Genomic DNA, 57671 nt, shown 5'->3' on the forward strand with positions numbered 1-57671 from the left:
GCGGTGATCCGCATCCTCAATCCCGCCGATTACGGGCTCTTCGCCATGACGCAGGTCATGCTGAACTTCATGATGTTCCTCAACGGATACGGGCTGATCAGCGCGCTCGTGCAGTCCGAATCGGTCGATACCCGCAAGCTGCGGCAGGCTTTCGGGCTGATGATTCTCATGAACGGCGGGCTCGCAGCTGCACAGCTGCTCCTCGCCCCCGTCGCCGCCAGCTATTATCGCCAGCCCATGGTCGCGGACCTGCTGCGCGCCCAGACCCTGATCTACCTCTCCACGCCGTTCATCTCCCTCCCCGAAGTGCTCATGGGCCGGAGCCTGGACTTCAAGCGCCCGGCTTTCGTCAACCTCATCGCCGGACTCATCGCGGCGGGCGTCGCCATTGGCGGCGCTCTGGCCGGATGGGGCGTGTGGACACTGGTCTGGGCGCCGATCGCGGGCTTCTGGTCCAAGGCGATCGGCTATCTCATCGCGACTCGCTTCTTCGTGCTGCCGAGCTTCGACTTCCGGGGCACCGGGCCGCTGATCCTCTACGCACTCTCCCTGCTGGGCTCGCAGCTCTTCTTCCTGATCCAGAGCCAGGCGGACGTGTTCATTGGCGGGCGCGTGCTCGATCCGCACGCCCTTGGCCTGTATGCCGAGGCGCTGTTCCTCACCCAGATCTTCGTCTCGAAGTTCATCCCGCCGCTCAACGACGTCGCCTTTCCGGCCTTCGCGCGGATGCAGGCCGACCGGCAGCGCGTGGCGCGCTCGTTCCGACAGGCGATCCGGCTGCTCATGCTGATTGCCTGTCCGCTCTATCTCGGCATGGCCGTGACGGCCGAACCGCTGGTCGCGACTCTGTTCGGGCATAAATGGCTGGGCATGGTGCCGTTCGTGCAGGTGCTGGCCCTCGCAATGCCCTTCTATGCGCTGCAGGTCATGTTCCCGCCGGTGTGCAATGCCATGGGCCGCCCGGGACTCTCCGCCCGAATCGCCATGATCGGGGCGGTCATCATGCCGGTCGCCTTCCTGATCGGCATCCGGTTCGGGGCACTGGGGCTCGCCATGGCCTGGCTCTGCGCCTTCCCGCTGTTCGCGCTCGTCACCGCGCGGGTAGCCGGGCGGCTGATCGGCCTGTCATTCGCCGAGGTGGGCCGGGCAGTGGCGCCCGGCTTCGTCTCGGCCGCCGCGATGGCCTTCATCGTCCTTGGCACCGACAGCCTGCTGCCCGGAATGGCGGCGCCGATCCGGCTGCTGGTGCTGGTCGCGATCGGCGCGGGCAGCTTCGTCGCGCTGCTGGCCCTGGTGTCACGCGAGACGATCGACGACCTCGCCGCGCTGCTCCTTCGGCGCAGGCCGCCCACAACCTGAAGCCATCAGGCGCGCCTCCGAACGCCGGAGGGTGCGACTGGCCGGCAGCTCAGGCGCTCTGGATATAGCTGCGCATGGCCTCGACTTCCGATTCGATCCGGTCGATGCGCGACTTCACCAGATCGCCAATGCTCACGAAGCCGATCATCCGCCCCTCCCTGACGATGGGCAGATGACGAATGCGGCGCCGGGTCATCAGGGACAGGGCAGACAAGATAGGGGTATCGGCGTCGATGGTGACCGGGGGCGTGGTCATGACCGCCTCCACCGGCTTGTCGAGCAGCGCCGCGCCTTCGCGCGCCAGGCCGTAAACGACATCCCGCTCCGAGAAGATGCCGAGCACGCGTCCGTCCTCGACAATGGGCACGCAGCCGATTCGCCGTTCCGCCAGAAGCGCGACGACGCGCGCCACGCTGTCAGTCCTGTTCACCTGGATGATCGTGTCCGGCGACTCGCCGACAAATGCGCTGACTGTCATCCTCACCTCTCCGGTTCGCCTGCGGACCGGCCCGGCCGACATCAACCATGGACCGGTCTGCGGTCGCTTCCATGGCCCGGACTATGCGCTTCCCGGCGCGAGGCGTCAAAGGCGCTGTTGATCGCGCCGCCGCCTGACCCTAAGGGATGCGCCCATGACAGACCGGCCCGGCCTTGACGACCATCGCCAGGCGCAATTCGCCTGGGCACGCTTTCGCAGGATCATGTGGTGGATGGCGGCCTTCGGCCTCGCCGTCGGGCTCGTGGTGGCCGGATTGCTCTGGGTCTTCCGCGGGCCGCTTCCGTTGCTCTTCCTGGGCATGACAATAGCCGGGGTGTGGTCCACCATCATGATGGCTGCCCTGCTCATGGGCCTCATGTTCCTTTCGAGCGGAACCGGCCATGACGATCAGGTGGACGACCGCATCAGCCCCGAGGTCCTCGACGACGACTGAGGCCGCCGGACACGAAGACGGGCGCCCCAGCGATGCTGGCGCGCCCGTAAAAAGCATGTCGCTCGACTGATATTACTCGGCGGCTTCCGGCTGACGCGGGCGGCGGCCACGGCGGGGCTTGCGCACTTCCTCCTGCGCCTCGGCAGGGGCCTCGGCCTCCGCGTCTTCGCTCACCTCGACCCGCGCGATCGACGGGGGCAGACCCGGCAAGCCGATCTCGGCCTCCGCTTCGCCATCGCTTGCATCGTCATTCGCGACGCGGCGCGGCTTGCGCTCCTGGCTGCGCTCGCGCGGACGCTCCGGAGCACGCTCGCGATCCGGAGCGCGCTCGCGGCGCGGACGCTGCTCCTGCTGCGGAGGCGCGAATTCATCGCTCTCATCGCCGCCGGCATCGATCAGCTCGTCGCTCTCGTCGCCATTGTCCTGATCGGACTCGTCATGACGGCGGAACCGCTGCTGCTGCTCTTCCTGTCGCGCGCGATTGTCGGCGAGAACTCGGAAATAATGGTCGGCGAACTGGAAATAATATTCCGCGTTGACCCGGTCCCCCGCCATCTGCGCATCCCGCGCGAGATTGCGGTACTTCTCGAGAAGCTGCGCCGCATTGCCGCGGGCGCGGCTGTCGATGCGGTTGCCGGAGTCACCATTGCCGCGATTGCCGCCGCCACTCTGGCGCGGATTGTTCCGGCCGCGACGACGACCGGCCTGACGATTGTTGATCAAAGGTTCGTCCCTATGTTCTCGACCAAAACTCCGGCGTTTCCGAACGCGTACCGAAGCGCTGTGCATCACATCGAAGGCGGAGCGGCATTTCAACCACTCGCGCCCCGCGCTTCGGCCAACGGCTCCACTCTAGAACGCCGCCAAAACTGTGGGAGCAGGCCGCTTGCCCAGACGCCGCGCGTGTGAGCGAGAGCAACCCTGTGACCGCCAGATAGACGGTCTGGCTCACCAAACCAAGAGAAATTCGCATGTAGTCGTTAAAAAGGAACTTTCAACGTTCGCCGGCTTGGTCAGCCGTCACGACGAGCGCGCGCGTGTGGCCCGAAAGGTCGCGCACCGGCGCAACGGCGAAGCCGGCGGCGAGGAACAGGGCGGCCGCACTCTCTGCCTGATCGAAGCCGATCTCGAAGATCGCAAAGCCACCGGGCGCGAGCAGCGAACCAAGCTGGCCGGCCAGCAGGCGATAGGCATCCAGCCCGTCGCCCCCTGCGAACAGTGCGCCGGCCGGCTCATGCGCGCGCACTTCCCGGGGCAGGAGGGCATCCTGCGCGATATAGGGCGGATTGCACAGGATGAGATCGAACCGGCGCGAGAGCCCTTCCCCCCAGTTGCCGAGCCGAAACTCCGCGCGGTCGGCCATGCCGCAGCACAGGGCATTCTCCCGCGCGACCTCAACGGCGGCAGGCGAGACATCGATGCCCAGCCCCCGCGCCTGCGGCCACACATCCAGCGCGGCAAGCAGCAGCGCGCCCGAACCGGTGCCGAGATCGAGGATCTGCTGCGGCGCCTCGCGCCCCTCGAACCGGGCGATCGCGGCCTCGATCAGCGTCTCGCTGTCCGGACGCGGCACCAGCACGTCGGGCGTCACGCGCAGGGACAGGGTCCAGAAGTCGCGCGCCCCGGTGATGTAGGCGATCGGCTCATGCGCGAGCCGCCGGACAAGCAGCGCCTCGCCCTCCGTCGGTGCAACAAGGCGCGGCAAGGCAAGAAGCATCGCTTCGCGGCTCATCGCCAACGCATGGGCGGCCAGCAGCTCGGCATCGAGGCGCGGCGTGTCGCTCACCGGTGCGAGCCGCGCTGTCGCCATGCGCAGCCAGTCGGCGAGCTTCACCGGCTCGTCCGGCTCGACGGGACCAGCCATGCCGCCCCCCCGCCGGTCAGGCTGCCGTGTCGAGCTGGGCGAGCCGCGCGGCTTCGTCCTGCGCGATCAGCGCGCTGATCATCTCGTCCAGTCCCGGCCCTTCGAGGATCTCGGGCAAGCGATGCAGCGTCAGGTTGATGCGGTGATCAGTGACGCGCCCTTGCGGGAAATTATAGGTGCGGATGCGCTCGGACCGGTCTCCCGATCCGACCATCGCCTTGCGCGCGCCGGCCTGCTCGCTCTGCGTGCGCTCCCGCTCGGCTTCATAGAGCCGCGCGCGCAGCACCTTCAGCGCCTTCGCCTTGTTCTTGTGCTGCGATTTCTCGTCCTGCTGCGTCACCACGATCCCGGTGGGCAGATGCGTGATGCGCACGGCCGAATCGGTGGTGTTCACATGCTGGCCGCCGGCGCCGGAAGACCGGTAGACATCGATGCGCAGGTCCGTCGCCTCGTTGATCTGCACGTCCACCTCCTCGGCCTCGGGAAGCACCGCCACCGTCGCCGCGCTGGTGTGGATGCGCCCGCCGCTCTCCGTCACCGGCACGCGCTGCACGCGATGCACGCCGCTCTCGAACTTGAGGCGCGCAAACACGCCCGCGCCGCTGACGCTGGCGATCACTTCCTTGAAGCCGCCCGCCTCGGAGGCGCTGGCCGAGATGATCTCCACCCGCCAGCCGCGGCTCTCCGCATAACGCTGGTACATGCGCAGCAGATCGCCCGCGAACAACGCAGCCTCATCCCCGCCGGTGCCGGCGCGGATCTCCAGCATGGCCGCGCGCTCGTCCGCCGCATCCCTGGGCAGCAGCGCGATGGCAAGGGCATGCTCGGCCTCGGGCAGGCGCTCACGGACCGCCTCGATCTCCTCCTGTGCCATCGCCTTCATTTCCGGATCGGCGAGCATCGCCTCCAGCTCGCTCTGCTCGGTGCGCAGTTGCGCCACTTCGCGCGCCGCCGTCACCACCGGCTCCAGCTCGGCATAATCCTTGGACAGGCGCACGAACTCCGCCGGATCAAGATCGGGCCGGGCCATCTGCGCCTGCACTTCCTCCTGCCGCCGGAGGATCGCGGCGATGCGATCGGGGGAGATGGTGGTCAAGCCTCGTCCTTCGGGAACCGCCGATCCAGCACATCAGACACTCGATCGATCAAGCCAGGTTCACCTCGATGACCGAACCGTAATTGGCCGTCAGTCTTCACGACTGAAAGGATAGTGCGTGCGTTCAATTTGGCTGCCTTGTCGAATCGCTTCTTGGGGGACCCTGACGCGATCAAATCTGCACTTAGGTTCTCGCGACGCAGATATGCGACTGCGCTAACTGCTTCAAACAACGCAGCGTCGTCCTCAACGGCGACGGCGACATCCAATCTCTCGCTCGGCATCACATCCAGCAGCATCCCCAGCCGCTCGATGCCGGCCGCCCAGCCGACGGCCGGTGTGCTTGGCCCGCCGAGCGTCTCGATGAGTCCGTCATAGCGCCCGCCGCCGAGCACGGTGCCCTGCGCGCCGAGCCGGTCGGTGACGAACTCGAAGGCGGTGTGGCGATAATAATCCAGCCCGCGCACCAGCCGGGCATTGCGCGTCCAGTCGACGCCGGCAGCCTTCAACCCGTCCGTCACTTTCCCGAAGAAGGCCTGCGCCTCATCGGTCAGATAGGCATCGATGTCCGGCGCGCCGGCCACGATCGCCTGATCGCCCGGATCCTTGCTGTCGAGAATGCGCAGCGGATTGCGATGCAGCCGGTCCTTGCTCTCCTCGCTGAGCTGATCGCGATGCCCCTCGAAATAGGCGACGAGCGCGCTGCGCCAGGCCTCGCGGCTCTGATAGTCGCCCAGCGTGTTGAGCGTGAGCGTCACGCCCTCGACGATGCCCAGCTCCTTGAGAAGCTGATCGGCAAAGACCAGCAGCTCCGCGTCCGCCAGCGGCTCGGACGCGCCGATGATCTCGGCGTCGAGCTGGTGGAATTGGCGATAGCGGCCCTTCTGGGGGCGCTCGTAGCGAAACAGGGGCCCGTGCGTCGCGACCTTGAGCGGCGCATATTGCTGCCAGCCCTCGGTGACATAGGCGCGCGCGATGCCCGCCGTGAATTCCGGCCGCAGCGTCACCGAATCCCCGCCGCGGTCCTCGAACGTATACATCTCCTTGGAGACCACGTCGGTCGTCTCGCCCAGCGAGCGGGAGAAGACCGCCGTCGCCTCGAACACCGGCACTTCGACGCGCCTGAAGCCGTAGAGCTTGCGGACGCGCTCGAACGTCTCGACGACATGCATGAAGCGGTCGGCGCTTTCGCCGAGCATGTCCTGGGTGCCGCGGATCGGCCGTGGTGTTGGGATCTTCGCCATGGGCAGCGCCTCTAGCCGGATTTGGCGAGCACTGGAATAGCGCGCTGGTTTGACCGGCATCAAACGCATCGGCGCCACATTCATGCAGACAGGCTGTTGTTGATATCTCAACATAGGAGAGCGATATGGCCCACTTCCCCGACACCCCCGGCATGACCGGCGTGCTGCGCCCCCTCCGGATCGAGGGCGACATTCTGGATCTGGAAGTCGAAGGGGAAATCCCTGCGCAGCTGAACGGGACCTTCCACCGGGTGCATCCCGATGCGCAATTCCCGCCCCGGTTCGAGGACGACCAGTTCTTCAACGGGGATGGCATGGTGAGCCTGTTCCGCTTTCACAACGGCAAGATCGATTTCCGCCAGCGTTATGCCCAGACGGACAAGTGGAAAGTGGAGCGCAAGGCCGGCAAGTCGCTGTTCGGCGCCTATCGCAATCCGCTGACGGATGATGCGAGCGTCCAGGGCATGATCCGCGGCACCGCCAACACCAATGTGATGGTCCATGCCGGCAAGCTCTACGCCATGAAGGAGGACAGCCCCTGCCTCATCATGGACCCGTTGACGCTGGAGACCGAGGGCTACACCAATTTCGACGGCAAGCTGAAGAACCAGACCTTCTCGGCCCATGCCAAGATCGATCCCGTCACCGGCAACTTCTGCAATTTCGGCTATGCGGCGACAGGCCTGCTCACCACCGATTGCAGCTATTTCGAGATCGATCCCGCCGGCAACCTGCTGTTCGAAACCGAATTCCAGGTGCCTTATTATTGCATGATGCATGATTATGGGCTCACCGAGCATTATGCCATCTTCCACATCGTGCCGTGCACGTCGAACTGGGATCGGCTGAAGGCGGGTCTGCCGCATTTCGGCTTCGACACGACGCTCCCCGTCTGGCTCGGCGTGGTGCCGCGCGGACCGGGCGTCACCAACAAGGACGTGCGCTGGTTCAAGGCACCGAAGACCATCTTCGCGAGCCATGTGATGAACGCCTTCGAGGAAGGGTCGAAGATTCATTTCGACACGCCGCAGGCAGAGAACAATGCCTTCCCCTTCTTCCCGGACATTCACGGGGCGCCCTTCGATCCGGTGGCGGCGCGGCCCTATCTGCATCGCTGGACGGTCGATCTCGGATCGAACAGCGAGGATTTCGCCGAGGTGCGCCAGCTCACCAACTTGATCGACGAATTCCCCCGGCTGGACGAGCGCTATGTCGGCCAGCCCTATCGCCACGGCTGGGGTCTGGTCATGGACCCGGAGATGGAGATGGAGTTCGCGCGCGGCCGGGCGTCCGGCTTCAAGATGAACCGCATCGGCCACTGGGATCACGCGACCGGCAAGGAGGACAGCTGGTGGTGCGGCCCGCAGTCTATCATCCAGGAGCCCTGCTTCGTGCCCCGCACGGCCGATTCGGCGGAAGGCGACGGCTACATCATCGCGCTCGTCGACAATCTCATCACCAACTACAGCGACCTGGTGGTGCTGGACGCCCTGAACCTCAAGGACGGCCCGATCGGCCGCGCGAAGCTGCCGATCCGCCTGCGCTCCGGCCTCCACGGCAACTGGGCGGATGCCAGCAAACTGCCCATCGCCGCCTGAGCCGGCCGTGATACCGCGTGATGCCCGCCTCACCGGGGCAGGCATCACGCCCCAGTGCTGCGTCTATTCGGCCGCTGCCATGAAGCGATCGTCGATCGACGCCTGCGCCGTCCAGCTCTTGACCTCGGGCAGCACCTTCTGCGCGAAGAGGAGGATGTTCTTGCGAGCCTCCTCCTGCGGCATGCCGCCGAAGTGAACATGCGGGAAGAAGCCCTGCGGCTCGTAGATCTCCTTCAGCTCCCACATGCGATCGAGGATCATCTGCGGCGTGCCGGTCACCACTGACCGGCTGAAATTCTCGACATAGGGCTCGATCTCGTCGGGCTGGAGCGTCATCTTCTCGTAGCTCTCATAGCCCTTCATGGCCGCGAAGGTGCCGGGCTTGTCGAGACTGTAATTGCGGATCGCGGCGCGCATCGTGTTGGCCAGATAATGGCGCCCCTGCATCTCCGCATAGTCGGCGCTTTCGTCGATATAATAATTGCCGCTCACCATCGGCGGGGGCGGCAGGGTGCCGGGACGCTCCTGCGCCCAGATTTCCGCATACATGTCCGGCGGCGCTTCCTTGCCGCGCTGGGGCAGCATCAGCACCATGTTGCCGAAACCGAGCCGGGCGGCAGTGTGCATGGAGGTTCCCGAAAGCGACCCGCAGAACTTGCGTCCCTCGAAGCTCCGGAGCGGCGCTGGCCGGAGCTCGCGACGGGGCTGGTCGATATGCTTGCCCTTGCCCTCGATGATGCCGGTCTCGATCGCCGGGATCACGAGATCGAGGATCTCCCCGTAGAGCTCGCGTGACCTGGTCTGGTCGACGCGCAGCCCTTCGAATTCGTGCGGCGCGAGGCCGTTGCCGAAGCCGAGCAGCGCCCGGCCGCGCGAGAGGATGTCGAGATTGATGATCTTCTCGGCGAGGCGAACCGGATCATGCCAGGGGACGATGATGACCTGCGTGCCCAGCTTCACCCGCTTCGTGCGCCCGGCAATATAAGTGAGGAGCTGAAGCGGATCGTTCGACATCGAATAATCCGAGAAATGATGCTCGGTGATCCATACCGAATCAAAACCCAGCTCTTCCGCGAGGACGAGATTCTCCACCTCCTCCTGAACGAACTGCTGGTCGGGATAATCCCTGCCGCGCTGATGCGCGAAGCCGCTGGCCAGACCGATATGCATGTCCCAAGCCTCTCCTTATTCTCCTTCGCGGCCGCCGGCAGCACTCTTGCGGGCTTTTCCGTGCGGACCGGCGAGGATGTATCGCGTCCGGCCACCCCTTGCGAGGCCTCCCGGGCATGCGTGGCGCTGAGCGAAATCGACGGGCCGCGCAGCGATTCGCCGGACGCCGCTCTCTCGCCCGCCACCGCCGGCACTGGACGAGCGCCGGTTGTGCCGCCATGCTTGAGGAAATGCCCTCTCCGGAGTGACTTGATGCGCCGCATTGCCCTTTGCCTGATCCTTCCCCTTGTCCTGCCCGCCCTGCCCGGCCGGGCGCAGACTGCGCCCGAGACCGCGCGCAGTGCCCCGATGGCCCTGCCGAGCCCACGCACTGTTCCGCAAGCGCGCGACATCGCGTGGACCGGCGGCACGATGCGGCTCGACGTGGACGCCAGCGACACGACGCAGCGAATCATCCGCGTGAAGCAGACGATCCCCATCGGCGCCGGCGGCCCGCTGACCTTGCTCTTCCCGCAATGGCTGCCGGGCAACCACGCACCGCGCGGGCAGATCGAGAAGCTCGCCGGCCTCACCTTCGAGGCGGACGGCACGGCGATCGACTGGGAGCGCGACCCGCTGGACGTCTACGCCTTCCATCTGTCGGTCCCCCCGCGGACCGGTGCGATCACCGCCACTTTCCAGTTCCTCGCGCCCACCGCAGGCAATCAGGGGCGGATCGTGCTGACCGACCGGCTGATGAATCTCCAGTGGCAAAGCGTTTCGCTCTACCCGGCGGGTTTCTATACGCGCCGCCTGCCCATCCAGGCGAATGTCACGCTGCCGGACGGCTGGACCGCCGCGGGCGCGCTGAAAGGCACGCAGCGCGGCAATGTCGTTTCCTATGAGGAGACCGACTACGACACGCTCATCGACTCGCCCCTCTTCGCGGGCCAGCATGCACGTCGTGTCGAGCTGGGGCAGGCCGTCGCCCTGAACATCTTCGCCGATAATCCGGATGAATTGCAGGCGAGCCCGGCGCAGCTCGACCTGCATCGCAAGCTGGTCGACGAAGCGGTGGCGCTGTTCGGCGCGCGCCACTTCGACCGTTACGAGTTCCTCTTCGCGATCTCCGATTCGCTCGGCGGCATTGGCCTCGAACATCACCGCTCCAGCGAGAACGGGGTGGGCCGCGGCTATTTCACCAAATGGACCGAGGCCCTGGGCAATCGCGACTTGCTGGCGCACGAGTTCGTTCATAGCTGGAACGGCAAGTTCCGCCGCCCCGAGCTGCTCTGGACGCCCGATTTCGCCACGCCGATGCAGGACAATCTGCTGTGGCTGTACGAAGGGCAGACGCAGTTCTGGGGCTATGTCCTCTCGGCACGCGCCGGCCTGCTCAGCAAGGCCGAGACGCTCGACGCGCTGGCTGCAATCGCCGCGCGGCTCGACAATGTGAAAGGCCGGCAATGGCGTCCGCTGGAAGACACCACCCATGATCCGATCATCTCCGCGCGCCGACCCAAGGCATGGCCGAGCTGGCAGCGATCGGAGGAATACTACAATGAAGGCCTGCTGATCTGGCTCGAAGCCGACGGCATCATCCGCAGCCAGACGAACGGCACCAGCGGCCTCGACGACTTCGCCAGCACTTTCTTCGGCATGAAGGACGGGGACTGGGGCGTGCTGACTTATGGGCGGCAGGATATCGTCACTGCCCTGGAGAGCATCGTCAGCCATGACTGGGACGGCTTCCTGCGCGAGCGGGTCGACCGCACCAGCAAGGAAGCGCCCAAGGGCGGCTTCGCCCTCGGCGGCTATCGCCTCGTTTATGGCCCCACGCCGAACAGCTCGATCCGTACTGCGGAAACCAAGTCCAAATATGTGGACCAGAGCTATGGCCCGGGGCTGATCGTCGGCGCGGACGGCAACGTCACGGCAGTGATCTGGGACAGCCCGGCATTCAAGGCCGGCATGGCCGTCGGCAACCGCATCATCGCGATCAATGGCGAGGAGTTTTCGACGGACCTGCTCCGCTCCGCGATCGGCGCCACGGCAGAAAAACGCACGCCCCTTTCATTCATTGTGAAGCAGGACCGACAATATCGCACGATCACGCTCGATTATTCGGGCGGTCTCCGCTATCCGCGCCTGGAAAAAACCGGAGAGGGTAAAACCAGTCTGGACCGGTTACTTGAATCAAGAACCGGCACGGCACCCGTCAGCTAACTCTTTTCAGCGAGTCCTGCATGAACATCGATCTCATTCCCGTCGGCGAAAATCCGCCCGAAAGCCTCAATGTCATCATCGAAGTGCCGACCGGCGGCGAACCGGTGAAATATGAGTTCGACAAGGCATCGGGCGCGCTGGTCGTCGACCGCATCCTCCACACGCCGATGCGCTATCCTGCCAATTACGGTTTCGTGCCGCACACGCTTTCGCCCGACGGCGATCCGCTGGACGCGCTCGTGGTCGCCCGGTCCCCCTTCATTCCCGGCTGCGTGGTGCGCGCGCGCGCAATCGCGGTGCTGAACCTCGAGGACGAGCATGGCGGCGACGAGAAGCTGCTCTGCGTCCCCGACGACAAGACCTTCCCTTATTATTCGAACGTGACCGAGAAAGAGCATCTGCCGGACATCGTGTTCAAGCAGATCGAGCACTTCTTCACGCACTACAAGGATCTCGAGGCGGAGAAATGGGTCCGCGTCGGCACCTGGGGCGACGCGGCCGACGCGCGCCGGATCGTGGTCGAGGCGATCGAACGCTACCAGGAAAGCAAGAAACCCCGCACCGCGGCCTGATCTGCCGGCCGGCGCGCCGCTCTTCCGGGCGCCGGCCCCGCAGCACGCCCGACCAGGCCGCTGAGCGGCCTGGCGTGGCCGCCGCTTCCGGGGGCGCATTTCGCTTCCGTTCCCCGTGCCCACTTCCTATATGCTCTTTATGACGGACCAGACGAGCAATCCCCCCAAGAGCAATGAATATGGCGCCGACAGCATCAAGGTGCTGAAGGGCCTGGATGCCGTGCGCAAGCGGCCGGGCATGTATATCGGCGACACCGATGACGGGTCGGGCCTGCACCACATGGTGTTCGAGGTCAGCGACAACGCCATCGACGAAGCGCTGGCGGGGCATTGCGACCTGGTGCTGATCGAGCTCAATGCGGACGGCAGCGTGTCCGTGGAGGACAATGGCCGCGGCATTCCCACCGACATCCATCGGGAAGAGGGAATTTCGGCCGCTGAAGTCATCATGACCCAGCTCCACGCCGGCGGCAAATTCGAGAACACATCCGACGACAATGCCTACAAGGTCTCGGGCGGTCTCCACGGCGTGGGCGTATCGGTCGTGAATGCCCTTTCGGAATGGCTGGAACTGACCATCTGGCGCGACGGCAAGGAACACTGGATGCGCTTTCGCCACGGCGATGCCGAGGCGCCATTGATCGTGCGCGGCGACGCTCCGGTGGTGGGCGGCAAGGCCAAGAAAGGCACGCGCGTCACATTCATGGCGTCCACGGAGACATTCAAGAATGTCACCGAATATGATTTCGACAAGCTGGAGCATCGCTATCGCGAGCTCGCTTTCCTGAATTCGGGCGTCCGCATCCTGCTGCGCGACAAGCGCCACGCCGAGTTCAAGGAGCATGATCTCTATTATGAAGGCGGCATCGCCGCTTTCGTGAAATGGCTGGACCGCAACAAGCAGTCGCTCATGCCTGAACCGATCGCCATTTCAGCCGATCGCGACGGGATCGGGATCGACGTGTCGCTGGAGTGGAACGACAGCTATTACGAGAACGTCCTGTGCTTCACGAACAACATCCCCCAGCGTGACGGCGGCACGCATCTCGCGGCCTTCCGCGCGGCCCTCACCCGCACACTCAACAGCTATGGCGACAAGTCCGGCCTGCTCAAGAAGGAGAAGGTCAGCCTGACAGGCGAGGACATGCGCGAGGGGCTGACGGCCATCGTCTCGGTCAAGCTGCCCGATCCCAAGTTCAGCAGCCAGACCAAGGACAAGCTGGTCTCGTCCGAAGTGCGCCAGCCGCTCGAAAGCCTGATGGCGGACAAGATGCAGGAATGGCTCGAGGAGAATCCGGGCCACGCCAAGTCGATCATCCAGAAGGTCGTCGATGCCGCAGCCGCGCGCGAAGCCGCCAAGCGCGCCCGCGAACTGACCCGCCGCAAGGGCGTAATGGACATCGCTTCCCTGCCCGGCAAGCTGGCCGACTGCCAGGAGCGCGATCCTTCCAAGTCCGAACTGTTCCTCGTCGAGGGTGACTCGGCCGGAGGCTCCGCCAAGCAGGGACGCGATCGTCATTTCCAGGCGATCCTGCCGTTGCGCGGCAAGATCCTGAACGTCGAGCGCGCCCGATTCGACCGCATGCTGGGATCGAAGGAAATCGGTACCCTCATCCAGGCGATGGGCACCGGCATCCGCGACGACTTCAATCTCGAAAAGCTGCGCTACCACAAGATCGTCATCATGACGGACGCCGACGTGGACGGCGCGCATATCCGTACGCTGCTGCTCACCTTTTTCTACCGGCAGATGCCGCAGATCATCGAGGCGGGTCACCTCTACATTGCTCAGCCGCCGCTCTACAAGGCGTCGCGCGGACGGTCCGAGGTCTACCTCAAGGACGAAGCTGCGCTGGACCAGTATCTCGTGGACAATGGCGTGGACACGATGGTGCTCGAAACCAGCTCGGGGCAGCGCTCCGGCAAGGACCTGCGCGATCTCATCGATCATGCCCGGCGCATGCGGTCGCTGATGCGCTATGTGCCGCGGCGGTACGACAGTGCGATCATCGAAGCGCTGGCGCTCGCCGGCGCCCTCGCGCCGTCCCTGGGCGCGGAGGACCGCACCGGTGCCATCACGCTCGCCGCTTCCTGGCTGGATGACGCGGATCCGGAAGGCAGCTGGATCGGCCGCTTGTCCGCGGAAGGTGGCTATCATCTCGAACGGCTGGTGCGGGGCGTCACCGATCATCACATCATCGAGGCCGCGTTCCTGACCTCGGCGGAAGCGCGCAAGCTCGATACGCTCGCGCGCGAGCAGGCCGCGCTCTACGCAACCGCCAGCCGACTGCTGACGGCCCGCTCGGCCGCGCAGCAGACCGACGCCGCAAGCGAGGACGAGGATGGCGAGGCGCAACCCGCCGTCGCGGCGGCCCTCACGTCCGGACGTGGCGTGCTGGTCACGCGTCCGTCCGAACTGCTCGATGCCGTGCTGGCCTCGGGCCGCAAGGGCCTCTCGATCCAGCGATACAAGGGTCTTGGTGAAATGAACGCCGATCAGTTGTGGGAAACCACGCTGGACCCCAACAATCGCTCCATGCTCCGCGTCGAGATCGAACAGGCGGACATCGCCGACGAGATCTTCACGCGCCTGATGGGCGATGTCGTGGAGCCGCGCCGCGAATTCATCCAGGACAATGCACTGAACGTCGCCAATCTCGACGTTTGATGCGAGATCGCTAGCCGCCGGCTCGTCGCGAACGCGGCGAGCCGGCGGGCCGGTCATGTTCAGTCGATCAGCACAGCGCCCGTGGACATCGGCTGCACGTCCCGCTGATAGATGCCGAGATAGCCTTCCGCTTTCTTCGGCCCCTTCGCTTCGGCGGCACGGGCAGCCAGTGTCGCGGCATCCACCAGCAGGTCGATGCTGCGGGTAGCGACGTCGATGCGGATGCGATCGCCATCATGGACAAGGCCGATCGGTCCGCCCACCGCGGCCTCGGGCGCGACTTCGGCCACCGTCAGCCCCTTGAGGCACAGGCCGGAGAGCTGGCCATCCGTGATGAACGCGGTGTCCCGGGCGACGCCTGCGGCATCGATGGCGAACAGCACGATCGATCCGCCGCCGCCCATGGCCGGGCCGCCCTTGAGACCCTGGCCGCGCAGGATGAGCACGTCACCGGCGTTGATCTCCTTCTTCTCGATGGCATCGAGCGCGAGCGCCGTGCTCTCGAACACCCGGGCGGGACCCTCGAAAAATTCGGGACGCGCGCCGTCGCGAATGCCCAGCTTCACCACCGCGCTCTCGGGCGCGAGCGAGCCCTTGAGGATAGCGATGGACGGACCTTCCGAAATCGGCCGGTCGAGCGGACGGATGATTTCCGGCCCGATCACCTCGAAGGCCTCCAGATTCTCCGCCAATGTGCGGCCGGTGCAGGTCAGCGCGCCGGTATCGATGAGCGGCGCAAGCTGCTTGAGGATCGCTGCCGCGCCGCCGGCATCCTCGAATTCCTCGATGCGCACTTCCCCGTTGGGCCGGACGGCGGAGAGGACGGGCACCTTGCGGCCGACCTCGTCCCACATCGCGAAAATGTCCACATCCACCTGCGCTTCTACCGCCACCGCCTGCAGATGCTTGATCGCATTGATCGAACCGGAGACGGCCAGAACCGTCGCGACGGCATTGCGAAAGGCGGCGGGCGTGAGGATCTGCCGGGGCGTGAGCCCTTCATTGACCATCTCGACGATGCGCGCGCCGGAACGGCGAGCGGCATCCTTCATCTTCTCGCTGTTGGCCCGGACGGGCGCAGAGCCGGGCAGGGAAAGGCCCAGCGCTTCCACCACGCAATGCATGGTGTTCGCCGTAGCCATGCCCGCGCACACGCCGGGACCGCGCACGGCCTGCCGGATCATTTCCTGCTCATCATGCGGGAAAGGCTTGCCGAAGCGCGTCGCGATGGAGCCTGACCAGAGATCCTCCAGATCGACATGCTCGTTCCCGATCATGCCGGAAGCCTGATAGCCGCCGATGACGAGGATGGTGGGAATGTTCAGCCGGCCCGCCGCCATCATGTGCCCCGGCGGCGTCTTGTCGCAGCTGGTCAGACAGACCATGCCATCGAGCATGGCCGCCTCGACCTGCGCCTCGATGTCGTTGGTGACGAGATCCCGCGCCGAGAGAATGTAGCTGCCCTGCTTGCCCGCGCCCGTGATGAAATCCGAGGGTGCCGTCGTGCGCACCTCGAACGGAACGCCGCCCGCAGCGCGTACGGCTTCCTTCACGATCTTCGCGATGCCATCCAGATGCGCGTAGCAGACCGCCAGCTCGGAGGAGCTGTTCACCACCGCGATCTTGGGCTTGAGCATGTCCTCCTCGGACAGGCCGAGCGCATACCAATGGGAACGGCGCGAAGGCGAATCGGCGGCAAGACTGCGCAACTGGACCATCAGACAACTCCTCTCCTTGAAGCTGGACGATCATTAGCATGGTAGCTATTACAATTGTAGCGAATAACGCGGGTCTTGTTCCCTGCTGATCGGCGGGGCAGACGGACGGAAGAGGAGAGCCTGACATGGACTATCGCTATCTCGGCCGAAGCGCCCTCAAGGTCTCGCCCTTGTGCCTGGGGACGATGATGTTCGGCGGCGCGACCGACGAACCGACATCGAGCAGGATCATCGACAAGGCCCGGGGACAGGGCGTCAACTTCATCGACACGGCCGACGGCTATAATGGCGGCGCATCGGAAGAAGTCGTGGGCCGCGCAATCCGCAGCCATCGGCATCACTGGGTCCTTGCGACCAAGTTCGGCCATGTCTTCGGCACGGGACCCAATGAGGGCGGGCAATCGCGCAAGTGGATCGTCCAGGATGTCGATGCAAGCCTGCGGCGCCTCGGCACGGACTATATCGACCTGCTCTACTTCCATAAGGCGGATGTGAACGCGCCGTTCGAGGAAGGGCTGCGCGCGATCGAGGATCTCATCGCGGCGGGCAAGCTACGTTACTACGGCATCTCCAATTTCAAGGGCTGGCGCATCGCCGAGATCTGCCGCGCGGCGGACGCGCTGAACATGGATCGGCCGATCGCCAGCCAGCCGCTCTACAACATGGTCGACCGGCTGAGCGAAGTGGAGCAACTCCCCGCCGCCGGCCATTACGGCATCGGTGTCGTCCCTTACAGTCCGCTCGCGCGCGGTGTGCTGAGCGGCAAATATGCCAAGGACGCGCCGCCGCCCGCCGACTCACGTGTCGGTCGTGGCGACCCGCGGATCAGGCAGACCGAATGGCGCCCCGAATCGCTCGACATCGCGCAGGCCGTGGCAGAGCGCGCGGCTGCGAAGGGAATCAGCACGATCAGCTTCGCGATCGCCTGGGTCCTGCGCAATCGCTTCGTCAGTTCCGCCATCGTCGGCCCCCGCACCGAAGCCCAGTGGGACAGCTATATCGACGCGCTCGCGGCGCGGATCGACACGGATGACGAAGCCTTCGTCGATGCGCTCGTGCCCCCGGGCCATGCCTCGACACCGGGCTATACGGACCCTGCCTATCCGATCGAGGGCCGGCAGCTGCGCTGAGGATACGAAGCGCGCGGCCAGCCCTCGCGCGGCAAGCATGTCCATTTTCATTTCCATCTGCGCAAATTAGCGTCTGCCTCCATCGCGACGCCATGAGGCGCGCGGAGGGAGAGGATGGACATGCTCAAGAGACTTGCGACCGCTGCCGCCCTGTGCGCGCTCTCCATGGCAAGTGCGGGCGCTGCCAACGCGCAGACGCTCGAACAGCGCGTGCAGCGCATGGAGGACGAGTCCGCCATCCGCCGCATTCTCGTGCAATATGGCACGTATCTCGATGCCCGGGATTTCGCCGGATATGCAGGGCTCTTCGCGCCGGAGGGCGAGTGGATCGGCGGGCTGGGGCGCGCAAGGGGTCCGAAAGCGATCCAGGCCATGCTGGAGGAAAGACTGGGCAAGGCCGAGCCGGGCTGGATCAACAAGACCAGCTATCATCTCCTGTCCAACGCACTGATCGAGATCGAAGGCGACAAGGCCCATGTCGTCTCCAAATATCTGTTCCTGACCAAGGCGCAGGATGCCGACCGGCCTGCCCCTCTGCTCGCCGGCCGCTATGAGGACGACCTCGTGCGCCTGAACGGGACGTGGAAGATCATGAAGCGCGTCACGAACGGCATCATTCCCTATCGCGACGGCAATGCACCGCCCCCGCCTCCGCCGGCCGGCCTTGAAGACAAGGCCAGAACACGATGATCGTCCGCGTCTCGGTACTGGCGATGCTGCTCGCCACGCTCGGCATGCCGGCCATCGCGCTGGCGGGCGATGCGTCCCGCACGATGGAGGCGCGGTTGCAGCGGGTGGAGGACGAACTCGCGATCCGGCGCGTGCTCGTCGACTATTCGGCAACGCAGGATGCGCGCGACTATGCCGGCTATGCCGCCCTGTTTGCACGGGAAGGCGAGTGGGTGAACGGCAAGACAGTCCACAAGGGCCGCGAAGCGATCCACAAGATGCTGATCGACCTCTATGGCGCCCCGCCACCCGGCTATGTGAACACCGAAAGCTATCACATCTCCTCCAATCCGCAGATCGACATCGAGGGGAACCGGGCGCGCGCCCGCTCCCGCCACCTGCTCGTCCTGCGCGGGCCGGATGGTGCACCAACGCCGGCACTGGCCGGGATCTATGAAGACGAGTTCATCCGAGAGGACGGGGCATGGAAGATCCTGCGCCGCGTCGACACCCCCGTCATGCCGACGCCCGCCGAATGGATGGAATTCATCCGCAAGCGTCGACCGGCACAATGAGGGCGGTGCGCCTTCTTCTCGCCGTGATGCTACTGATCGGCGGCGCTCAACCGGCCTCGGCGCAACGCGACGAGACCGCCGATCGCGCCGCCATCCACGCTCTGCTCGTCGCCTATGGCAGCACGCTCGATGCCCGGGATTTCGACGGGTTCGGAAAGCTGTTCGGCAAGGCTGGCGTCTATGTCGCCGGAAGCGGCCGCCAAGCCACCGGGCCCGAAGCCGCCGGGATGATGCGCAAGATCTTTGCCGCCAATGCGATGGGATTTCGGGAGCCGGCCTTTCACCTCTTCTTCAATGAAGTGGTGGTGTTTCAGGGGGCCTGACCATGCCCGCGCCACATCCATGTCGCTCTACATGGTGCCCGACGACGCGGGCAGGCCCTCGGCCGCTCTCGCCGCGCGCTACGAAGACGAACTGGCGCGTGAGGACGGGCAATGGGTTTTCGCGCGACGCGTCGTCCAGGGACTCCAGACCGGCACGGCAGCGCTGAAATAGCCCTGCCGAAATTGCTCGCTCAAGCGGATGCTCCGCGTGCGGGAGGGCCGGCTTCGTCGCATCCAAGACCCGGTTCCCCGTCCCGAAGCAAAACTTTCTCGCTTCACTATTGTCAACTAAACTAGTTTTGTTATGTTTAAACCTCCGCATGATCATCGACCGTGCAACAGGAGGAACCATGCCGCACTCCCCACCCGAGGCTGAAGAACGACCCGAGCGGACGGACCAGCTTTCCGCCGGAATAGCGCTTGTCCGCCAGGCGCTCGACCGGCTCAAATTCGGTGCCGTCCATCTGACGGTGCACGAAGGCCGACTGGTCCAGATCGAGGTCACCGAGAAGACCCGACTGAGCGCCTGAGCTTATCGGGCCTTTCCTGGCCCTGCCCGTCCGCACGGGTTCGCCATCATCAAAATCGCTGAAATCATAGATGCCGACCGGACCACCGGAGGTGTCCCTTCATCAGACAAGGGGAACACCAATGGTCCACCGCTTTCTTCTCACCGCCAGCACGCTCGCCACGGCGCTCCTGGCCGGCACCGCTGCCCTGGCGCAGGACTCCACGCCACCTCAGGACGATCCGACCGTGCCGCAGGCCGAGAGCCGCGCCGGCGAGATCGTCGTCACTGCGCGGCGGCGCAGCGAGAACGTGCAGGATGTTCCCATCGCCATCTCGGTGCTGGCAGGCGAGGCCCTCGATGCCCAGGGCGCCTACAATATCAACCGGCTCACCCAGTTGCAGCCCACCCTGCAGTTCTTCTCCACCAATCCGCGCAATACCTTCATCAACATTCGCGGGATCGGCGCGCCATTCGGCCTGACGAACGATGGTTTCGAGCAGGGCGTCGGCATCTACATCGACCAGGTCTATTACAACCGCATCGCCGCGGCGACGCTGGACTTTGTCGACGTCGAGCAGATCGAGGTGCTGCGCGGCCCGCAAGGCACGCTCTACGGAAAGAACACGACCGCCGGCGCCATCAACATCACAACGCGCCCGCCCAGCTTCGATTTCGAAGGCAAGGCCGAGATCTCCGTGGGCAATCTCGGCTTCAAGCAGGCCAAGGCTTCGGTATCCGGCCCGTTCAGCGATACGCTGGCGGCGCGCCTCAGCATCTCGAGCACGGATCGCCGGGGCACGATCTACAATGTGATGACCGACACATGGATCAACTCGCAGGATAATATCGGCATCCGGGGCGCGCTGCTGTGGAAACCGGGCGCGGACGTGCGCCTCACCCTGTCGGGCGACTGGAACCTTCAGGATCCGATCTGCTGCGGCCAGATCTATGCCCGTGTCGGCACGACGCAGCGCGCGCTAAATCGGCAATATGCCGCCCTGACGGCCCTGTTCCCGGGATATCAGGTGCCCAGCACCAACCCCTTCGACCGCCTGACCGATCTCGACGCCGATCTTTCGGCGCGCAACGAGCATGGCGGCCTTTCTGCCCGGCTGGAATGGGATCTCGGACCCGGCACGCTGACGTCGGTCACCGCCTGGCGCTACTGGGACTGGGGGCCGAAGAATGACCGCGATTTCACGGGTCTCCCCGTCTACACGAAGGTCAACAATCCGACCAAGCAGAACCAGTATACGCAGGAACTGCGTTATGCCTACGCGGCGGACAAGCTCGACTTCGTGGTCGGCGCCTTCGCATTTTATCAGGAAATCCGCACCAGCGGCATCCAGGAGACCGGACCGGCAGCGAGTGCGTGGCTACTCGCACCGAGCAATGCCCTGTCGCGCAACCCGGCGGTGCTCAACGGCATCGTCGCGGAGAATGACATTCGTCTCGACAATCTCAGCCTGGCGACGTTCGGCAAGGTCAACTGGAAGGTCACGGACCGCCTGACCATTTCTCCCGGTGTGCGCGTGAATTACGACCGGAAGGACGGCGTCTATGATTCGGTAGTGACCGGTACCGCGTCCGACGGCACGCGCCAGCTCATCACCAACGATACGACGCATCCCTATTACAACGATCCGTGGACGGCGGCGCAGCGCGGAACGCAGGCTTCGCAGTTCTTCGAGCCGCGCTTCAGCGACTGGAACCTCTCCTACGACCTCAACCTGTCATATGAGCTGGCGCACGACGTGATGGCCTATGCCACCTATGCGCGATCGTTCAAGACGGGGGGCATCAACCTCAACGGCGTGCCGAGCCGGGGTGATGGCACGCCGGCTCTCGAGGTCGCCCAGATCAAGCCCGAGAAAGTCGATCATTTCGAGGCGGGCATCAAGACGCAGTTCTGGAACCGTCGCGGCACCTTCAACGTCACCGGCTTCTGGACGGAGATCAAGGACTTCCAGGCCAGCGTCATCAGCAATGTGAGCGGCAGCAACGTGCTGCGCGGCTACCTTGCCAATGCGGAGAAGGTCCGCGTGCGCGGGATCGAGGCGGACTTCTCGGTCCGCCCGTCCGATCGCCTCAACGCCTATCTGAGCGGGGCCTTCACCGATCACGAGTTCAGGAAGTTCGTCGATGCGCCCTGCCCGCCCGAGCTGGCGGGCGGCGGGACCGGCACGCCGCCCGGACCGCCCGCAACCCCGGGCGCCAACAGCCCCGCCAATTGCGATGTCTCGGGGCAGTGGCTGCCCGGCATCTCCAAATGGGCATTCTCCTGGGGCGCCGAATACAACATTCCCGCCAGGGTCCTCGGCCGGCAGGGCCAGGCCTATCTTGGCTATGATGCGAGCTATCGCTCCAAATTCTCGTCCAACGCCTCCCGGTCGATCTACACGGATATCGACGGCTATTCGGTGCACAACTTCCGCCTCGGCTTCCGCACGGATGGCTTCGATCTGTTCGGCTGGGTGCGCAATGCGTTCGACGAGGATTACTTTGAATCGCTGGCGGTCACGCCCGGCAACACCGGCCTGATCTCCGCGCAGCTCGCCGACCCGCGCACCTGGGGCGGCACGATCCGCTTCTCGTTCTGACCAGATGGGCTCCGATCATGCGGCAGCGATGCAGGTCGAAAGGTTGCGCATGCCCGCGGAGTCATATTGAAAATCGGAGCCGCGCCGGGACTGGGCCGGCGCGGCTCCGTGCGACCCGTCAGCGCTGGACTCTCATGTGCGTCTTGACGAGAAACCGATCGACGACCGGCACCGAGCCAAGGATCGCGGACGGCCCCACCCCCTGGGCCGCCACCCGACTGCCATCCCCCCGGCAGCCAGACTTCGCGATTGGCTCGACAGCCTCATTCCGCAGCATCATTTTCGCCTTTCCGGCAGGTTCCGCGCCCCCTCGCTTCACCTGGGAATATAAGGCAGGCCTTTTGTTGACAAAGCAACTCATTAATGACTTATTAATCCCATAAGCCATTCCTTATCAGGGAGGGTTGGTAAGCGGCAATGCGACGACAGGCTGGGGACTTCACCCTGCGTCAGCTCGACATCTTCGTGTCCGTCGCACGATCGGGCAGCTTTGCGCTCGCCGCCGACCAGCTCGGCATTTCCCAACCCGCCGTCAGCGATCATATGAGCACGCTCGAACGGCATCTGGGCTACAAGCTCTTCGACCGGCGGCGCGGGACCACGCCGGTCCTGACCCGCGAAGGCTTCGAGATGCTGCAGCGGGCCGAAACATTGCTCTCCGCCAGCCAGCCCCTGCGCGGCAAGGCGGCGCCCCGCGACGCGGAGGAAAAGACGACAATCCGCCTCTCCCTCGGCGATCGCTCCCGTGATCTCTTTCTCCGGTCCCTGATGGCCCGCATCTATACGGAGCTCCCGAACATCGAGGTCCAGATCGTCCCCGCCGTGGCACCGGGGCAGATCGCCACGGCGCTGGAGAAGCGGGACATCGACCTGCTGCTATACACGATCGGCCGCCCGCCGCTGCGCCTGCCGAACACCCACGTCCTGGGCGACGTGCCCATCCTGCTGGTCGGCGCGCCCGAGACCGTCCATCTGCTGGAGACGGGGAGGCTGGCCGTGGAGGATCTTCAGTTCATCCTCCCCGATTTCGGCGGCGCGGCTGAACACTGGCTGGAGCGACAACTCAACGCGGCCGGCATCCGCCCGCGCCGCCCGGTGCGCTATCTGGATTTTCCGGACGTCATCCAGACCATCGTCGAGGAGGGCCTGGGCGTCTCGATCCTCACGGAGGAACAGGTCGCGCCCGCCCTCGCGGAAGGGCGGCTTGTGCGCTTTGGCCCCGAGCTGGAGCCGATGCGACGGATCATTGCACGGTCGCCGCGTGCGCCACGCGCAGTCGATGCGCTGGAACAGCTTCTGATTACCGAGATCAGTCGCCAGCTGCGTCACCGCTGACACGCGCCGGGCGCGCAGCCGGCTCGGGATCGGCAGATGTTTCCATCCGCCGGAAAAATACTCTAGGCAGAGCATCCATGACAATCGGGCGCTGGCAGTTCTGGGTGGATCGCGGGGGCACTTTCACCGATGTGATCGCGCGCGCGCCGGACGGGCGCATCGTCACCGCCAAGCTGCTTTCCGAAAATCCGGAACACTATCGCGATGCTGCCGTCGCTGCGATGCGGCGGATCATGGGCGTGGCGCACGGACCGCTGCCGGCGGCCGACATCCGCGTGGGCACCACCGTCGCCACCAACGCGCTGCTGGAGCGCAAGGGCGAACCGACCGCGCTGGTCATCACGCGCGGTTTCGGCGATGCGCTCCGCATCGGCTACCAGGAGCGGCCCGAACTGTTCGCGCGGCATATCGTGCGGCCGGAGCCGGTCCACGCCGCCGTCATCGAAGTGACCGAACGGGTGAGCGCGGCCGGCGAGGTGCTTCTCGCGCTCGACGAGGCAATGGCGCGCGCGGATCTGCGGCGCGCTTATGATTCTGGCCTACGCGCCGTCGCCATCGTGCTGATGCACGGCTATCGCTACACGGCGCATGAAGCGAAGCTGGCGCGCATCGCGCGCGAGATCGGCTTCACGCAGGTTTCGGTAAGCCATGACGTCGCGCCTCTCATCCGGCTGGTCGGGCGGGGCGACACGACACTGGTGGATGCCTATCTCTCACCCGTGCTGCGCCGCTATGTCGAGGCACTGCGGGGCGAGGCGGGCCCGGCCGTCGACGCACTGTTCATGCAGTCCAATGGCGGCCTGACGGCGGCGAGCGCCTTTCACGGCAAGGATGCGATCCTCTCGGGGCCCGCGGGCGGCATCGTCGGCATGGCCCGCACCGCGCACATAGCGGGGATCGATCATGTAATCGGCTTCGACATGGGCGGCACCTCCACGGACGTCTCCCACTTCGCGGGCCAGTATGAGCGGGACAGCGAGACGATGATCGCCGGCGCACGCATCCGGGCGCCAATCATGCGCATCCATACCGTCGCGGCGGGCGGCGGATCGATCTGCGGGTTCGACGGCACGCGCTTCTTCGTGGGGCCGGAATCGGCCGGCGCGGTGCCCGGCCCGGCCTGCTACCGGCGCGGCGGCCCGCTCACCGTGACCGACTGCAATGTGATGCTTGGCAAGATCGTGCCGCATCATTTCCCCAGCGTGTTCGGGCCGTCGGGCGACCAGCCCCTCGACGCCGCCGTGGTGCGCGACATGTTCGGCGCACTCGTCGAGGAAGTGCGCAGGGCGACCGGCCGCGTGCTCAGCCCGGAACAGGCCGCCGAAGGGTTCATCGCCATCGCCGTCGCCAACATGGCGAACGCGATCAAGACCATCTCCGTCCAGCGTGGCCATGACGTGACGCGCTACACGCTCGCCTGCTTCGGCGGCGCGGGTGGGCAGCATGCCTGCCTCGTGGCCGATGCGCTCGGCATGGACCGGGTGATGATCCATCCGCTCGCAGGCGTGCTCTCGGCATATGGCATGGGGCTGGCCGACCGGCGCGAGGTGCGCGAGCGCACGGTGAGCCTGTCGCTGGACCGTACCACCGGCCCGGCGGATCTGGCCGCGTCCATCGCCGCACTCGGCCATGCCGCGGAAGCAGCGCTGCGCGCGCAGGGTGTCGAGGGGCCCTTGCATCGAGAAGCGGCCGTGATGCTCCGTCTCGAGGGCACCGACAGCCTCATCGAAGTGCCGCATGGTCCGCTCGCGGACATGAAGGCAGCGTTCGAGGCGGCCTATCGCGAACGTTTCGGCTTCGTCGGTTCGGCACCGCTGGTCGCCGAGATGATCCGCGTCGAGGCGGTGCTGCCGGGCGATACCGCAGGCGCGCTCGACCTGCCGATGCCGGCGCAGTCCGCGCCGCCGATCGAGACTGTGGGCACCTTTATGGCAGGCATGGCGCATGATGCGCCGCTCTATGATCGGGCCCAGCTCGCCATCGGCTTCAGGGTGGAGGGGCCCGCGATCATCATCGATACGGTCTCCACCACCATTGTCGAGCCGGGCTGGCGCGCGCAGGTCCATGACGAGGGATCATTACTGCTCACCCGCTATCTGCCGCGCGTGCAGGAAAAGGCGGACGACAGGCAGGCCGACCCGGTGCGGCTGGAGATCATGGGCGGACTGTTCATGGCGATTGCCGAGGAAATGGGCGCGGCCCTTCAGCACAGCGCGTCCTCCGTCAACATTCGCGAGCGGCTGGATTTTTCCTGCGCATTGTTCGACGCGCAGGGCAATCTCGTCGCCAACGCGCCACACATGCCGGTGCATCTGGGCTCGATGGGCGAAAGCGTGCGCACCATCCTGCGGCGGCGCGGGGACGGGCGCGACGGGCGCGGCATTCGCCGGGGCGATGCCTATGCGCTGAACGCGCCTTATGAAGGCGGCACGCATCTGCCGGATATCACCGTCATCATGCCGGTGTTCGTCGACGCTTCGGATGCCGCCCCGGCCTATTTCGTGGCGGCGCGCGGCCATCATGCGGACATTGGCGGCATCACCCCGGGATCGATGCCGCCGGGCAGCACCAGCGTCGAGGAAGAAGGCGTGCTGCTCGACAATGTGCTGATCGTGGCGGACGGGCGTTTTCTCGATGCGGAGATTTCCGCCCTGCTGGGGTCGGGCCGCTGGCCCTCCCGCAACATCGGACAGAATCTGGCGGACCTGAAGGCGCAGGTCGCAGCCTGCGCGAAAGGCGCGGCCGAGTTGCGCCGCATCAGCGCCGAGCAGGGCGCGGATGTGGTCGCTGCTTATATGGGCCATTGCCAGGCGCAGGCCGAGGAAGCGGTTCGTCGCCTGATCGCGGGGCTTGGCGACGGGCATTTCCGCTATGCCATGGACAATGGCGCGCAGGTGACGGTCCGCGTCAGCATCGACCGTGATGCGCGCGCGGTCACCATCGATTTCACCGGCACCAGCGCGCAGCTTCCTGGCAACTTCAATGCGCCATTGCCGGTGGTGCGTGCCGCGGTGCTTTACGTGCTGCGCACCATGCTGGACGATCCCATTCCCATGAACGAGGGCTGCCTGCGGCCGGTGACGCTCATCGTTCCGGAAGGCTCGATGCTGCATCCGCGTCATCCTGCGGCCGTGGTGGCAGGCAATGTCGAGACCAGCCAGGTGGTGACGGATGCGCTGTTCGGGGCATTCGGCGCCATGGCGGCCGCGCAGGGAACCATGAACAACTTCACGTTCGGCAATGCCCGCCATCAATATTACGAAACCATCGCCGGTGGCTCCGGCGCCGGTCCGGATTTCGACGGCACCAGCGTCGTCCAGACGCACATGACCAACAGCCGCCTCACCGACCCCGAGATCCTGGAGACCCGTTTTCCGGTTCTGCTCGAGAGCTTTGCCATCCGCCGCGGCTCCGGCGGAGCCGGCGCTCATCGGGGCGGCGACGGGGCCGTGCGGCGCATCCGCTTCCGCGAAGCGATGACCGCGGGCATCCTTTCCAACCGTCGCGCTGTCCCACCGTTCGGGCTGGCGGGTGGAGAGCCCGGCGCGCCGGGCGCGAACCGGGTCGAGCGGGCGGACGGCAGTGTCGAATCGCTGGGTGCGACAGCGGCAGTGGAGATGGCACCGGGCGACGTCTTCGTCATCGAGACGCCCGGCGGCGGCGGCTATGGCAAGGCATGATCCGCTCACGCCACCATGCGACTGTTGGCTGGATGCAATGGCAAAAGCCATGACGGCCGAAAAAAGGGGGCGCTGACATCATGTGGGTATTGCTTGGCATTGCGGTGATCGTCGTGGGCTTCATGCTCCGCTTCAATCCGCTGCTCGTCATCATGGTCTCGGCGCTGGTGACGGGGCTGGCCGCCGGGCTCGATCCGGTCGCCATCGTCTCCGCTTTCGGCAAGGCCTTCAACGAGACCCGCTATGTCAGCATCATCTGGATCGTCCTGCCAGTCATCGGCCTGCTCGAGGCCTATGGGCTGCAGGAACGGGCCAAGGCGCTGATCGGTGGGCTGAGAGGCGCCACGGTCGGCAAGCTCCTCACCGGCTATCTGCTCCTGCGACAGGCGACGGCGGCGATCGGCCTCACCTCGGTTGCCGGACATCCCCAGACGGTGCGTCCGCTGGTGGCGCCGATGGCGCAGGCCGCCGCCGAGGCGCAGGCAGGCGACCTGCCCGAAGAGATGCGCGAGGAAATCAAGGGCTGGTCCGCGGCGACGGACAATGTCGGCCTCTTCTTCGGCGAGGATATCTTCCTCGCCATCGGGTCGATCCTGCTCATCGTCGGCCTGCTCGACCAATATGGCATTCATGTCCAGCCGCTCCAGCTTTCCCTCTGGGCGATCCCTACGGCGATCAGTGCCTTCCTCATCCACGGTTTCCGGCTCTGGCGGCTCGACCGGCGCGTCAGTGCCCTGAAGGCCGAAGGGACGGAGACCCGGTCATGATCACGCTTGGCTGGGTCTATGTGCTGGCGGGCGGGGCGTTCGCGGCATTCGCACTGCTGGGCCTCTTCGACCATGCCAATCCGAAGCGGTTTGGCAATGCCGCCTTCTGGGGCCTGATGGCACTCAGCATGTGGGCTGGCGACTTTCTGGGTGACCTGGGCAACGGGCTGCTCGTGCTCGCGCTGGTTGCCATTGCCGGGATCGGCGCACTGGGCCGGAGCAGCGGCGGGGACGTGGCCCCCGCCCTGCGCGCGGAGCGCAGCCACCGCTTCGGCAACGGGCTGTTCCTGATCGCCCTGGTCATTCCGGCGAGCGCCCTGCTCGGCACCGTCGCCCTACGCCATTTGCCGACGCTCATCGATGTGAAGCAGGTGACGCTCATCAGCCTCGCTCTGGGTGTGCTGCTGGCGCTCGCTTATGGCCATGCCCGCCTGCGCGCCGCGCCGATGCTGCCTTTGCAGCAGGGCCGGCGGCTGATGGATCAGGTCGGCTGGGCGGCGATCCTGCCACAGATGCTCGCCAGCCTGGGCGCCGTGTTCGCACTCGCCGGAGTGGGCGAGGCGGTGGGCGGCATCATCCAGCTTGCCATCCCCGAGGGCAGCCTGCTCGGCGCCGTGATCGCCTTCGGCCTCGGCATGGCGCTCTTCACCATCGTGATGGGCAATGCCTTCGCTGCCTTTCCGGTGATGATCGCCGCGATCGGCATGCCACTGCTCATCACGCGCTACGGCGGCGACCCCACCATCATATCCGCCATCGGCATGCTCGCCGGCTTCTGCGGCACGCTGATGACGCCGATGGCCGCCAACTTCAATCTCGTGCCCGCGGCATTGCTGGAGCTGAAGGACGAATATGGCGTGATCCGCCGCCAGATCGGCACCGCCCTCCCATTGCTCGCTGTCAACATCGCGCTCATCTATCTACTGGCTTTCCGATGACAGATCTCACCCCCGACATCGCGTCCCGCTTCGCGCGCCTCACGCTTGGCCATCTCGGCCGGCAATATCCCTACAAGATGGATCTGGTGATGAACGGCCCGGAAGACGCGCGGCCACCCATCACCCACAATCCCATCTTCCATGGCAGCTTCGATTGGCATAGCTGCGTGCATGGCTGGTGGCAGGTCATGCGCCTGATGCGGCTCTTCCCGGCCATGCCGGAAGCCGCCGAGATCCGCGCGCGGGCCGACGCCATGCTGGTGCCGGACAAGGTCGCGGGCGAGATCGCCTGGTTCGAGCGGCCCAATGGCGGCAATGCCTCCCGGCCCTATGGCTGGGCCTGGCTGCTCGCGCTGCACCATGAGCTGGCGCAGCATGACGCACCCTGGGCGGAGGCCATCGAGCCGCTGGCCCGCAATCTTGCCGGCCGTCTCGCCAGTCATCTGCCCAAGCTCACTTATCCGATCCGCGTCGGCACGCATTTCAACTCCAGCTTCGCGCTCACGCTGGCGCATCGCTGGGCGGAAGAGCGCGACCCGTCACTGCGGACGATGATCGAGCAGCGCGCACGGGACTGGTTCATGGAGGATCGCGATTGCCAGGCCTGGGAGCCGGGCGGTGACGAGTTCCTCTCCTCTGCCCTGTGCGAAGCCCTGCTGATGAGCCGCGTGCTGCCACGGGAAGAATTCGCACGCTGGTTCGGGGCATTCCTGCCCCGCGCCGCGTCGGGCCAGCCCGCGACGCTTTTCACGCCTGCTTTCGTCTCGGATCGCAGCGACGGGAAGATTGCGCATCTCGACGGCCTCAACCTGTCCCGGGCATGGTGCTGGCGCGCCATTGGCGCCCGGCTCGCGCCCCATCCGCTGGAGGCTGTCATCGCGCCGGTGCTGCAGGCTCATCTCGATGCCAGCCTGCCGCATGTCGCGGGTGACTATATGGGAGAGCACTGGCTCGCGACCTATGCCCTGCTGGCGCTCGGCAGCGACTGAACGGCCCCAACCTCTCCATCGAGGCTGCATGCCTCCTTAACCATCCTGCTATAGCGTGAAGCGCCGAAACGCCCGGGGGGGATTCGGGCGGACGGGGAGCATGAGCAGCATGACGCGCTGGCCGCGACGAGGAGCCATTCTGGCACTTATACTGGCCCTTTCCGCCTGTGGCGGTGGCGGCAGCATCAATTCGACGCCGGCGCCGGCTCCTTCTCCCCTGCCGACGCCTGCCCCGACGCCTGCGCCAACCCCTGCACCTTCGCCAACACCCACACCGGCCGCCAGCTTCGACACCGCAGAGTATCGGCAGTCCAGCGGGCCGTCCCATCATGGCGCGATCACTGCTTATGCCGCAGGCGCCTCGGGTGCGGGGGTCACGGTGGCAGTCGTGGACAGTGGCCTCTCCGATCCTGCCGGCGAGTTCACCGGTCGCATCAGCGCCGCCTCGCGGGGCTTTGGCAGCAACACGAGCTATGTGGACGTCGAGGGGCACGGCACCGCCGTCTCGGCCGTCCTCGCCGCCGGACGCAATGACCGGCACATCATGGGCATGGCCTGGGGTGCGACGCTCATGGCCTTGCGCACGGACGACCAAAGCAATTGCAGCGACAGCGGCTGCACGCACCCCACCAGCGCGATCGCCAGCGCCATCGATCACGCATGGCAGAACGGCGCCCGGGTCATCAACATCTCGCTCGGTGGCGGGACAGCGCCCAGCCAGCTGCTGCAGGCAGTGAGCCGCGCGACGGCGGCGGGCACCATCATCGTCGTTGCCGCCGGCAACAATCCCGAGGGCGAAGCGCCACTGGTCGCGCCGGATGCGCTCGCGCAATCCTTTGCTGATCCCGCTTATGCTCGCGGACTGGTCATCATCGCTTCGTCCGTGAACGAGAATGACACGGTGAGCGGCTTCTCGGCAGGCGTCCTCGGCTTCGAAACAGTGAGCCTCGCCGCGCTGGGCAATCGCGTGCGCACCATCGATCATGAGGGCGTGGACTATCTCTATACCGGCACGTCGCTGGCCGCGCCGCAGATATCGGGTGCCGCGGCGCTGCTGGCACAGGCCTTCCCCAATCTCTCCGGCAAACAGATCGTGGATCTGCTGCTCTCGACGGCACGGGACGTCGGCGCGCCCGGGGCGGACGCGCGCTATGGCAGGGGCATTCTCGACGTGGCGGCGGCGTTCGCGCCGCAGGGGCAGCTTCGCGTCGCCGGCACTGGCCTCGCCGTCACGCCCGGCGCGAACAGCGCGCTCTCCGCGCCCATGGGCGACGTGACCGGCGCAGCGCTCGGCACCGTCGCACTTGATGCTCTGGCGCGGGCCTACCGGGTCGATCTCTCGCCGGGCTTCCTGCGGCGAGGGTCCATGCACTCACTCGGCGCCGCGCTCGACCAGCATGCGCGCCATGTCACAATGGGGAGCGAGGCGCTGGCCCTCTCGCTGAACGTGGCGCCTGTCATGGGGGGCCTGTCGTCCGCCGAACCATCGCTTCTGGAGGTGGAACGCGAGCGCCAATCCCGCATTCTCTCCGGGGTCATGGAAGCCCGCCTTTCCACCGACATGGCCATGACGCTCGGCTTGCGAACCGGTTTCTCCGCGCTTGCGACGCGCGCGCAGAGCGGCGCTGCACCCACGTTCCTCATGGCCGACCATGGCTTCGATGCGCAGCGGGGAGATTTGCGGCCGGCAGGCGCCATGGCGCTCATTCACAAGCTCGGCGAAGGCTTCAGCCTGACAGGCGGCTTCGAGACCGGCCATGTCGGCGCGCCTGTGCATCGGCCCGGCGTAACCGACCCGGTGGCGATGCGCCCTGCCCCTTATCATGCCGTCAGCACGACGATCGGGCTGGAGCGGAGCGCGGTCGCCCTTTCTGCTGGCCTGACTCTCATGGACGAACCGGCAAGCGCGCTTGGCGCCCGGTTCGATCCGCTACTCGGCGGCCAGTCTGCCCGCACGCTGTTCGCGAGGCTCGGCGGATCGATGCGAGTCGCGCCGCAACTGACCTTCTCGGCCAACTGGCAATATGGCTGGACCCATGCCGCCGCCGGCGGCCTGCTCACCCGAGGCGGCCAGCTCGTGAGTGAAAGCTGGTCGATCGACCTTGCCCGCAGCGATCTCTTCGCGTCGGACGATTTGCTGGGCATCCGCATCGCGCAGCCGCTACGCGTCGTTGCCAGCCGTTTCGACCTCGTCCTGCCCGACCAGTGGGACTGGGAAACGCAGGTCGCCACCAGCCGCGTGGTCCCGCTCGCCCTCGCGCCGGATGGCCGGGAACGCAATCATGAGCTGAGCTATGCGCGATCCGTCGGTCCCGGCTGGCTGGGCGCCAATCTTTTCCTGCGGGAGCAAGGCGGCAACATCGCCGCCATGCCGGACGATCTGGGGCTCGCGCTGCGCTGGTCCGCGCGGTTCTGAGAGCCGACTCAGAAAGGAATTTCGTCGTCGTCGAAGCCGTCGTTGAACGGGCTCGCGCCAGAGGCCGGGCGGGCCCCGCCGGACGAACGCGCGCCCGCGCCGCCGCCGAAACCGCCGCCCATGTCATCGCCGCCAGCGCCCCAGCCTTCGTTGCGCCGGCCGCCACCACCGCCGCCACCTTCGCCGCTGCCCCCGCCGGGGCCGCCGTCCAGCATGGTCATGACCGCGCCGGGCCCGGACAGGACGATCTCGGTCGTGTAGCGATCCTGTCCGTTCTGGTCCTGCCACTTGCGGGTCTGCAGCGAGCCTTCGATATAGACCTTCTTGCCCTTGCGCAGATACTTCTCGGCGATGCCGATGAGGCCGTCAGACCGGATCACGACATTGTGCCACTCGGTGCGCTCGCGCCGCTCGCCGCTCTGGCGATCGGTCCAGTTGTCCGACGTGGCAATGCGGATGTTGCAGATGCGCCCGCCGTTGGAGAAGCTCTTCACTTCCGGATCGGCGCCGAGATTTCCGACGAGAATGACCTTGTTGACGCTGCCTGCCATGAAGCTCTCCGAAAGCGGGATAGGGAATTGCCCCCGCTTATAGACGCGCCGCACGGCTCGTCCAGTCCGCCGCTAGGACCGATCGCTATTCAGCCGATCGCGGGTCCGCGTCGCGGGCGATCATGAGGCGGAATGCCGGTTTTCCTGCACCCGGAGGGCACGGAAAACCGATCATTTGCGGGTCGTCGGACCTGAACCCGGCCCGACCTAGAGGCCCAGGGCCACCGCAGTCCAGTAAGTGGCTCCCGCAGCCAGCCACGCCAGCGCGAACAGATAGGCGGTCATGAAGAGAGGCCAGCGCCAGCTGTTGGTCTCCCGCTTCGTCACGGCGAGCGTCGAGATGCACTGCGGCGCGAAGACGAACCAGGCAAGGAACGCCAGCGCCGTCGGCAATGACCAGCGCCCCTGCAGCCGCTCGCCAAGGCTCTGCGCGAGCTGTTCCTCGTCGTCGCTTTCCTCGATGGCGTTGGCCGTGGCAAGGGCGGAGACCGCCACTTCACGCGCCGCCATCGCGGGAATCAGGGCCAGCGAAATCTCATGATTGAAGCCGATCGGCCGTAGCACCGGCTCGATCACGCTCGCGATGCGGCCAGCCGCGCTATACTCCACCGGGCTGAGATCGCTCCCCGCCGGGGGCTTGGGGAAGGAGAGCAGCACCCACAAAGCGATCGTGGTGACGAAAATGATCGTCCCCGCCCGGCGCAGGAAAATCCACGCCCGCTGCCACAGACCGATGATGACGTCCCGCAGCAGCGGCATCTGATATTTGGGAAGCTCCATCAGGAAGCTGCCGCCCTGCCCTTTCACCACGCCCATGCGCAACAGGGCAGCAACGATCATCGCGCCGACGATGCCCGACACATAGAGGATGAACAGCACCAGACCTTGCAGGCCGATGCCGCCGGCCACGGCGCGGTCAGGAATGAAGGCGGCGATGATGAGCGTGTAGACCGGCAGGCGGGCCGAACAGGTCATCAGCGGCGCAATCAGGATCGTGGTCAGCCGGTCCTTGGGATCGCTGATGGTGCGCGTTGCCATGATGCCGGGAATGGCACAGGCAAAGCTCGAGAGCAGCGGAATGAAGGCGCGGCCGGAGAGACCCACTTTCGCCATGAGCCCATCCATCAGGAAGGCGGCGCGCGTCATGTAGCCGGTCGCTTCCAGCAGGATGATGAAGAAGAAGAGGATGAGGATCTGCGGCAGGAAGACGATCACCGACCCGACACCGTTGATCACGCCCTGGACCAGCAGATCGCGCAGGAAGCCATCCGGCAGCACGGCTTCCACCAGCACCTGCAACGCGGCGAAACTCTCCTCGATCCAGGCAACCGGCGCTTCCGACCAGCTGAAGACGGCCTGGAAGATGATGAACAGCAGTCCCAGCAGGATCAGCGGCCCCGCCACCGGATGCAGCACCAGCTTGTCGATCGCGCCGGTCACGCGCCGCGTGGGCGTCTCCGAGACGATCGCACGCCGGGCGATCCGCCGTGCCTCGCGGCGCAATTCGTCCTCGTCGCGCGGCGCCTGCTGCGCCTGAACCGGCTGCGGCGTCGCATGGGCAGGCAGCGCCTTGCCGATCTCATCGGACAGATGATCGAGCCCGCGGCGCCGCACAGCGACGGTGGGGACAACAGGGACGCCCAGATCTTCCGACAGACGGGCCGCATCCAGCTCCAGCCCGTCCCGCGTGGCGAGATCGACCATGTTGAGCGCGACGATGCACGGGGTGCCGAGCGCGATCAGTTCCAGCGCGAACCGCAGATGATTGTCGAGATTGGCGGCATCGAGCACGATGACGAGCAGATCGGGCCGCCGCTCGCCCTGCTGATAGCCGAATATGACGTTGCGCGTCACTTCCTCGTCGGGGCTCTTGGCGTCCAGACTGTAGCTGCCCGGCAGATCGACGATGTCCAGGCCGCGCCCGTCGGGCAGGACCAGCCGCCCGGCCTTGCGCTCGACAGTGACGCCCGGATAGTTGCCCACTTTCTGGCGCGCGCCGGTGAGCGCGTTGAACAAGGCGCTCTTGCCGGCATTGGGATTGCCGACCAGCGCAATCAGTCCGCTATGATCCATCAGGCGGCCTCTTCCCCGTCCCCTGACGCGGCAAGGCCGACGGGGCCCGTCCTCACATGGATCGCATCGGCATGGGCCGCGCGCATCCCCACGATCATGCGTCCCACGCGACAGGCATGGGCGCCACGCCCGGTGAAGCCCGCGCGATGAAGCAGCTCGATGCTGGCGCCCTCGCACAGCCCCAGCTCCCGCAGGCGCTTGCCATCGAGCTCGGACATCGCTGCCCAGTCAACGCTGTCGACATAAGCGGGCTGATTGGGGGCAAGGGACGTGAGGCGCAAGACGGAGCTTTCTTCGATTTGATGCGAGTGATTATCAATAACATGCCCTTGGGGCAAGCCCATCGCGAGTGCGGCCGCACCGCCCCGGCTATCGACCCGCAGTCGGACCTTCTAGAGGCCGCGATATCGCAGCCGGCCAAGAAAGCGGGACATGCTGAAATGCCGGTCCCCGCGCGCGGACAGGCGCGCCTTGGCCTTTTCGAAGCGCATCACATTCTCGATGCGGCGCGCGAGAAACGCGCGCGTGTCGGCATGGTCCTCGCTCTCGTCGTTCACGAAGACAAGCGCGGTGGCCGCATAGACGGCCGCGAGTGTCGCGCGCTTGGTATAGTGATTGTAATCGACCGCCGTATCGCCGGCCGCGCGCCACATGACGTCCGCCGCGCGCCAGCCGAGCCGGGTGGCTGCGGCGATGTTGGTCGGCATGGACAGGATGGCCTGCGCGCGCCGCAGCGCCTCCCGGTGCGGCGCGAGCAAGGCGAGGCGGGCTTCCACAAGAGCCGTGATGCGGCCACGGATGCTCATTGCGGCAATCTCGTCCGCCCGGAGGCGCGCCAGCATTGCGGCGTCCACGGCGGCGAACCAGGCGTCGATCATCACCATCGCGCCGCCATCGAAGGCCAGCGCCGCGATATCCTGGTCGACGCCGGCATTGTCGGCCGCCATCGCGACCGCAGCCTGTGTCCAGCCATCGAAGGCGGCGTTTGCAGCGACCAGCGGCGCGAGCCGCAGGCGCAACATGTCGAGCGTTTCTCCGTCCAGAAGGCCGGTGTCGGCGGGCTTGGTGGCGATCATCGGTTTCCCTTAGCCGATCCCGATGGCGCTGTGGAGCATTCCTTGGCGGAAAGGGCCAGAAAAGCTGCGCAAAACCGCCCGGCCCGGCAGCGCGCCTCAGTCCCGGAAGCTGCTCGCGATCTCCAGCATGCGGATGGCCGCCTTTGCCGCTTCGCCGCCCTTGTCCTTCTGCGCCGGATCGGCGCGAACCAGCGCCTGCGCCTCGTTCTCGACGGTCAGGATGCCATTGCCGATGGCGATGCCGTCCATGGCCAGCGCCATGAGCCCACGCGCGCTCTCGTTGGAGACGATTTCGAAATGATAGGTCTCGCCCCGGATGACGACGCCGATGGCCACGAAGCCATCATAGCGTCCGCTTTCCGCCGCCATGGCGACCGCGCCGGGCACTTCCAGCGCGCCGGGCACCGTGAGCACCTCCGCCCGGTGCCCCGCTTCCTCGATGGCGGCTTTCGCGCCGGCGATCAGCAGATCGTTGAGATGCTCGTAGAAGCGCGCTTCGACGATGAGGAATCGGGCCATGGCTTGTCCTTTCGGGAACGGAGAGGGAAAATCATGAGAAAGCGGTGCGTGCGATGACACCGAGCGTGCCCGCCGTCACCAGCAGCCCACCGCAGATGCGCTGCCAGCCGAGCTTCTCCTTCAGCATCACGGAGCCAAGCACAAGCCCGACGATGAGGCTCGTCTCGCGAATCGCCGCCACCGCGCCGACCGGGGCGAGGCCGAGAGCGAACAATGCCGGCGCGAAGGAAATGACCGCCATGATGCCGGCGACCAGCCCCGCCTTGCGGTCACGGCGCATCAGCGCCAGCCCCTCGCGCCCGTAGCGTGCGAACAGCAGCAGCGGGATCGGGAAGGCGCCGAGCAGGAAGAACCAGGCGACGAAGGTCAGCATGTCCGGCGCGATGCGCACGCCATGGGCGTCGACCAGCGTGTAGGTGGTGGTGAAGAGACCCGTGATCGCGGCGGCGATGAAGCCGGTGCGCGTGATCGCGCCCTTGCCGGCGAGGAAGAGGATGCCGCCGCTCACCAGCGCCACGCCGACCAGCGCGATGCCGTCGAGCCGGTCACCCAGCAGCGCCATGCCCAGCAGGGCCGTGAAAATGGGCACGAAGCCGCGCGCGATCGGGTAGGCCGCCGTGAAGTCGCTCACCGCATAGGACCAGGACAGCACGACCTGATAAATCGCATGGACCGCCACGGCCGCGAGCAGCCAGGGCCAGAGCATGGCGGGCGGCAGGCCGACCCACAAGACGAGCGGCAGGGCGATCAGCAGTTCCACCACCCTGATCCACGCCAGCGTCGCCAGCTTGTTCACGCCCGACTTGAGCAGGGCATGCGCGAAGGCGGAGGTGAAAGCGGAGACGAGCGCGAGCAGCAGCCCCACCGCCGCGGTCGTTGCCACGCGTCAGACGCCGGAAATGGGGCGCTCCCCGACGACGGACAGGTCATAACCGTCGAGTGCGATGAGATTGTGATGACTGTTGGTCAGCAGGATCATGTCATGCACGCCCAGCTCGGCCAGGATCTGCGCGCCCACGCCATAGTCGCGCAGCTCATCCATGCTGCTCAAGCCCTCCGCGCCGGCGGAGCGAGCGCGCATGCTGCGACTGAACCGGTCCGTATCCGGACGATTGATGACGACGACGACGCCGGCGCCTTCCTCCGCGATGAGCTCCATCGAGCGGGCGAGCAGGCCAGCGCGCGCGCCCTCCTCGCCGAAGATGTCCGAGAACATGGAGACCTGATGCATGCGCACCAGCGTCGGATTTTCCGGCGAGATGTGCCCCTTGATGAGAGCGACCTGCTCGGATTGGGTGGCGCGGTTGAAGAAGGCGACGGAACGCCATTCGCCGCCCCAGCGACTGCGAAAGGTGGTTTCCGCCCGGCGCTCGATCATGTGATCGTTGCGGCGGCGATAAGCGATCAGGTCGCGGATCGTCCCGATCTTGAGGCGATGCTTCTGCGCGAAGGGGATGAGGTCGTCGAGACGCGCCATCGTCCCGTCATCCTTCATGATCTCGCAGATCACGCCCGAGGGATTGAGCCCGGCGAGGCGCGCGACATCCACCGCCGCCTCGGTATGGCCGGTGCGCACCAGCACGCCGCCGTCCCGCGCGATCAGCGGGAAGACATGGCCCGGCGTCACGATATCGGCCGGCCCCTTCGCGGAGTCGATGGCCACGGCGACGGTGCGGGCGCGGTCGGCCGCAGAAATGCCGGTGGTGACGCCTTCGCGCGCCTCGATGGAGACGGTGAAGGCAGTCTCGTGACGCGTGCCGTTGCTCGCGCTCATCAGGTTGAGGCCAAGCTGCTCCACCCGCTGGCGCGTCAAGGCGAGGCAGATGAGCCCGCGGCCGTGCGTCGCCATGAAATTGATCGCATCCGGCGTCGCCATCTGGGCGGGAATGACGAGATCGCCCTCATTCTCGCGATCCTCGTCATCGACGAGGATGAACATGCGCCCGTTGCGCGCCTCGTTGATGATTTCCTCGGCGCTGGCGAGGGCCGTGCCATGCTCGCGCGCGAAGAGATAGGATTCGAGCTTGCCGAGCGTCTCGGCGGTGGGGTTCCAGTCCGCTTCGTCCAGCCGGCGCAGGCTGTTGGCGTGGAGTCCGGCGGCCCGGGCCAGCCCGGAGCGGGAGAGAATGCCGTCACGCACAAGCTTACGGACGCTTTCGATCAGTTCGCTGCTCATGCGGCCCCGCTATCACATCAGCATGTGATATGCAAAGCGGCGATTGCACATTCCTCTCGCGCCGTCGGTCACAGGCGGCGGCCGGGCAATTCAGGTACGGCCCATCGTGCAGATGGGCTCGAAGCAGCCGATGATGAGGCGGCGTGCATCGAAGGGGATGTCCTCGACCGCGTCCAGGACGCCGTCCGCGTGCATCCGGGCCTCGGCCTGTTCGAGACTTTGCTTGTCGGGCCAGACTTGCCAGGCAAACACGATCTTCTCGCCCTCCCGCGCCGCGACCGCGCGCCGGAAGTCGGTTTCCTTGCCTTCGGGAACATAGTCCTCCCAGCATTCGACGATCTCGAGGCAGCCATAGCGGCTGAAGATCTGCGCGCTGTTCTCGGCCCATCGGCGATACGCGTCCATCCGGGCTTCCGGGACGGGAATGACGAGACCCGCGACGTACATGGCACAGCTCCTTCGCATGAAAGGATGTTCGCCGGTCCGTATATCAGCCCCACATGAGCGGCAGCAATGTGCCCCTCGCGGGATCAGGCCGCCGCGTGATCCTTCATGCGCGAGAGATAGCGGGCGAGCACGTCGATCTCCAGATTGACCATTCGACCGGGCGCGAGGCGGCCCAGCGTCGTCACGGCGAACGTGTGCGGGATGAGGTTGAGGCCGAAGGTCGTGCCATCCGGGCCGTCCTGCACGTCGTTCACGGTGAGCGACACGCCATCGACCGCGATCGAGCCCTTGGCCGCGATGTAAGGCGCCAGCTCGGCCGGGACGGCTATCGTGACACGATGCGAGTCACCTTCTGGTGTGATGGCCGTCACTTCACCGATGCCGTCGACATGGCCAGTGACGATATGACCGCCCAGCTCGTCGCCCACCTTCAGGGCGCGTTCCAGATTGAGCCTGTGCCCTTCCGCCCAGGCACCCGGCGCGGTGCGCGACACCGTCTCCCCGGAAAGATCGACCGCGAACCAGTCCGGCCCCTTGTCGACCACGGTCAGGCAGACGCCCGAACAGGCGATGGATGCGCCGATCGCCACGCCGCTCATGTCGTAATCGCAGCCGATGACGAGTCGCAGGTCGCCCCGCTGCTCGGCGGACCGGATGGTCCCGATGTCGGTAATGATGCCAGTGAACATGCGTCCGCTCTATCCGGCCCGCATCCGCTCGTAAACCTCCAGCCGGTCCGGCGCGAGGGCGCGTTCGTCGGTGAGCCGCCAGCGATCGTGCGCGTCGGCGAGGTCGATGAGGCCGATGTCCGCCAGGCTGGCCATGCCTCGGCCGATCAGGATGGGGGCGCGATAGAGCAGCAGCCGGTCGACCAGATCCTCGGTGAGGAACGCCGCCGCTGTCTGCGCACCGCCTTCGATGAGCAGATGATCGCCCGGCAGGCTCGCAATGTCCGATGGGCGCTCGACGGCAAGCCAGCCGTCCGGCGCCGCGCCGCTCCGGCTCAGCACGCAGCGGACCGGGGAGCGATCGGCAAGGCCGGGGAGCCGGATGTCCAGGCGCGGCCGGTCGTGCGCCAGCGTGCCCCGGCCGATCAGGATCAGCTCGTGCTGCGCCCGCTCGACATGGGCGTGGGCCCGCGCAGCCTCGCCGGTGATCCACTGGCTGCTGCCATCGGGCAGGGCGATGCAACCGTCGAGCGACGTCGCGAGCTTGAGCGTGACGAACGGGCGCCGGGAGCGCTGGCGGGTGAGGAAGCCGGCCATGGCGGCGCGCGCCTCGGTCTCCAGCATGCCGACGGTCACCGCGATCCCGGCGGCGCGCAGCCGCGCCACGCCTTCGCCATTGGTACGCGGGTCCGGATCCGTGAGCGCGACGACGACTCGCGCCACGCCCGAGCCGGCCAGCAGGCTGGCGCAACAGGGACCGCGCGCCGAATCATGCGCGCAAGGTTCGAGGCTCACATAAGCGGTGCCGCCGCGCGCCCTGTCTCCGGCCTGCGCCAGCGCCATGGCTTCGGCATGGGGGCGGCCGCCCGGCTGCGTCCAGCCCCGCCCCGCCACGTGACCGGCAGCGTCGAGCAGGATGCAGCCGACATTGGGATTGGGCGCGGTACGTCCACGGCCGCGCGCCGAGAGGGCGATAGCCGCCGAGAGCAGAGCCGTGTCGCCGGCCAAGGTCAGCGCGACGCCGTGTCCGTCGCGCCGGCCTCGTGCGCCAGCGCTGCTTCCAGCCGCTTGTGAAGCAGCTTGTTCATGGCGGCGATGGTTTCCTTGCGCTGGGCCCGGTTGCGGATTTCGTCTTCGCGCCACTCGATGCCGAGACTGTCGGCCACGCTCTGGAATTCGCGCTGCTTGCGCTCCAGCGCCGCCTCATATTTGGCGAGATCCTCGATCTGGCGGCGGATGATGTCACTGTCCTTCCGGTCGCTCATCCAGCTTTCGACATAGATGATCTCGCGTTCCTTGGGCGGGATGCGCGAATCGACAAGGAAGCCCCACAGGAGGAAGCCGGTCAGCGTGATCGACAGGGCAAGGATGCTCCAGCGATGCGGCCGCTCGCGCGAGAACATCTCGCGCAGGTCAGCGAACGCGCTGGTCGGGGAAACCGGGCGGGGAAGAATGGCCATGGCATCAACATAGGCGCCTGCCGCCCGGTTGGGAAGCCGCGGGACCGACGATCGCGCCGCCGGCCCCGCATGGCCCTCAGTTCTCGAGCCTGAAATGCACTGTCATGGTCTGGACGGACTGGACCGCGACGCCATCGCGCGTGGCGGGCACGAAGCGCCAGAACCGCAGGGCCTGCCGCCGCGTCTCCTCGAAGAAGACCGGATTGGACGCCGAGACCATCTCCACATCCGTTACCCGGCCGCGCGGATCGATCGTCACGCGCACGGTCACGCTGCCCTCCAGCCCGTCGCGCCGCAGGGCGGCCGGATAAGCGGGGCGGAACGCGTCGGCAAAGCGCGGGTCAGGCCGCGCCTTGTGAAGCACCGGCTCGGCCGGCGACTCGATCGGCGCGATCGGCTCCGCCGGCGTGATGGGCAATCTGAACTCGGAAAGGGCAATCTGGGGCCCGGTATCGAGCGGCACCAGCGGCTCCACGCGAACCGGGTCCGGCTGGACGGGATGAGGGATCACAGGCTGCACCACATTGCGAGGGCTCTCGGTCTTCTGGGGCTCCGGCTCGGAAGACGGTAGTGGATCGAGCGGCACATGCCTGATCCGGATCGGCGGATCGGCCGGAATGACCTGCACAGCGACCGGCAGCGCGATCAACAGGGCGAACAGGCCCCCATTGAGCGCGAGCGCGGCGGCCATGGCAGCCGGTGAACGGCGGCTGCCATAAGTGGAACGGGGCACTGACATGTCTGACATGGCACCTCTCCTGCACTTTTTGTAATGTTATAATGTTACCATTTTGCAAGGGCGGATGCCAGTCCGAAACGAGCATGGGGCGGCAGAAGGATGCGAGCGATGAAAATCGCTGTGGGACCAAGCCCGGCCCCGTCCATGGACATCGCCGGACAGGCTGATTCGCGGAGCGGTGGTGAGATCCAAGCCGCTGAGAGAGGAGAGAGAGAGCGATGGACGGCGCAAGCGCTCCATGACGGCCCTGCGATGCCGGTCCAACAAGGCACGCTGCCCTGAAAGTTGACAAAGATGACGACCCGTCCGGGTCATCTTCCCCTTCCGTGAACTTTCGATGCCATGGACAGCGGAGCCCGTCTCGGCAAGCCTGTGCGGCCGACCGGTTGATGGAACGCCAATCATGAGAAAGAACCGTGCCTTCCTGCGCCTGTTTCAAGAGCAAGCGTTCGGTGGGCCTGCCATGGCAGACGGCGTGTAGGACAGGGGAAAAGCGAGGCTGATGAGGCGATGGAGGGCAAGCACGCCCCCGCGCACACTTGCCGAGACAACCAGCGCCCTTCGGCGTTGCTGACGCCCCCCGTTCCCGCAGGCAGGGCGGAGCCTGCGGCAGCAAGGCTGTCGCGCCCGGCCCGACCACTTTCGAACAGAGAGCCTCAGGAGCTCCGGCCAATGAGTGCACGCGCATTCTCCGCCGCCGGAAGAACAGGGCCGCAAATGCTGGCGTTGAGTGCCGTCCGGGGTTCGAATATCCTCGGGCGGATGCGCCGGATCAGTCGGCCGCGACCTGCGCCGCCGCTGCCCGCAAGCGATCGAGCGCGCGCGCCTTGCCGATGATCGGCAGCAGCGCCGCCATGTCCGGCCCATGATCCATGCCGGTGAGCGCGAGTCGCAGCGGCAGGAACAGGGCCTTGCCCTTGCGGCCGGTCGCATCCTTGAGCGCGCCCGTGAGCGCGCGCCAGGGATCGTCGCTGAAGTCCGCCTGCGCCAGCATGTCCGCAGCCTGAGCGAGAAAAGCGCGATCCTCTTCGCCCAGAGCGGCGACGGCGATGTCGCCTTCCAGCACCGGCAGCCAGTCCACCGCCTGCGCGAGCGTGTCCAGATTGGGGCGAATCACTGGCCAGATCGCCGGCGTGACGGCCGCGGGCAGACGGTCGGCCACCGCCTCATAAGGAAGCAGGTGGACGATCCGCGTGTTCAGCCCGGACAATTCCTCTTCCGAGAAGCGCGCGGGGGCCCGGCCGAACCGCGCGAAATCGAAATGCTCGATCAGCGGCGCCACGTCGGCAACCGGTTCCACCGGATCGCTCGTGCCCAGTCGCGCCAGCAAGGCATTGATCGCCATCGGCTCGATGCCGGCATCGCGAAAATCGCTCACGCCGATCGCGCCGAGCCGCTTGGAGAGCTTGCCTTCGGCCCCGGTCAGCAGCGCCATGTGCGCGAACTGGGGCGTTCCGCCGCCAAGCGCCGCGAACATCTGGATCTGCGTCGCGGTGTTGGAGACATGGTCCTCGCCGCGCAGCACATGGGAAATGCCCATGTCGATGTCATCGATCACGGACGGCAGCATATAGAGCCAGCTGCCATCGGCGCGGCGGATGACGGGATCGGAAAGCAGCCGCGGGTCGAAATGCTGGGGGCCCCGGACCAGATCGGTCCATTCGATGGCCGCCTCATGGTCCAGCCGGAAGCGCCAGTGCGGCGTCTCGCCCGCCGCTTCCCGCGCGGCGATCTCCTCCGCCGTCAGCGCCAGCGCCGCGCGATCATAAACCGGGGGAAGGCCCCGGCCGAGAAGGATCTTGCGCCGGATCTCCAGCTCCTGCGCGGTCTCGAAGCAGGGATAGACCCGGCCGGCGGCGCGCAGTTCCTGAAACTTATCCTCATAGAGCGCGAATCGCGCGGACTGGCGCACCTCGCCATCCATATCCAGGCCGAGCCAGGCGAGATCGGCGCGGATGCTCTCGACGAAGCGCTCCTCGCTGCGCGCCGTGTCGGTATCGTCGATCCGCAGCAGGCACTGGCCGCCCATCTTGCGGGCCCACAGCCAGTTGTGCAGCGCCGCGCGGATATTGCCGACATGCAGCTTGCCGGTCGGCGACGGCGCGAAACGGGTGATGACGCTCATGCTCTCAGTGCCCCGTCCGGAACGCATTGGTGATCGGGTAGCGCCGGTCGCGCCCGAAGTTCCGCCCGCCCAGCTTCACGCCCGGGGGAGACTGGCGGCGCTTGTACTCCGCGACATAAAGCAGGCGCTCGATCCGCGTCACGGTCTCGCGCTCGAACCCCATGGCGACGAGCTGGTCGACCGATTTCTCCTGCTCGACCAGACCATAGAGGATCGGATCGAGGACCTCATAAGGCGGCAGGCTGTCCGAATCCTTCTGGTCCTCGCGCAGCTCGGCCGTCGGCGGCTTGGTGATGACCCGCTCGGGCATCACCGGCCCGTCCGGCCCCAGCGCAAGGGCCGGCCTTGCCGCGTTGCGCCAGCGCGAGAGATCGAACACCGTGGTCTTGTAGGCGTCCTTGAGCACGGAATAGCCGCCCGCCATGTCGCCATAGATGGTGGCATAGCCCACGCTCATCTCGCTCTTGTTACCGGTGGTCAGCAGCATGTGGCCGAACTTGTTCGAGAGCGCCATCAGCGTGACGCCGCGAATGCGCGACTGGATATTCTCCTCGGTAAGATCGGCGGCGCGCCCTTCGAAGACCTGCACCAGCATGTCGTCAAAGGCTTCCACGGCCGGCGAGATCGGAACGGTATCCAGCCGGCAGCCAAGCAGCCGCGCACATTCGGCGGCATCATCGAGGCTGTCCTGGCTGGTGAAGCGCGAGGGCATCATGACGCACCAGACGCGATCTGCGCCCAGCGCATCGACAGCGACGGCCGCGCTCAACGCGCTGTCGATGCCGCCCGAGAGACCGAGCACCACCCCGGGGAAGCGATTGCGGTTCACATAATCGCGCAGGCCCACGACCATGGCGTGATAGATGTCGGCCGGATGCTCGTCGAGCGCATGGACCTCGCCGGGCTTGCACAGCCATTTGCCGTCCGTTTCATCGCGCACCCAGTCGGTCACGACGAGCGCTTCCTCCCAGTCGGGTAGCATGTGCGCGATGTCGCCGTCCGCATTGAGGACGAAGGAGGCGCCATCGAACACCAGCTCGTCCTGCCCGCCGACGCGATTGAGATAGAGGATCGGCAGGCCGGTTTCCTCGACTCGCCGGGCACAGACGCCCTTGATACGGAAATCGTCCTTGGCGACCTCATAGGGGCTGCCGTTGACGGTGATGAGGATCTCGGCCCCTTTCTCCGCCAGATGACCGGTGACGAAGGGGAACCAGATGTCCTCGCAGACCGGCAGGCCGAGCCTGACGCCGCGGAACAGGACCGGCTCGGGCAGCGGGCCCGGCGCGAACAGCCGCTTCTCGTCGAACGTGCCATAGTTGGGCAGCTCGCGCTTCTGCCGGATGGCGACGATCTCGCCCCCGTCCAGCAACGCCACGCAATTGAACAGCAGCCCCTGATTGGCGATCACCGTGCCGACGAGCATGGCGGGTCCGCCATCCGCCGTCGCCTCGGCCAGCCGGCGCAGCTCGATTTCCGCGCGCGCGGCAAGCGCGGGCTTGAGGACCAGATCCTCCGGCGGATAGCCGATGAGCTGAAGTTCGGGATAGACGACCAGATCGGCCTGCTGTTCCCGGGCTTTTTGACGGCAGGCGAGCATCGCGTCGGCATTGCCGGCGAGATCGCCCATCGTCTGGTTGAGCTGGGCCATGGCAATACGGAGACGATCGGTCATGGCGCGGCTCTAGACGATTTTGAGTGCAGGGCAAATCGCCAGGAACCTGTCGCCAAAGCGTCACAAGCCGCTTTTCACGGCCCCTCTGCGCCGCTAGAGGAGCCGCGACCTCCATTCCCGACACAAGGCACCGCCATGAAGATCATCTCCGGCAACGGCAATCTGCCGCTCGCTCAGGCTATCGCGGACTATGTCGAGCTGCCGCTGACCAATGCGAGCGTGCGGCGCTTCGCCGACGAGGAGATCTTCGTCGAGATTCACGAGAATGTGCGCGGCGAGGATGTCTTCGTCATCCAGTCGACCAGCTATCCCGCCAACGACAATCTCATGGAACTGCTCATCATGATCGACGCGCTCAAGCGTGCGTCGGCCAAGCGGATCACGGCGGTCGTCCCCTATTTCGGCTATGCGCGGCAGGACCGCAAGCCGGGACCGCGCACGCCGATCTCGGCCAAGCTGGTGGCCAATCTCATCACCACGGCGGGCGCCAACCGCGTGCTCTCGGTCGATCTCCATGCCGGACAGATCCAGGGTTTCTTCGACATCCCCACCGACAATCTGTTCGGTGCGCCGGTCATGTCCGCCGATATCCAGGCGCGTTTCCCGAACGACAATCTCATGGTGGTCTCGCCCGACGTGGGCGGCGTGGTCCGGGCCCGGGCGCTGGCCAAGCGGCTGGACAATGCGCCGCTCGCCATCGTCGACAAGCGCCGCGAGCGCGCGGGCGAATCGGAAGTCATGAACATCATCGGCGATGTGAAGGGGCGCTTCTGCATTCTGATCGACGATATCGTCGATTCCGCCGGCACGCTGTGCAATGCCGCCGGGGCACTCAAGGCGGCCGGCGCGACCGATGTCGTCGCTTATGTGACGCATGGCGTTCTTTCCGGCGGCGCGGTGGCGCGCGTCGAGGGATCGCAACTGCACGAGCTGGTCATCACCGATTCGATCCAGGCGACCGACGCGGTCCGCTCCTCCTCGCGCATCCGCCAGCTTCCCATCGCACCGCTGCTCGGCGAAGCGATCCGCCGGATCGCGGACGAGAGTTCGGTCAGCTCGCTGTTCGACTGAGGTTCGCTGCTGCCTTGTTCTCTCAGAGCCCGGCGTCGATCCGGCGCAGCCGCAAGGTGGCGCCGATGAAGCCCAGAGAGCAGATCAGCAAGGCCCAGCGCGCCGCCTCGGGCGCCGAACGCAGCAACATGGCAGCCGCCAGCGCTCCGCACACGACGGCGATCCTTCCCGCGACCATCCCATAGCCGGACATCGACTTGCCTCCGCCTCTCTCAGCGCCTGCCTTCCATGCGCCGGTCCTTATGAAAGGCCGCGCCGAATGGCCAATGACAATCGCCGTCATCATCGGCCAGTGCTGTGCGATTTCGGGCCGGGAGAGACGGTTTTCGGGCGAGTGTGTCGGCCAATCCACAGAGCGGCGCGAGCGAGCGCCTCACCGGACGATGAAAGCGCGGCGCCCTGCCCCCGCCACGCCGAAGGCTGGCCTTGCGCGCAAGGCGCTGCCATGAGGGCAGGATGAGTCTGGCCGCCTTGCCTGCCCGGGCCGATGCGCCCTTTGTCCTGCTGGACGATGCCAGCCCGCAAGGGGGGGGCGTCGCCACGCTCTTCCGCGATCCGCTGAGAGTCGTGACCGCGCAGCGCCTGGAGGGTGTCCTCCCCGCGCTTCGGGAGATCGAGACCGCGACCCGCGCAGGGCTGCATGCGGCGGGTTATCTTTCCTATGCGGCAGGCCATGCCTTCGAGCCGCGCCTCGCAGCCCATGCCCCGCGCGAGGGAGACAGCGGACCGCTGCTGTGGTTCGGCCTGTTCGACGCGCTGCAACAGGTGCCGCGCGATGCCGTGCCGGACCTGCTGCCCTCCCCGGACGAGGCGACGGTCGGTCCGGTGGAGCCGCTCGTCTCGCGCGCCGACTATGGCGAAGCGATCGCCCGGGTGCTTGACTATATCCGCGCGGGCGACATCTATCAGGCGAACCTCACTTTCCTGGCCGCCGTGACCATCGACGGGGATCCGCTCGCTGCCTATGCGGCCATCCGGCCCCATGCCGCGGCGGGCTATGGCGCGCTCATCCGGCATGACGGGCGGCACGTGCTCTCCTTCTCGCCGGAGAGCTTCTTCGCGCTCGAGAAGGGACGGATCGAAACGCGGCCCATGAAGGGCACGGCCCGGCGGCTGGCGGACCCGGTCGAGGATGCCGCCGCGATCGCCCATCTCGCCAGCGACCCCAAGCAGCGGGCCGAGAATCTCATGATCGTCGACCTGCTGCGCAATGACCTTTCCCGCGTCACCACCGCGGGCAGCGTGCGCGTGCCCGCCCTGTTCCACGTCGAAACCTATCCGACCATCCATCAGATGATCTCCGTGGTGGAAGGGCAGCTGCGCGAGGATGTCGGCCCGGTCGACGCGCTGCGGGCCCTGTTCCCCTGCGGCTCCATCACTGGCGCCCCCAAGTTGCGCGCCATGGAAGTGATCCGGGAAGTCGAACGCTTCGGGCGCGGGCTCTACACCGGCAGCATCGGCCATATCGCTCCGGACGGCAGCGCCCGCTTCAATGTCGCGATCCGCACCATTTCTCTGGAACCGGGCACAAACCGGGGCATATTGGGGCTCGGCTCGGGCGTGGTTGCGGACAGCGCGCCGGATGCCGAATGGCAGGAGTGCCTTGACAAGGCGCGCTTCGTGACAGCGCGGCCGGGAGAGGAGCAGGCGTGAGCGAAACGACAGGGGCCTTCGACCTCATCGAGACGATGGCGTTCGATCCTGCGAGCGGTCTGCCGATGCTCGAGCGCCATATCAGCCGGATGCAGGCCAGCGCCGACAAGCTTGGCTTCCGCTTCGACCGCCACGCGCTGCGCAACGAGCTGCAGGCCGCGACCTTCAGCTTCGTCGAGGCGCAGCGGGTGCGCGTCCTGCTGTCACGGGCTGGGAATATGGCCGTTGAGGTGCGGCCGCACGCGCCCTGGCCGCAAGCGATCATGCAGGTGAGCATCGTGCCCCGGCTGCTGGGCGGCGACGATCCGCGCATTCACCACAAGACCACCGACCGGCGCCATTATGAAGAAGCCCTGCGGCGCGGCGGCACATTCGAGGTGCTGCTTCTGGACGAGGCCGGCTATCTCACCGAAGGCTGCTTCTCGACCATCTTCGTGGAGCGCGGCGACCGTCTGCTCACCCCGCCCCTCTCGCGGGGGCTGCTGCCCGGCGTGCTGCGCCAGAATCTCCTCGACCTGGGCGAGGCCGAGGAAGCGGATCTCAAGCCCCGCGATCTGGAAGGCGGATTCTTCATCGGCAATGCGTCCCGCGGAATGGTGGCCGCAAGCGTGGTTGCGCGCCGGGGCTGAGGACATTATGGACCGCGCCGTCCGGGCTCTCCGGACAGACAGCGCACCGCTTCCTCCCCTCGCCAGGAGTCAACTCCATGCCACGGACTTCCGCCGCCCTCGGCCGCATCCAGCCCAGCGCCACGCTCGCCATGACCGACCGCGTCATCGCCCTGAAGCGGGAGGGCAAGGACATCATCGGTCTCTCGGCGGGAGAACCGGATTTCGACACGCCGGATTTCGTCAAGGAAGCAGGCATCGCCGCGATCCGCTCGGGCCAGACGAAGTACACCAATGTCGACGGCACGGCCGAACTCAAGGAAGCCATTGCCGCCAAGTTCCGGCGCGACAATGATCTGAGCTACGAGACCGGCCAGATCAGCGTGAACTCGGGCGGCAAGCACACACTGTTCAATGCGCTGCTGGCGACTGTCGAGGCGGGCGACGAAGTCATCATCCCCGCGCCTTACTGGGTGAGCTATCCGGACATCGTGAACTTCGCCGGCGGGACGCCGGTCATCGTCTCGGCCGGCGCGGACCAGCTCTACAAGATCCTGCCCGAGCAGCTCGAAGCGGCGATCACGCCGAAGACGCGCTGGGTGCTGCTGAACTCCCCTTCCAACCCGACGGGCGCTGCCTATTCGGGCGAGGAACTGCTGGCGCTCGGCGAAGTGCTGCGCAGGCATCCCCATGTGCTGATCCTGACCGACGACATGTATGAGCATGTCTGGTATGCGCCCACACCGTTCAAGACGATCGCGCAGGTATGCCCCGATCTCTATGAGCGCACGCTCACGGTGAACGGCGTGTCGAAGGCCTATTCCATGACCGGCTGGCGGATCGGCTATGCCGGCGGCCCGCAGTGGATCATCAAGGCGATGGCCAAGCTGCAGTCCCAGTCGACCTCCAACCCCTGCTCGATCAGCCAGGCGGCGGCGGCCGCGGCGCTGAATGGCGACCAGAGCTTTCTGGCCGGACGGAACGAAGCCTTCCGCAAGCGGCGCGATCTCGTCGTCGCCATGCTCAACGATGCGCCCGGCCTCAATTGCCCAACGCCGGAAGGCGCCTTCTACGTCTATCCCGACGCCTCCGGCTGCATCGGCAAGACCACGCCCGACGGCCGGAAGATCGCGACGGACGAGGATCTGATCACCTATTTCCTCGAGGCGAAGGGTGTCGCAGCCGTTCATGGCGGGGCCTTCGGCCTCGCGCCGGCATTCCGGGTGAGCTACGCGACGTCGGAAGAGATTCTGAAAGCCGCCTGTACCCGGATCCAGGAGGCCTGCGCCGCGCTCGGCTGAACCGTCCCCGGCCGCCCTCAAACCGTTACCCGCCCGTTAACCAGGGCCCGGTGAGCGCCGTTAACCATTTTCAGCGATTCTCTTCCTCACCAGAAGAGGTCGCAGAAGATGGGATCGACGCAAACGGATGAAGCCGCGCCCAGTGCAGGGCGCCGGACAAGATGGCTCAACGGGTTGCACGCGTCGATCCTGTCTCTCCTGACCATGGCCCTGCCCGCGCACGCGGCGCCTGCGGACACCCGCATCGCGGATCGTTCGGCCCAATTCAGGCTCGCGCCTGCGGGATATGCCGAGGGTCCGGAACTGGTGCAGGCGGCAGCACAGGCCAGCATTCTCCCGATGGACGCCGCCGCGCCGCGAGGCCGCGCGCCTCAGCCTGCAGCCGATAACGGCGCGGGCGCGCTATCCGGTCTGCTCGCGCTCGGCCCCGAACTGCGGGTCCTCCTCAATGACCGGATCAGCACGGCGATCGCCGAGCGGGTGATGCTGGGCCTGCGCTTCGCCCGGCATTTCTGAGCGCCACTGAAAAGAGAGGCCCCGGCCTCAGCCGGGCGCCATCTCCCCGTGCCCGAATGCCACCCGCCAGGCGATGTGCCTTGAAACGGGCCCTTGCCGCTCCCAGTTCCATCATGGAAACGACATCCGATGTCGGGGAGAAAGCCAATGCGTTCCCTGCTCGCCGCGATCCTGCTTGCCGGGCAGGGTCTTGCCCTCGCCGCCTTCTCCGCTTCCGCACCGGCGGCAGCCGCGGAACGCCCGCGCCTTGCCCCGGTCCCCGCGCTCGACGAACCGGAGACCGGGAGGAACGCCACGGCCTATTTCGCCGGTGGGTGCTTCTGGGGAGTCGAGGGCGTCTTCTCCCATGTGAAGGGCGTGAAGCGCGTCCTGTCCGGCTATGGCGGCGGGCCGCCGGAGATGCGCGTGACCTATGACCGCGTGGGGACGGGGCGCACCGGCTATGCCGAGGCCGTGCGCGTCATCTATGATCCCGCTGAAGTGAGCTACGGCACGCTGCTGCGCATCTTCTTCTCGGTGATCGCCGATCCCACGACGCTTGACCGGCAAGGCCCGGACCATGGCACGCAGTATCGATCGGCCCTGTTTCCGCAAAGCGAGGCGCAGGCCAGAACGGCGCAGGCCTATATCGCCCAGCTGGACGAATCAGGCCTGTGGGACGCGCCAGTCGTCACGCGCACCGAAGCGGTGCGGCGCTTCCAGCCGGCCGAGGCCTATCATCAGGATTTCATGCGCAAGAATCCCGACCACCCCTATATCCGGCGCTGGGATGCGCCCAAGCTGGCGGCATTCAAGACCTTGCTCCCGGCTCTCTACAAGCCGGCGGCCTCGCCCTGAGCGGCGGACGTGAAGGCAGGCAGGCGCTTGTGGCGCCCGATCTCGACGACGCGCGGCCATATCATGTCCAGCGCCGCACCCCAGCCGATGGTGTCACGGTGCGCCAGATTGGCGGCGCGCACCTCCGCAGATGATTTTACCATCTGCCGGCGCATCGCCTCGATCAATGAGTCGGCATTCCCGGCCTCGTAGAGCTCGTTCTGCGGCTGCGGCACGATCTCCCGGTTGGCGCCGAGGTCCGCCGCGAGGATGCCGGTGCCGAAGGTCAGGGCCAGAGGGACAAGCCCCGAATTGAGGTGATGGCCGAGCCGGGGAATGATGATCGTGTCGGCCGCTTCCAATATGCCGACCAGCGTCGAATCGTCGACCTGCCCGCCCAGCCGGCTGATCCTGCGGTCGCGCAGCCAGAGGCGGTGAGCAACCTTGCCGGCAGTCCGTCGCACGGGGTCCAGGCCACTCCACGACGGGCCTGACGCGAGCAGCAGCCGCGCCGAGGGATCACGCAGGCGAGACCAGGCGGCACGAACGAGGTTCATCTCCGCAGGCAGGCGCATCGCGCCGCAGACCGCGAAGACATGCTCGTCCGGCTTCACACCGAATTGCGCGCGGGCAGCCTCCCGGCCGCGCATCAGCGGGAGCAGGTGATCGTAGGTGTTGAGCGGCTGGACGATCTGCCGGGCCTGCGGGATGGCCGGATACTGCTCTGCATATCGCTCGCGCGAATAGCCCGAGAAATGGCAAAGCAGATCGACCCGCTCATAGAAGGCATTGAAATAGACCGACTCCGGGCCATCCAGCCGCTCCGCCCGGTGCGGCACCAGATTATGGACCGTCGCCACGATCACCGCGCGCTGCTTCCACCAGTCGAGCAGCTCCAGCACCTTGTCCGTGCGCGCCTTGTCGCGGGCGCTCCAGCCGGCCAGTTCCTCGGGCCAGTGGACGTGAAGCACATCGAACCGCCCGAAAGCGGGGTCGAGATTGGGTACGCCCGCGGTCACGTCGAGCCCGCGCGCATGATAAGCATGGGTAAGCGCCGGACTGAAGGTCTGATCGTTCGAGGCCATGAGCACGCGAGTCATGGGCGCTCCCTCCATGGGGAAGCCGCACCGGCAACGCAGGCCGCCCGCATCATCGCGACCTCAGCGGCTGGGGTCGGCGCAGCCGCGCAAGCGCCTGGCCCAGAAGGTCCCGGACTTCCTTCTCCGGCCCTTGCGGATAGCCCTGCAGACGCCAGAACAGCCAGTGCGACCCGAGATAGAGAATGGCGCCCGTCGCGGCGAGTATGACGACCTCGGATATCAGGTACAGCGGACCGGGATGCGCAGCCGTAAAGGCCAGGCGTCGACAGGCCGTCACGCCGACGATCATGACCGCAATGGCACCCAGCGTGCGCAGATTGCTGCCGAACTGGGTCCTGAGGCCCAGGCCCGAGAGCCGGCGGACCAGCTCCATGTTCATGATGGTGGAAACCGTACCGCTGACCATGCGCGCCACGACAAGACCCGGCAGGCCGCCGAAGAACAGGCCGGTCAGGATGATCGGCAGCCGCACGAAGAAGACCCAGAGGTCGCGGTGAAACAGGTTCTTTGTCGCCCCGAGCGACATCGCGAGCGGCTGCACGACGGAACCGAAGGTCTGGAAAGCGAAGATCGAGGAAAGCGCCTGGATGATGGGCACCGCCGGCAGCCATTTGTCACCCATCGCGACTCTCACCAGCGGCTCGGCCACCAGCGCAAATCCGACGCCGACGGGCAGCGCCATCGCGGTGATGAGGCCTTGCGCGCGCTGATAGGCCGCCCGCAGGCGTGCCGGATCATCGGATATGCGGCTGAACGCAGGGAACAGCGTGAGCCGAAGAGGATTGGTCGCTTCCCGGGTCGGCATCTGCGCGAGATTGTCGCCCACCGAATAATATCCCAGCTCGGACCGCCCCAGCAGCTTGCCGATCAGCAGTTGATCGAAACGCCAGTTGATCGTGTTGACGGTCTGGCCGAGCGTCAGCCAGAACGAGAAGGACCATAGTTCCCGCGCATGACGCAAGCCGAAGCGCGGCAGGAACGGCATGATCATGTAGGATATTGCCAGCCCCACCAGCTGTCCGGCCATTCCCCCGAGAATCAGGGCCCAGTAGTTGCGATAATAGACCGCGACGCCGATCGAGACGATGACCGTCGCCAGCCGCATGCCCACGTTCAGCAGAAAATCCTGCCAGAAGATGAGTTGTCGCTGCAGCATGACCCGGCGCGGATTGCTCAGGCCACCGAGGAAGACCCCGAACGCGATCGCATAGATCACCCATTCCAGCCGCGGATCCTCGTAAAGCAGGGCAAGGGGATGAGCAGCCAGGGCGAGCATGGCGGCAATGACAAGGCCCCGGAGGAAACCCAGCGTCCAGGCGGTATTCAGATGGTCGTCATCGGGCGCGCGATGATGAACGAGCGCCTGCGCCAGCGACATTTCCGTGACGGCCATGATGATCGCCTGGATCGTGGTACCGATCGCCACGAGGCCGAAATCATCGGGTGTCAGCAACCGGGCAAGGACGATCGTACTCGCCCAGCCCAGCGCATTGACGATCGCGCGGGCACCGGAAAGCCACAGGCTGCCCTTGATGATCTGCCCGGCAACGCTCGACACGATTCAATTCCCTTTTACCTGTTGCCATGCATCAGAGCGTGAACGCCGCTTGCCTGCCGCATTGCGAAAAGAAAGTCGATGTGGAATGCAAGTCGTCGTCGCGTTGACGGATTCCCGCCTAAGGGCCTCATCGTGAAGTTTTTGTATCTTTCCGCGAGATATCGTTCCCTGCGCGCGGCAATTTGAAGGATTGTTGATGAAACGGGTGATCGTCTCGGGAATGCCGCGAAGCGGCACAAGCTGGACCGCCAAGGCCCTCTCCTTCGCACCGGGCTTCACTTACTATCGCGAACCGGACAACTCGGATCATGTGCCCGGCGCACCGGGCCCGGACTATTGGAACCTCTATCTGAAGGCTGGGGACGACCACCCCCTCTACCAGGCGCATATGGACCGTGCGCTGAGCGGGCAGGTGGCGACGAGCTTCACGATGAAGGAGGACCAGGGACCGCTGATCGAGCGGCTGCCCCCGCGCCTGCGCGGCCTCGGGGATCGCTGGCCCGCGCTCTACATGCGCAAGCCCCACGTCCTGGTGAAGCTGATTCGCGCCAATCTCACCCTCGACTGGCTGGCCGCACGCTATCCCGAGGCCCGGATCGTGAGCCTCGTGCGTCATCCGGTCGGCCAGTTCGCCAGCTATCAGAAGCTCGGCTGGGACGTGGACCCCACGAGCCTGCTGAACGACGACCGACTTGTTTCCGAGCATCTCGCGCCCTTCGCCGATCTCATCCGCTCGGCCGGCACCTTCTGGGAACGGGCGGGCGCGCTATGGGGCGCCACCATGCGCGTTGCCTATCGACAGGCCGCGCAAGGGGCGGGTTATCATGTGGTTCCCTTCGAATGGCTCTGCGCGGACGGCCCGGCGCGGCTCGAGGCGCTGTCGGACCGGCTCGACATGGCGTGGACGCCGGCGGCCAGCCAGTTCGCGGAGCCGGAACGCGGCGCCGAAGAAGGCTCGGCCTATTCGCTCCGGCGCGACTCCCGCTCCCAGATCGACAAATGGCGCAAGTTCATTGCACCAGAGGACATCGAGGCGTGCCGGGCCTTTGCCGAACCCTTCGGCGTTCCGGTGTATGACGGCTTCGATCCATGGAAAGCCGAGCCGATATGGAGCGGAACGCCCCGCTGAGAAGACAGACAATCATGGCGACACCGGACAGTGGGATAGAGCCGGTGTCGCGGAGGGAGAAACATGGCCATTTCGCCGTTCGTCACGGTCATCATCTGCACGCGCAACCGCGCGGAATCGCTGGCGCGCACGCTGGACTCGCTCGTCACTGCGGCGGCGCGCATGAGCGAGTCCTGGGAACTTCTCGTGGTGGACAATGGCAGCACCGATTCGACGCCCGAGGTCATCGAGCGCTTCGCCGGCCGCCTGCCGATCAGGCGCGTGTGGCAACCGGTCGCCGGCCTGTCCAACGCGCGCAATGCCGGCGTGGCGGAATCGAAAGGGGATTATGTCCTCTGGACCGACGACGATGTCCTTGTGGATGAGAACTGGCTCGCCGCCTGGTCCCGCGCCTTCCGCGAGCGCCCCGGCGACGCGGTGTTCGGCGGGCGCACGGAGCCGGTGTTCGAAGAGCCGCGCGAGCCCTGGTTCACGGAGAACCGCAAGGTGCTGCGGGGATTGCTGGCTATCCGCGACCGCCCGGAATGGACGGAGATCACGCCCTCCCGTCTTCCCTGGGGGCTCAATTATGCCGTGCGCGGCGCCGAGCAGCGCGCCCAGCCTTATGATCCCGAACTGGGAGTCGCGCCCGGCCGCCGCCGCGGCGGCGAGGAAGTGGCGGTCATCAAGGCCATTCTGGCGCAGGGCCGCACGGGAAGCTGGGTCTGGGACGCGACCGTACTTCACATCATTCCGGCCGAGCGCCAGACCGAAAGCTACATCCGCACCTTCTACGAGGCCGTGGGGTTCGACAATCCCATTCGCGGCGTGCGCACGGGGCTCCCTGCCCGCGCGCGCGCCGTGCTCTCGACGCTCCGGGTGCTGGCCGAATCGGGCCTGGCCTATCGGCGCACCCGCAAGCATGACCGGGGCGAAGCCGTGCAATGGCTGGTGCTCAATGCACGCGCATCGGGCAGCCTGCGCCGTCACCTCGGCTATCGTTCGATCTAGCGATGGATGCCACCGCACAGAGCCCGCAGCCGGGCCAGCCCGCCGTCTCGGTGGTCCTGCCGCTGTACAACAAGCGGGCCACGATCGAGCGGGCGGTGCGATCCGTGCTTGGCCAGAGCGTCGCGGACATCGAGGTCATTGTCGTCGATGACGGGAGCACGGACGCATCGATGGACGTGGTCCGCGCGATCGACGACGATCGCATCCGGTGCCTCACCCAGCGCAATCAGGGTCCGGGCGTCGCCAGGAACACCGGCGCGGCGGCCGCGCGGGCGCCGCTGATCGCTTTCCTCGACAGCGATGACGAATGGCGCAGCGATTTCCTCGCCAGCGCCCTGGCCGCGCTGGCGGCTTCTCCGCAGGCCGGCGCTTATGTCTGCGGCTATGACGCCGGCGCTTTCCGCGCCCAGCGCCCCAACAAGGTCGCGGCGCTTGTCGATCGGGCCGTCACGCGCGGTCTCGACCCGCAGGCGAGTGACGAGGCCATCAAGCAGATGGTGGATGCGCTGCATTCCAGCTGCGTCGTCATCCGCAAGACGCTTTTCGACCGGATCGGCGGCTATTTCGCCCGCTATCGCTGCCTGTATGGCGAGGATTCCTGGCTCTGGCTGCAAGTGCTCTTCGCCGGGCCGATCCACTGGGATCCTGCCGAGCATGTGCTTTTCCATGTCGAGGATTCCGCGCTCGGCTTCGCGCATCGCGGCGGCCGGAAACAGCCTCGCCCGATCTCGTCGCACCCCGATCTCCTGCTCGATGGCTGCCCGCCCGATCTACGGGACGCGATGAGTCGCGCCATCGCGCGCTTCGTGGCCCTCGATCTGCCCCTGCTCAATGCCGCCCATGCCTATATCACCGCCTACCGCCTGCGCAGGCTGCACGGCATGCCGGCGATCCGTGGGCTGGCGACGGACCTCGGCGGTCGGGTCCGCAACAAGCTCGGCTTGGGGAAGCGGTGAACGACGTCTGCCGGGGCGACCTGTCCCGGGTCCCTGCGTTCAATCCTTGTCGAACAGGGCCGCGAGCTGCTCCACCATGGCGCCGCCAAGCTGCTCGGCATCCAT

Annotated in this window: 53 protein-coding genes (2 of these 53 only partly in view); 28 read left to right on the plus strand and 25 right to left on the minus strand. The window is 66.3% G+C overall.

All coding sequences use genetic code 11. The features are described from left to right. Positions 1–1359, plus strand: the 3' portion of a protein-coding gene (locus SLG_RS18115) for a lipopolysaccharide biosynthesis protein (protein ID WP_051003808.1). 156 nt of this gene lie to the left of the window's left edge; the window shows 1359 of its 1515 coding nt (coding positions 157–1515); its start codon lies off the left edge, out of view; the stop codon is at positions 1357–1359. A 49-nt stretch (positions 1360–1408) separates the two neighbouring features. On the opposite strand, the gene SLG_RS18120 is transcribed toward SLG_RS18115, so the two are convergent. After that, positions 1409–1837, minus strand: coding sequence for a CBS domain-containing protein (locus SLG_RS18120; protein WP_014077972.1), 429 nt, complete (start codon positions 1835–1837; stop codon positions 1409–1411). 154 nt (positions 1838–1991) lie between these two features. Between SLG_RS18120 and SLG_RS18125 the strand changes: the two genes are divergently transcribed. Next, complete coding sequence (locus tag SLG_RS18125) at positions 1992–2291, plus strand: hypothetical protein (RefSeq protein ID WP_014077973.1); 300 nt, start codon at positions 1992–1994, stop codon at positions 2289–2291. Between the two features lie 72 nt (positions 2292–2363). Here SLG_RS18125 and SLG_RS18130 read toward each other — a convergent pair whose 3' ends face one another. The 4 genes from SLG_RS18130 to hisS all read right to left on the minus strand — a co-directional run bounded on the left by SLG_RS18130 (position 2364) and on the right by hisS (position 6495). Next, positions 2364–3014 (minus strand): DUF4167 domain-containing protein, encoded by a 651-nt coding sequence (locus tag SLG_RS18130; protein ID WP_014077974.1) that lies wholly within the window; start codon positions 3012–3014, stop codon positions 2364–2366. Between the two features lie 271 nt (positions 3015–3285). Beyond that, positions 3286–4155 carry a peptide chain release factor N(5)-glutamine methyltransferase gene (gene prmC, locus SLG_RS18135; protein ID WP_014077975.1) on the minus strand — a complete coding sequence of 290 codons (870 nt, stop codon included), beginning with the start codon at positions 4153–4155 and terminating at the stop codon, positions 3286–3288. A gap of 16 nt (positions 4156–4171) precedes the next feature. Then, positions 4172–5251 (minus strand): peptide chain release factor 1, encoded by a 1080-nt coding sequence (gene prfA, locus SLG_RS18140; protein WP_014077976.1) that lies wholly within the window; start codon positions 5249–5251, stop codon positions 4172–4174. Next, positions 5248–6495 carry a histidine--tRNA ligase gene (gene hisS, locus SLG_RS18145; protein ID WP_014077977.1) on the minus strand — a complete coding sequence of 416 codons (1248 nt, stop codon included), beginning with the start codon at positions 6493–6495 and terminating at the stop codon, positions 5248–5250. The genes prfA and hisS overlap by 4 nt, the downstream gene beginning before the upstream one ends. 125 nt (positions 6496–6620) lie before the next feature. On the opposite strand from hisS, the gene SLG_RS18150 reads away from it, so the two are divergent. Next, positions 6621–8093 carry a carotenoid oxygenase family protein gene (locus SLG_RS18150; protein WP_014077978.1) on the plus strand — a complete coding sequence of 491 codons (1473 nt, stop codon included), beginning with the start codon at positions 6621–6623 and terminating at the stop codon, positions 8091–8093. Positions 8094–8156: 63 nt separating this feature from the next. Here the strand turns inward: SLG_RS18150 and SLG_RS18155 are convergent, their stop codons facing one another. Next, on the minus strand, positions 8157–9263 hold the full coding sequence (locus tag SLG_RS18155; RefSeq protein WP_014077979.1) for an LLM class flavin-dependent oxidoreductase: 1107 nt from the start codon (positions 9261–9263) through the stop codon (positions 8157–8159). A 252-nt stretch (positions 9264–9515) separates the two neighbouring features. On the opposite strand from SLG_RS18155, the gene SLG_RS18160 reads away from it, so the two are divergent. From SLG_RS18160 to gyrB, 3 genes are all read left to right on the plus strand, one after another. Then, a complete protein-coding gene (locus tag SLG_RS18160) occupies positions 9516–11468 on the plus strand; it encodes a M61 family metallopeptidase (protein WP_014077980.1) in 1953 nt (650 codons plus the stop codon). A gap of 20 nt (positions 11469–11488) precedes the next feature. After that, a complete protein-coding gene (gene ppa / locus SLG_RS18165; RefSeq protein WP_014077981.1) occupies positions 11489–12040 on the plus strand; it encodes an inorganic diphosphatase in 552 nt (183 codons plus the stop codon). Between the two features lie 130 nt (positions 12041–12170). Further along, the gene (gyrB, locus tag SLG_RS18170; RefSeq protein WP_443018054.1) at positions 12171–14708 is read left to right on the plus strand and encodes a DNA topoisomerase (ATP-hydrolyzing) subunit B; all 2538 of its coding nucleotides are present in this window, start codon (positions 12171–12173) and stop codon (positions 14706–14708) included. Positions 14709–14767: 59 nt separating this feature from the next. Here the strand turns inward: gyrB and SLG_RS18175 are convergent, their stop codons facing one another. Beyond that, the gene (locus tag SLG_RS18175; protein ID WP_051003809.1) at positions 14768–16426 is read right to left on the minus strand and encodes a dihydroxy-acid dehydratase; all 1659 of its coding nucleotides are present in this window, start codon (positions 16424–16426) and stop codon (positions 14768–14770) included. A gap of 125 nt (positions 16427–16551) precedes the next feature. On the opposite strand from SLG_RS18175, the gene SLG_RS18180 reads away from it, so the two are divergent. The 13 genes from SLG_RS18180 (at position 16552) to SLG_RS18235 (ending at position 32359) form a co-directional block, all read left to right on the plus strand. Beyond that, on the plus strand, positions 16552–17556 hold the full coding sequence (locus tag SLG_RS18180) for an aldo/keto reductase (RefSeq protein WP_014077984.1): 1005 nt from the start codon (positions 16552–16554) through the stop codon (positions 17554–17556). Positions 17557–17676: 120 nt separating this feature from the next. Continuing rightward, positions 17677–18246, plus strand: coding sequence for a nuclear transport factor 2 family protein (locus SLG_RS18185; RefSeq protein WP_158512740.1), 570 nt, complete (start codon positions 17677–17679; stop codon positions 18244–18246). After that, positions 18243–18800 (plus strand): nuclear transport factor 2 family protein, encoded by a 558-nt coding sequence (locus tag SLG_RS18190; protein WP_014077986.1) that lies wholly within the window; start codon positions 18243–18245, stop codon positions 18798–18800. Before SLG_RS18185 ends, SLG_RS18190 begins: the two co-directional genes overlap by 4 nt. After that, a complete protein-coding gene (locus SLG_RS22385) occupies positions 18797–19123 on the plus strand; it encodes a nuclear transport factor 2 family protein (RefSeq protein WP_041392208.1) in 327 nt (108 codons plus the stop codon). Before SLG_RS18190 ends, SLG_RS22385 begins: the two co-directional genes overlap by 4 nt. A 19-nt stretch (positions 19124–19142) precedes the next feature. Continuing rightward, positions 19143–19295 (plus strand): nuclear transport factor 2 family protein, encoded by a 153-nt coding sequence (locus tag SLG_RS22390; RefSeq protein WP_014077988.1) that lies wholly within the window; start codon positions 19143–19145, stop codon positions 19293–19295. A 178-nt stretch (positions 19296–19473) separates the two neighbouring features. Continuing rightward, complete coding sequence (locus SLG_RS18200) at positions 19474–19653, plus strand: YezD family protein (RefSeq protein WP_041392209.1); 180 nt, start codon at positions 19474–19476, stop codon at positions 19651–19653. Positions 19654–19774: 121 nt separating this feature from the next. Continuing rightward, positions 19775–22234, plus strand: coding sequence for a TonB-dependent receptor (locus SLG_RS18205; protein ID WP_041392211.1), 2460 nt, complete (start codon positions 19775–19777; stop codon positions 22232–22234). Positions 22235–22651: 417 nt separating this feature from the next. After that, on the plus strand, positions 22652–23569 hold the full coding sequence (locus SLG_RS18210; RefSeq protein WP_014077991.1) for a LysR family transcriptional regulator: 918 nt from the start codon (positions 22652–22654) through the stop codon (positions 23567–23569). A 77-nt stretch (positions 23570–23646) separates the two neighbouring features. Beyond that, positions 23647–27249 (plus strand): hydantoinase B/oxoprolinase family protein, encoded by a 3603-nt coding sequence (locus tag SLG_RS18215; protein ID WP_014077992.1) that lies wholly within the window; start codon positions 23647–23649, stop codon positions 27247–27249. 80 nt (positions 27250–27329) lie between these two features. Continuing rightward, positions 27330–28016 (plus strand): DUF969 domain-containing protein, encoded by a 687-nt coding sequence (locus SLG_RS18220; protein ID WP_014077993.1) that lies wholly within the window; start codon positions 27330–27332, stop codon positions 28014–28016. Beyond that, positions 28013–28954 (plus strand): DUF979 domain-containing protein, encoded by a 942-nt coding sequence (locus tag SLG_RS18225; RefSeq protein WP_014077994.1) that lies wholly within the window; start codon positions 28013–28015, stop codon positions 28952–28954. The genes SLG_RS18220 and SLG_RS18225 overlap by 4 nt, the downstream gene beginning before the upstream one ends. After that, entirely contained in the window at positions 28951–29943 is a 993-nt protein-coding gene (locus SLG_RS18230; RefSeq protein WP_014077995.1) for a DUF2891 domain-containing protein, read from the plus strand. The genes SLG_RS18225 and SLG_RS18230 overlap by 4 nt, the downstream gene beginning before the upstream one ends. A 100-nt stretch (positions 29944–30043) precedes the next feature. Then, positions 30044–32359 (plus strand): S8 family peptidase, encoded by a 2316-nt coding sequence (locus tag SLG_RS18235; RefSeq protein WP_014077996.1) that lies wholly within the window; start codon positions 30044–30046, stop codon positions 32357–32359. 8 nt (positions 32360–32367) lie between these two features. Here SLG_RS18235 and ssb read toward each other — a convergent pair whose 3' ends face one another. The 14 genes from ssb to SLG_RS18305 all read right to left on the minus strand — a co-directional run bounded on the left by ssb (position 32368) and on the right by SLG_RS18305 (position 45868). Beyond that, a complete protein-coding gene (gene ssb / locus SLG_RS18240) occupies positions 32368–32910 on the minus strand; it encodes a single-stranded DNA-binding protein (RefSeq protein WP_014077997.1) in 543 nt (180 codons plus the stop codon). A 207-nt stretch (positions 32911–33117) separates the two neighbouring features. Beyond that, complete coding sequence (gene feoB, locus SLG_RS18245; RefSeq protein WP_014077998.1) at positions 33118–34983, minus strand: ferrous iron transporter B; 1866 nt, start codon at positions 34981–34983, stop codon at positions 33118–33120. Further along, positions 34983–35264, minus strand: a complete 282-nt coding sequence (locus SLG_RS18250) for a FeoA family protein (protein ID WP_014077999.1) — start codon at positions 35262–35264, stop codon at positions 34983–34985. Before SLG_RS18250 ends, feoB begins: the two co-directional genes overlap by 1 nt. A 111-nt stretch (positions 35265–35375) precedes the next feature. Further along, complete coding sequence (locus SLG_RS18255; protein WP_014078000.1) at positions 35376–36059, minus strand: COQ9 family protein; 684 nt, start codon at positions 36057–36059, stop codon at positions 35376–35378. 96 nt (positions 36060–36155) lie between these two features. Then, positions 36156–36578 carry a 6,7-dimethyl-8-ribityllumazine synthase gene (gene ribH, locus SLG_RS18260; protein WP_014078001.1) on the minus strand — a complete coding sequence of 141 codons (423 nt, stop codon included), beginning with the start codon at positions 36576–36578 and terminating at the stop codon, positions 36156–36158. Positions 36579–36609: 31 nt separating this feature from the next. Next, on the minus strand, positions 36610–37461 hold the full coding sequence (locus tag SLG_RS18265) for a DMT family transporter (RefSeq protein ID WP_014078002.1): 852 nt from the start codon (positions 37459–37461) through the stop codon (positions 36610–36612). A gap of 3 nt (positions 37462–37464) precedes the next feature. Continuing rightward, complete coding sequence (gene ribB, locus SLG_RS18270) at positions 37465–38754, minus strand: 3,4-dihydroxy-2-butanone-4-phosphate synthase (RefSeq protein WP_014078003.1); 1290 nt, start codon at positions 38752–38754, stop codon at positions 37465–37467. Positions 38755–38844: 90 nt separating this feature from the next. After that, positions 38845–39201 carry a DUF1428 domain-containing protein gene (locus SLG_RS18275; RefSeq protein WP_041392215.1) on the minus strand — a complete coding sequence of 119 codons (357 nt, stop codon included), beginning with the start codon at positions 39199–39201 and terminating at the stop codon, positions 38845–38847. An 83-nt stretch (positions 39202–39284) separates the two neighbouring features. Further along, entirely contained in the window at positions 39285–39890 is a 606-nt protein-coding gene (locus SLG_RS18280; RefSeq protein ID WP_014078005.1) for a riboflavin synthase, read from the minus strand. Positions 39891–39899: 9 nt separating this feature from the next. Next, complete coding sequence (ribD, locus tag SLG_RS18285; protein WP_014078006.1) at positions 39900–40877, minus strand: bifunctional diaminohydroxyphosphoribosylaminopyrimidine deaminase/5-amino-6-(5-phosphoribosylamino)uracil reductase RibD; 978 nt, start codon at positions 40875–40877, stop codon at positions 39900–39902. Positions 40878–40879: 2 nt separating this feature from the next. Beyond that, positions 40880–41329 (minus strand): hypothetical protein, encoded by a 450-nt coding sequence (locus SLG_RS18290; RefSeq protein WP_014078007.1) that lies wholly within the window; start codon positions 41327–41329, stop codon positions 40880–40882. A 76-nt stretch (positions 41330–41405) separates the two neighbouring features. Beyond that, positions 41406–42077: an energy transducer TonB gene (locus SLG_RS18295; RefSeq protein ID WP_014078008.1), complete on the minus strand. Its 672-nt coding sequence runs from the start codon at positions 42075–42077 to the stop codon at positions 41406–41408. 763 nt (positions 42078–42840) lie between these two features. Next, positions 42841–44193, minus strand: a complete 1353-nt coding sequence (gltX, locus tag SLG_RS18300; RefSeq protein WP_014078009.1) for a glutamate--tRNA ligase — start codon at positions 44191–44193, stop codon at positions 42841–42843. A gap of 4 nt (positions 44194–44197) precedes the next feature. Continuing rightward, entirely contained in the window at positions 44198–45868 is a 1671-nt protein-coding gene (locus SLG_RS18305) for an NAD+ synthase (protein ID WP_014078010.1), read from the minus strand. A 135-nt stretch (positions 45869–46003) separates the two neighbouring features. On the opposite strand from SLG_RS18305, the gene SLG_RS18310 reads away from it, so the two are divergent. Next, entirely contained in the window at positions 46004–46939 is a 936-nt protein-coding gene (locus tag SLG_RS18310) for a ribose-phosphate pyrophosphokinase (RefSeq protein ID WP_014078011.1), read from the plus strand. Between the two features lie 22 nt (positions 46940–46961). Here the strand turns inward: SLG_RS18310 and SLG_RS21850 are convergent, their stop codons facing one another. After that, complete coding sequence (locus SLG_RS21850) at positions 46962–47132, minus strand: hypothetical protein (protein ID WP_014078012.1); 171 nt, start codon at positions 47130–47132, stop codon at positions 46962–46964. Positions 47133–47395: 263 nt separating this feature from the next. Here SLG_RS21850 and pabB point away from each other — a divergent pair, with 263 nt between their 5' ends. The 5 genes from pabB to msrA all read left to right on the plus strand — a co-directional run bounded on the left by pabB (position 47396) and on the right by msrA (position 51854). Further along, positions 47396–48592: an aminodeoxychorismate synthase component I gene (gene pabB, locus SLG_RS18315; RefSeq protein ID WP_014078014.1), complete on the plus strand. Its 1197-nt coding sequence runs from the start codon at positions 47396–47398 to the stop codon at positions 48590–48592. Continuing rightward, complete coding sequence (locus SLG_RS18320; protein ID WP_014078015.1) at positions 48589–49221, plus strand: aminotransferase class IV; 633 nt, start codon at positions 48589–48591, stop codon at positions 49219–49221. Before pabB ends, SLG_RS18320 begins: the two co-directional genes overlap by 4 nt. Before the next feature lie 77 nt (positions 49222–49298). Next, a complete protein-coding gene (locus tag SLG_RS18325; protein WP_014078016.1) occupies positions 49299–50501 on the plus strand; it encodes a pyridoxal phosphate-dependent aminotransferase in 1203 nt (400 codons plus the stop codon). A gap of 174 nt (positions 50502–50675) precedes the next feature. Next, positions 50676–51017: a hypothetical protein gene (locus SLG_RS18330; protein ID WP_148276644.1), complete on the plus strand. Its 342-nt coding sequence runs from the start codon at positions 50676–50678 to the stop codon at positions 51015–51017. Positions 51018–51188: 171 nt separating this feature from the next. Next, positions 51189–51854 (plus strand): peptide-methionine (S)-S-oxide reductase MsrA, encoded by a 666-nt coding sequence (msrA, locus tag SLG_RS18335; protein ID WP_041393702.1) that lies wholly within the window; start codon positions 51189–51191, stop codon positions 51852–51854. Here the strand turns inward: msrA and SLG_RS18340 are convergent. Together SLG_RS18340 and SLG_RS18345 are read right to left on the minus strand one after the other, a co-directional pair. Next, positions 51830–52933 (minus strand): hypothetical protein, encoded by a 1104-nt coding sequence (locus SLG_RS18340; RefSeq protein WP_041392218.1) that lies wholly within the window; start codon positions 52931–52933, stop codon positions 51830–51832. The two genes, msrA and SLG_RS18340, sit on opposite strands and share 25 nt — an antisense overlap. A 49-nt stretch (positions 52934–52982) precedes the next feature. Further along, a complete protein-coding gene (locus SLG_RS18345; protein ID WP_014078020.1) occupies positions 52983–54491 on the minus strand; it encodes a lipopolysaccharide biosynthesis protein in 1509 nt (502 codons plus the stop codon). A gap of 196 nt (positions 54492–54687) precedes the next feature. Here SLG_RS18345 and SLG_RS18350 point away from each other — a divergent pair, with 196 nt between their 5' ends. From SLG_RS18350 to SLG_RS20620, 3 genes are all read left to right on the plus strand, one after another. Next, positions 54688–55620 carry a sulfotransferase gene (locus SLG_RS18350; RefSeq protein ID WP_014078021.1) on the plus strand — a complete coding sequence of 311 codons (933 nt, stop codon included), beginning with the start codon at positions 54688–54690 and terminating at the stop codon, positions 55618–55620. A 63-nt stretch (positions 55621–55683) separates the two neighbouring features. Then, positions 55684–56610, plus strand: a complete 927-nt coding sequence (locus SLG_RS20615) for a glycosyltransferase family 2 protein (protein ID WP_014078022.1) — start codon at positions 55684–55686, stop codon at positions 56608–56610. A 2-nt stretch (positions 56611–56612) separates the two neighbouring features. Further along, positions 56613–57566, plus strand: coding sequence for a glycosyltransferase family 2 protein (locus SLG_RS20620; protein ID WP_014078023.1), 954 nt, complete (start codon positions 56613–56615; stop codon positions 57564–57566). Between the two features lie 39 nt (positions 57567–57605). On the opposite strand, the gene cobT is transcribed toward SLG_RS20620, so the two are convergent. Continuing rightward, positions 57606–57671 carry the final stretch of a cobaltochelatase subunit CobT gene (gene cobT / locus SLG_RS18365; protein ID WP_014078024.1) on the minus strand. Its footprint extends 1761 nt past the window's final position, so only the last 66 of its 1827 coding nucleotides appear in the window; the start codon falls outside the window, past its right edge — the gene reads right to left on this strand; its stop codon occupies positions 57606–57608.

Origin of the sequence: Sphingobium sp. SYK-6 (genome assembly GCF_000283515.1) — a bacterium.
GTDB classification, from domain to species: Bacteria; Pseudomonadota; Alphaproteobacteria; order Sphingomonadales; family Sphingomonadaceae; genus Sphingobium; species Sphingobium lignivorans.

Coding starts and splice junctions, on each gene's coding strand:
- SLG_RS20615 (WP_014078022.1), top strand. CDS start 55,684: ATGGCCATTTCGCCGTTCGTCACGGTCATCATCTGCACGCGCAACCGC.
- SLG_RS18155 (WP_014077979.1), bottom strand. CDS start 9,263: ATGCATATCGGTCTGGCCAGCGGCTTCGCGCATCAGCGCGGCAGGGAT.
- SLG_RS18125 (WP_014077973.1), top strand. CDS start 1,992: ATGACAGACCGGCCCGGCCTTGACGACCATCGCCAGGCGCAATTCGCC.
- SLG_RS18290 (WP_014078007.1), bottom strand. CDS start 41,329: ATGGCCATTCTTCCCCGCCCGGTTTCCCCGACCAGCGCGTTCGCTGAC.
- SLG_RS18185 (WP_158512740.1), top strand. CDS start 17,677: ATGCTCAAGAGACTTGCGACCGCTGCCGCCCTGTGCGCGCTCTCCATG.
- ribH (WP_014078001.1), bottom strand. CDS start 36,578: ATGGCCCGATTCCTCATCGTCGAAGCGCGCTTCTACGAGCATCTCAAC.
- prmC (WP_014077975.1), bottom strand. CDS start 4,155: ATGGCTGGTCCCGTCGAGCCGGACGAGCCGGTGAAGCTCGCCGACTGG.
- SLG_RS22385 (WP_041392208.1), top strand. CDS start 18,797: ATGAGGGCGGTGCGCCTTCTTCTCGCCGTGATGCTACTGATCGGCGGC.
- SLG_RS18175 (WP_051003809.1), bottom strand. CDS start 16,426: ATGGTCCAGTTGCGCAGTCTTGCCGCCGATTCGCCTTCGCGCCGTTCC.
- SLG_RS18205 (WP_041392211.1), top strand. CDS start 19,775: ATGGTCCACCGCTTTCTTCTCACCGCCAGCACGCTCGCCACGGCGCTC.
- SLG_RS18210 (WP_014077991.1), top strand. CDS start 22,652: ATGCGACGACAGGCTGGGGACTTCACCCTGCGTCAGCTCGACATCTTC.
- SLG_RS18235 (WP_014077996.1), top strand. CDS start 30,044: ATGAGCAGCATGACGCGCTGGCCGCGACGAGGAGCCATTCTGGCACTT.
- gyrB (WP_443018054.1), top strand. CDS start 12,171: ATGCTCTTTATGACGGACCAGACGAGCAATCCCCCCAAGAGCAATGAA.
- SLG_RS18295 (WP_014078008.1), bottom strand. CDS start 42,077: ATGTCAGACATGTCAGTGCCCCGTTCCACTTATGGCAGCCGCCGTTCA.
- SLG_RS18220 (WP_014077993.1), top strand. CDS start 27,330: ATGTGGGTATTGCTTGGCATTGCGGTGATCGTCGTGGGCTTCATGCTC.
- ssb (WP_014077997.1), bottom strand. CDS start 32,910: ATGGCAGGCAGCGTCAACAAGGTCATTCTCGTCGGAAATCTCGGCGCC.
- SLG_RS18120 (WP_014077972.1), bottom strand. CDS start 1,837: ATGACAGTCAGCGCATTTGTCGGCGAGTCGCCGGACACGATCATCCAG.
- feoB (WP_014077998.1), bottom strand. CDS start 34,983: ATGGATCATAGCGGACTGATTGCGCTGGTCGGCAATCCCAATGCCGGC.
- SLG_RS20620 (WP_014078023.1), top strand. CDS start 56,613: ATGGATGCCACCGCACAGAGCCCGCAGCCGGGCCAGCCCGCCGTCTCG.
- ribB (WP_014078003.1), bottom strand. CDS start 38,754: ATGAGCAGCGAACTGATCGAAAGCGTCCGTAAGCTTGTGCGTGACGGC.
- SLG_RS18190 (WP_014077986.1), top strand. CDS start 18,243: ATGATCGTCCGCGTCTCGGTACTGGCGATGCTGCTCGCCACGCTCGGC.
- SLG_RS18255 (WP_014078000.1), bottom strand. CDS start 36,059: ATGATCGCCACCAAGCCCGCCGACACCGGCCTTCTGGACGGAGAAACG.
- SLG_RS18230 (WP_014077995.1), top strand. CDS start 28,951: ATGACAGATCTCACCCCCGACATCGCGTCCCGCTTCGCGCGCCTCACG.
- SLG_RS18305 (WP_014078010.1), bottom strand. CDS start 45,868: ATGACCGATCGTCTCCGTATTGCCATGGCCCAGCTCAACCAGACGATG.
- SLG_RS21850 (WP_014078012.1), bottom strand. CDS start 47,132: ATGTCCGGCTATGGGATGGTCGCGGGAAGGATCGCCGTCGTGTGCGGA.
- SLG_RS18275 (WP_041392215.1), bottom strand. CDS start 39,201: ATGTACGTCGCGGGTCTCGTCATTCCCGTCCCGGAAGCCCGGATGGAC.
- SLG_RS18280 (WP_014078005.1), bottom strand. CDS start 39,890: ATGTTCACTGGCATCATTACCGACATCGGGACCATCCGGTCCGCCGAG.
- SLG_RS18225 (WP_014077994.1), top strand. CDS start 28,013: ATGATCACGCTTGGCTGGGTCTATGTGCTGGCGGGCGGGGCGTTCGCG.
- SLG_RS18215 (WP_014077992.1), top strand. CDS start 23,647: ATGACAATCGGGCGCTGGCAGTTCTGGGTGGATCGCGGGGGCACTTTC.
- SLG_RS18325 (WP_014078016.1), top strand. CDS start 49,299: ATGCCACGGACTTCCGCCGCCCTCGGCCGCATCCAGCCCAGCGCCACG.
- ppa (WP_014077981.1), top strand. CDS start 11,489: ATGAACATCGATCTCATTCCCGTCGGCGAAAATCCGCCCGAAAGCCTC.
- SLG_RS18180 (WP_014077984.1), top strand. CDS start 16,552: ATGGACTATCGCTATCTCGGCCGAAGCGCCCTCAAGGTCTCGCCCTTG.
- pabB (WP_014078014.1), top strand. CDS start 47,396: ATGAGTCTGGCCGCCTTGCCTGCCCGGGCCGATGCGCCCTTTGTCCTG.
- SLG_RS18310 (WP_014078011.1), top strand. CDS start 46,004: ATGAAGATCATCTCCGGCAACGGCAATCTGCCGCTCGCTCAGGCTATC.
- SLG_RS18350 (WP_014078021.1), top strand. CDS start 54,688: ATGAAACGGGTGATCGTCTCGGGAATGCCGCGAAGCGGCACAAGCTGG.
- hisS (WP_014077977.1), bottom strand. CDS start 6,495: ATGGCGAAGATCCCAACACCACGGCCGATCCGCGGCACCCAGGACATG.
- SLG_RS18200 (WP_041392209.1), top strand. CDS start 19,474: ATGCCGCACTCCCCACCCGAGGCTGAAGAACGACCCGAGCGGACGGAC.
- gltX (WP_014078009.1), bottom strand. CDS start 44,193: ATGAGCGTCATCACCCGTTTCGCGCCGTCGCCGACCGGCAAGCTGCAT.
- SLG_RS18340 (WP_041392218.1), bottom strand. CDS start 52,933: ATGACTCGCGTGCTCATGGCCTCGAACGATCAGACCTTCAGTCCGGCG.
- SLG_RS22390 (WP_014077988.1), top strand. CDS start 19,143: ATGTCGCTCTACATGGTGCCCGACGACGCGGGCAGGCCCTCGGCCGCT.
- SLG_RS18150 (WP_014077978.1), top strand. CDS start 6,621: ATGGCCCACTTCCCCGACACCCCCGGCATGACCGGCGTGCTGCGCCCC.
- SLG_RS18160 (WP_014077980.1), top strand. CDS start 9,516: ATGCGCCGCATTGCCCTTTGCCTGATCCTTCCCCTTGTCCTGCCCGCC.